A 57,671-nucleotide genomic window follows, 5' to 3' on the forward strand; every position below is an offset into this window, starting at 1 on the left:
TGTGTCGAGCGCGGAGCTACCGCTCGACCCGGCCAACTGCTTCACCTTCCTCGCGAGCAGCGGCGGCGACTTTTGACCGGCTGTGATCGCCCCGCAGCGCCCGGAGTCGAAGATGAACGAAAGGCAGGGTTGCGTCGCGTACGCGGATTTGGAGGTCATTGCGGCGGCTTTGCAGAGACGGGTTAGCACGCCCTCTATCCCGAGTCTCCGCAGCGACGCGGATGCGCTAATTGACAGCGCCCGCCCCCTTGCCGATATCGATTACGTGATGCGCAGTGGCCTCAGCGTTGCCGCTTCGCTATGTGCTCTCCGGCGTCCTGATTTTCCGCTGGATCACGTAGTGCCAGCACTTCAGCGCTACGGAAGGACAAAGCCGGCGGCTGGCTTAGAACCGAAACGACAGCGGTCGCCTGGCTCCAGGTTCTGAAAGCCGCTTACCGGGCCCGAAGCAGCCCTTCGCGTTTCTCTAAACCGCTCGCTCGCTAGCAGGAAACAGCAGGTTGATAGACTAATTTCCTGCCGCCACACGCTGACCTTTAGTAGCTTCCAGGTGGGTCACAAAAGGTCGGATTTTTTCGTCGTCCGGGTTCACATACACGACATCTGTCGGCACACGACGAGGAGCGTCAACGGTAAAGAAGATTGCTGGCGACTCGAGTATTTCAGTTATCGCGTGCACAGTGTTCCGCTCAAAGGTCACCAACTGGCCCGCAGTGAGGACGCGAGGCGCTTCGTCCTCAATCGCGAAGGCAACCTTACCGGTCAGGAGGTAGAGATGTTCTTCACACGTTTCGTGGTAGTGGCGCGGTATCGGGTAATAAACACGAAAGATTCTTGAGCTTGCAGAGGGCTCATCGGTGAGATAGACGTCAACAATTGTACTTTCCGCCTCGTCCGGGAATTGACTGACGATGCTGTTTATATCGAAAAAATTAAACAATTCGTTCTCCATATTACGTGGTGAGGCGACGAATAATTCGACAGGTTCTGCCGTTCGGTAGCGTCGACATCGCGTGATGTATCTGGACGAAGTCGTCCATGCACTCGTCGTGTTCGACGTGGCTGAGTGCATCTTGCCACGTAGCAGCGGACCGGCGAATCCTCTCATTTGGCAAATGAGATTTGCCAAATGAGACCATGGTTCTTAGGGAACCGCTTCGCTACCGCGTGCATAGTCGAACGGGATATGCCTTCCACGTCAGTTACCGGCATCGATATCGGTTCTCGCCAGGTAGGCGGGCATTCTCTACAAGAAACGGACGTGGCGATTGTGCGGATGGAGGGGTCGGTTGCCGTCAATCTGGAAGCATTCGTCCAATCGCTGCTGCTGCCCGATGTCTGCCCGGAGTCGGCTGGAAGGTGCGGGAACTAGCGTCCATGTGTCACTACAACTGGCTCTCGATCGCAGCTTTATCAATGATCGACCAGACTTGCTGAATCTTGCCGCCACGAAACTCATAGAAGACGTTCTCCGCGAACGCGATACGTTTTCCCTGCACGGGAAGCCCAAGAAACATGCCGGTCGGCGTACAGTCAAAATGCAATCGGCACGCAATATGCGGCGGCTCGCAAACGAGGATCTGAATCTCGAAGCGTAGGTCCGGTATTTCGCGGAAATCCCTTTCAAGCATCCCACGATAACCTGACAATCCGATGCGTTGGCCGTTGTATTTCACGTCGTCGCCGACAAACGCGCCAAGCTTTGACCACTCCTGCTCGTTCAAGCAGGCGATATAGCCTCGGTAGACTACCGAAAGATTGATTTCGCCCATCGCAATCGTCCTCCATGCTTCAACGGATCAATTGACTTTGCACGAAGAGTGGTCGCGCAGTGCGACGTCTGATGCTTAGGTGCCGCGGACACCTCCCATCTAACGCTGGCTGCGCGCCAACCGACGAATGGGAATTGTCACTCAAAGGCTAATCCGATCCATCCACACACCGGCCGTGCTGTTCGTCGTGGGAAGACGAGTGGTCCGCGGTCGCTCCCAACGCTATATCAATAGCTCCAGTGTCTCGAACAACGCCAGGTCTTCCTTCTTTGCGGACCGCGCATGCCGACGGATGACCTTCATAAAGCAGTCGACGAAACAGGCCGCCGCGCTGCTCAACGTGCTATTGCGACGCGTGACAATGCCGAGTTGTCGGGGTTCGAAATGCTCACGCAATGCGAGCGAACGCAGTCGCCCACCGAACGGCGGGACGCGGCTCAGGATGGTCGGGCTCCAGGTACACATCTCGGCCTGCTCGACCATGGTTTGCAACATGGCGACCGATTGCGCGCGCACGATGCGGCGCTCCTCGATCTCCGCACCGTGCCTTGTGAATAGATAGTCAATGAGACCAGCCTGCCCGTCGGGTGGGAAGTTCAGTACCCAGTCTTCCTCAAGGAGGTCGTGAATTGAGCGTGCTCGCTCCTGCCGGTGGCCTGCGCGCACCATGACTGAGGACTCATAAGTGAGCAAGGGTTCGCAGGCGAATTCCTGAGCGCCTGTGGCCGGCTGCAATTGTCCGACCGCGAAATCCATGCTGCCGTCACGTAGCAACGGTTGCGCAACGGCCATCAATCCCTCGAAAAGCTCGAGGCGAATCTCCGGCATCTGCTTACGAAACAACAGCACTGCTTCAGCTAGAAACGTCAGTGTCACCCAAGGCGTTATGCCGATCATGAGACGTCCCTCAACCCGACCACGCAGCCGTTCGAGGTCGCTTTGAGCATGCTCCAGCTGGTTCAGCACGAGCCGCGCATGCGTGAGCAGAACCTTGCCGTGTTCGGTGAAGCCAATGCCCTCCGGCGCGCGAATAAGCAGGGGCAAGCGTTCGTTCGCCTCCAGTTCGCGAAGGGCCCGCGTAACAGCCGCTTGGGACAAGCCTAGCGCGCGTGCGGCGGCGCGGATGCTGCCCGCATCCGCACTCGCAACCAGCGCTTCCAGTTGATGCAGTTTCATGGCATGCGACGGGGCGACAACGAGAGGTTGTCATCATAACAAACCGCTGGCTGGTGCCCCGGATTTTCGCCGCATACGATCCGCCTCACGATGCACTACCGGTGCGGTTCGCGCGAGCAGGATGCGACACCGAACGACGATTTGATGCCAGGGAGGAGCGGTGAGGACAGAACACTTATTGCCGGAGATCGCGGCGATCGAGAGCGAGATGATCGCGCTGCGTCGCAGGCTGCATGCCTGTCCCGAGTTGGGTTTCGAAGAACACGCGACGAGCGAACTCGTTGCAACGCTGCTTGCCGAATGGGGATATCGGGTCACCCAGGGAGTGGGCAAGACAGGCGTGGTTGGTACGCTCACCCGAGGTACCGGCTACAGCCTCGGCTTGCGCGCTGACATGGACGCGTTGCCGATCGAAGAGGCGACACAACTACCCCACGCTAGCCAGGTCGGGGGCGTGATGCATGCATGCGGGCACGACGGTCATACGGCGATGTTGCTCGCGGCAGCGAAGTGTCTCGCGGAACGAACCCAGTGGCGCGGTACGTTGAATCTCATCTTTCAGCCCGCCGAAGAGGGGCTGGGCGGTGCGCGAAAAATGATCGAAGACGGACTGTTCGAGCGCTTTCCGTGCGATGCCGTGTATGCGATGCACAATGTTCCCGGCGTCGCCGCAGGGCGTCTTGGCTTTTATAGCGGTCCCTTTATGGCGTCAGCCGATGAGGTGAAAATTCGCGTGATCGGCCGCGGCGGCCATGGCGCGTCGCCACACCTCACTATCGATCCAGTCGTCGTCTGCGCGTCGATTGTCATGGCGTTGCAAAGCATCGTTGCTCGCAACATCGATCCTCAGCATCCGGCCGTCGTCACCGTTGGAGCCATTCATTCCGGAACCGCCTCCAATGTGGTGCCGCCACACGCCGACCTGTTGTTGAGCGTGCGCGCACTCTCGCCCGAGGTGCGTGCGTCGCTCGAAAAGCGGATTGGCGACATCGTGCAAGGTCAAGTAGCGGCCTATGGCGCGCACGCGGAGATCGACTACCGCGGGGACTATCCGGTGCTCGTCAATCATCCGGCGGAAACCGAACTAGCTCGTCAGGTGGCGTTGGATTGGGGTGGCCCGAACGCCTTGATCGACGACCTGCGCCCGTTCATGGCAAGTGAAGACTTCGCGTACATGCTTGAGCGCTGTCCGGGCAGCTACCTGTCGATCGGCAACGGTGACGACGCGCGCAGCCACTCGCTTCATAACCCCGAATACGATTTCAACGACGATTGTCTCGCGATCGGCGCGAGCTATTGGGTCATGCTCGCCGAGCGGATTCTGCAGTGACGCGCAGGCCAAGTAGCAACACAACTAATTCAACAGAAGGAGATACAGAATGAAGAAGTGGACTATCGCGCTTTCGCTCGCCTGCGCATCCATGTCGTGCATGGTGCACGCAGCGGACTGGACCGGCAAGGACATCCGGCTCGCCGTCGACCCGACCTATCCGCCGCTTGAGTACAAGACGGCGGACGGCAAGCTCACAGGTTTCGGCGTGGACATCGCCAACGCACTATGCGAGCAGATGCACGCGAAGTGCGTCTGGGTGGAGACGAGCTTCGACGGCATGATTCCGGGACTCCTTGCTCGCAAATTCGACGTGATTTCCTCGTCAATGACGATCACGCCGAAACGGTTGGAACAGATCGCGTTCTCCAGCAAGATTTCGAACGCGCCAGCGCGCCTGGTAGCACGACGTGGCTCGCCGTTGTTACCTGATGCGGCGTCCCTAAAGGGTAAGCGCGTCGGTGTCGAGCAGGGTTCAAGTCAGGAAGACTATGCACGCGCGATGTGGCAGCCGGCTGGCGTGGAAGTGGTGGCGTACCAGAACCAGGATCAGGTCTACGCGGATCTCACTTCGGGACGGCTCGATGCAGCATTCCAGGCATCGATCGAAGCGAACGACGGCTTTCTCAAAAGGCCTGAAGGCAAGGACTTCGAATTCGCAGGTTCATCGATCGAGGACCCCAAATTTTTCGGTCTTGGTGACGGTCTGGGCATGCGCAAGCAGGACGTCGAGTTGCGTGACGCATTCAACAAGGCACTCGCCGCGATTCTGGCGAACGGCACCTACGTTCGCATCAACAAGAAGTACTTCGATTTCGACATCTACGGTGCGAAGTGATCGGCATGTAGAGCGTCCTGCATGCATGACATGCGGGCGGTGTTCGACGTAAAAGGAGACGTGATGGATTTCGGAGGATTCGGGCCAATCCTGCTCGACGGTGCATGGGCGACAGTGAAGCTCGCTGCCCTGTCGCTCGGGCTGGCATTTGTCCTGGGGCTCGTCGGCGCATCGGCGAAGCTCTCAGTGCATGCGCTGCCGCGCGCAATTGGGGCGGCCTATACGACGTTGATCCGGTCGGTCCCGGATCTCGTGCTGATGCTATTGCTCTTCTTTAGCATCCAGATGCTGCTCAACAGAGCGACAGACTTTTTGGGCATCGCTCAGATCGATATTGACCCATTCGTCGCGGGTGTGCTGACGATTGGCTTCATCTACGGTGCGTATTTTACGGAGACGTTCCGCGGCGCGTTTCTGGGTGTGCCGCGCGGCCAACTGGAAGCGGGAGCGGCATTCGGCATGTCCGGGTGGCAGGTGTTTCGCCGCATCCTTTTTCCGCAGATGATGCGGCTGGCCTTGCCGGGCATCGGTAACAACTGGCAAGTGATCGTCAAGGCGACCGCGCTCGTGTCCATCATCGGCCTCTCCGACATTGTGAAGGCGGCGCAAGATGCGGGTCGATCGAGCCAACGCTTTTTCTTCTTCACGATCGTCGCCGGCGCGGCTTATCTCTGCATTACAACCGTTTCGCACTTCGTGCTCGCTCGGCTGGAGATACGTTTTTCGGCGGGCACGCGACGGGTGACGGCATGATCGAGATCATTCAACAATACTGGCGCAACTTCCTTTTCACGGACGGCTACCGGTACACCGGACTCGTCGTGACGCTGTGGCTGCTCGTGGCGTCGATCGCAGCCGGGTTCGTGCTCGCGCTCCCGCTGTCGATCGCACGCACGTCGTCGAACCGCTGGTTGGCGCGCTGCATCGGACTCTATACGTACGTTTTCAGAGGCACGCCTCTCTATGTGCAATTGATGTTGTGCTATAGCGGGCTCTACGGACTACACGTCGTTCAGATGCATGCGCTGCTTGCCGACTTCTTCCGCAGCGCGATGAATTGCACCCTGCTTGCTTTCGCTCTGAATGAGTGCGCCTACATGACCGAGATTCTCGCGGGCGCGATCCGCTCGGTGCCGTATGGCGAAGTGGAGGCGGCGCGCGCGACGGGTATGTCGAGATATACGCTGTACCGGCGTGTCCTCATCCCGTCGGCCATTCGTCGCGCCCTGCCGATGTGCGGCAACGAGGTGATTCTCATGCTGCATTCGACGACGCTCGCCTTCACTGCAACGATCCCGGACCTGATGAAGGTGACTCGGGACGTCAACTCAGCGACTTACGCTTCGTTCTCCGCATTCGGCATCGCCGCCGTCCTATACGCCACAGTGGCTTTCACGCTCGTCTGGGGGTTCCGCAGGCTGGAAGAGCGCGGGCTCTCCTTTTTGAAACCCGCGGCTGCTGGCCGCCAGCAACGACACAGGTAAGCATGGCAACACCAGTTCTCTACAAACTCGCCGTCGACAACCTGCACAAGACGTTCGGTCAACACGAAGTGCTCAAGGGTGTATCGCTGCATGCACGCGCGGGCGACGTAACAAGCATCATCGGTTCAAGTGGATCGGGCAAAAGTACCTTTCTGCGCTGCGTCAACTTCCTCGAGCGCCCGACCTCCGGTTCCATCGCGGTCAATGGCGAATTGCTGCACACGGTCAGGGAAGCCTCGGGCGCTTTACGTGTTGCAAGTGAAAGACAGTTGCGCACCATTCGTACGCGGCTTGCCATGGTCTTCCAGCACTTTAATCTCTGGTCTCACATGACGGTGCTCGAGAACGTCGTAGAGGCGCCATCCAGCGTGCTCGGTGTGTCTCGCATCGAGGCGCGCGAGCGTGCACGCCACTACCTCGACAAGGTGGGTTTGGATGCCAGTCTGCACACGAGCTATCCGGCCCATCTTTCCGGGGGGCAGCAGCAACGGGTCGCGATTGCGAGGGCATTGGCGATGGAGCCTGATGTCTTGCTCTTCGACGAACCTACCTCGGCGCTCGACCCGGAACTGGTCGGAGAAGTGCTGCGCGTGATGAAGGCGCTCGCCGAAGAGGGACGCACGATGGTGGTCGTCACGCACGAGATGGGGTTTGCGCGGGAGGTGTCGAATCGCGTGATGTTCCTCCATCAAGGCAAGGTTGAAGAAGAAGGCGACCCCGCACACGTACTTGTACGGCCCACAAGCACGCGCCTTGCGCAGTTCCTGTCGGGCAATCTGAAGTAACCACGCATCATACGAGACGGTGACGAATGACCAGTTCGCGGGTAATTTTCCTAACTTAATATTATTTCGTAAACCTAAAGAAATAATGAAATGCAAATGAAAAAGATCTTTTCCGCCGCAGTGATGTGCAGCCTCGCTTTACCTGCATTCGCACAGAGCAGTGTGACGTTGTATGGACTGGTTGATACAGGTATCGACTTCACGAACAACGCGGGTGGACACCAGGTCTATGAAATGACCAGTGGCTATGCGCAAGGGAGCCGGTGGGGCGTAAAAGGAACCGAAGATCTCGGTGGTGGCTTGAGTGCCGTATTCCAGTTGGAGAGCGGCTTCAATTCCAATAACGGGGCGCTTGCGCAGGGAGGGCGCATGTTTGGCCGGCAGGCGTTCGTCGGTCTGTCCAGCGAGCGCTTCGGGACCGTGACGCTCGGTCGCCAATACGATTCAGTGGTCGATTTCCTGGCACAGACCACGGCGAACGGAAACTGGGGCGGCTACATGTTTTCTCACCCTTACGACAACGACAACACGGACAATACGTTTCGCGTGAACAATACGGTCAAGTACGCGAGCCCCACCTTTCGTGGTCTCGCGTTCGGTGGAACGTATAGCTTCAGTAACGATACCGGTTTTGCTAACAATCGGCAGATGAGCGTGGGCGCTCAATATACGTACGGCGACTGGCTTTTTGCGGCGTCTTACCTTAGTGCAGATAATCCGGCCACGACGTCCGGAGGCGCCATCGCCAGCGCAGGCGGGTCGTTGGGTGCCGATGGTAACTTCGTTTCTTCGAAGCTGCAGATATTCGGAGCCGGGATCAACTATACGGCGGGGGCAACGACGATCGGCTTTGCGTATACGAACACGCGCATCGACCACCCGACAGCAAACGTCGCGTACCTGAGCGGCGCAGAGACGATCCAACCGGTCACCGGGCCGCTTGCCGGCGGGACGCTGACGTCACTGAATTTCCAGAATTTCGAACTCAACGGCAAGTATCAATTCACGCCGGCCTTCTTTGTTGGTGGAGAGTACGTCTATACGATCGAACACTTCGACGCAACGACAGGCAAAGCAACGCCGCGCATTCATACTGTCGGCCTGATGGCCGACTACAACCTGTCGAAGCGAACGGATATTTATCTGCAGGGCGTATATCAACTGGTGGCGGGCGACCAGACCGGCTCATCGCTCGATCGCGCTTTCGTGCCCGGCGCACTGGACCTCTCGTCGACGTCGCGGCAGATTCTCGTCCGTGCCGCGCTCCGTCACGCTTTCTGAAAACGCCGAGCTTACCTGCAGTACTACACCAACGGCGGCAGGCTTCCGTTGTAGAGGCACGGCAAGGAGGTGTTGATTCGACGCGGCAGTACGCGTCGATCGATGTTGGCACCGGTGGCTTGCATATGCCGGCCGAAGCGCAACCGATTTCCGGAAGGAGTCGGCCGATTGCCTGATCGTGACAAACGATCTGCGCAGGCCGTCCATCTGCATCAGATGCGCGGCCGCGAAATGACTCGTGTGGGACACGACGGACGTACGACCGTCTCAACACGAAGGACGTCGAGTGTCGCCTCCTGGCCGACTGTCAACCTCACGCATCAATAGTCGCATCCTTTGATGCATGCCCGGCCGATAAGCCAGAACACGTCAGTTTAAACAGTTCGCAACATCCCACCGTCGACGAAATAGGTCGATCCAACGCTGTAGCTCGCACGCTCCGAGCAGAGAAACACGATGAAATCCGCCAGTTCCGCTGGCGTCGCGAAACGCCGGATCGGCGCGAACTCATCAGCCACTCCTTGCAGATGCCCTTCCCAATCGCCGCCCACATCCTGCGTAAGCTCTTTCGCGGTCTTCACCCAGTCGGGCGTTAGAACGAGGCCCGGGTTAATCGTGTTCACGCGGATATTGTCTTTGACCACTTCGTTTGCGAGATTTTTTGAAAACATCATCAGCGCGGCTTTGGTCACGTTGTAGATCGGCTCGTAACCGAGCGGCTGCACCGCGCAGATCGATGCGTTATGCAGGATCGCTCCGCCGCCTCGCCGCTTCATCGACGGCACGAGGCCGCGTGCGAGCCGCACCGCCGCCATCACATGCAGATCCCAGTACGCCTGCCACTTCTCGTCGGGCGCTTCCATGATCGTCTCGTTACTGCCGGTGCCTGCGTTGTTGAACAAGATGTCGGCGCCGTTGAACTGCTGGTTCGCCGCGTCGACCAGAGCGTCGACGCCCTCCATCGTCGCCACATCGCACGCCACCGGCACGGCACGCACGCCATGGCGCACCGCGATGTCCGCCGCGACCTGTTCCAGCCGTTCGCGTTGCCGCGCGGCCAGCACGAGATTCACGCCTTCGGCAGCGAACCCTTCCGCGACCGCCAGTCCAATTCCGACGCTTGCGCCCGTCAGCACCGCAACTTTCCCACGCAGTTTCAAATCCATTGTTCGTCTCCGTTCCATGTTGTGCATCGTCCTGACTGTACCGATCGACGATCAAGTCATAGATGCACTGGGTCTCCACCCGGTCATTGGGCTGGACGAAAGGGCTGCCGTGGGTCGCGATCTCCCAGATGCTTCTCTTCGAGAACCTGTTAACCTGGCAGCACGAACCTCTTTAAGATGCGGGTCAGCTCGCTGAAATCCGGTTTTGTCTCAAGACGCAGAATGAAGTCGAGGATCGCATCGTCGGTGCTCTCGTCTACAACGCCAGCGACGATGCTGCGGTGCTTGGCGATCACCTCGTCCAGGCTCAACGGATTCCGCGGATCGCCCTTGGCATACTGGGTGGCAGCTGCGAGCGTGCGACCGTCGGCAAGGGTGACCTCGACACGTGCAGGCCACGCCTGCGGATATTGTGCGTCCAGCGCCGGATCGACGTGGCACGTTACCTTATCCATCAGGCGCTGGATCTCCGGGCTGGTGAATTCTGCCGGCGTGAAATCCACGAAAGAGACGCGTTTCTTGACAAGGCCGAGGGCGACGTTGAAGGGCACGCTGAACTGCGCGTCAATCATCAGCCTCGGGCGGCGCTTCTGCTCGATTGGCTCGCATACCAGCGGCATTGCCGCCTGCACCGTATAAACGACGATACTTTCGATTGCTTCAAGAGGAACGTCCGCGCGCACGGCAAGCTGCAGCACGGAATCGTTGATCGACTGGATATAGTAGTTGCAGGGATGGTACTTCATCGCCGTCTGCGCGATGGCAAGCATCTCGCCTTCGCCCACCGATAGCGCCTGCGGCAACGGATCGCCGGAATAAGCATGTAAGTAACCAAACTTGCCTTCGATGGCAGTAGGCGGCGCCGTGATCCCGTGCTGCGCCAGTTCCGCGGCGATCATGCCGGCATGCGAGGCCCAGCCGCCGTGAAAGCGCTTCGTCCAGGCTCCATCGGTGACGAATTCGAGCAACCCTGCCGCCTGGCTACATGCAACCCCGAGCGCATTGGTAACCTGCGCTGCATCCAGCCCGAGGAGCGTGGCAGAGGTGGCGGCGGCGCCCAGCGCGCCGGTGGTGCCGGTAGGATGGAAGCCGCGCGCGTTAGTCACTGCTGGCTGAAGAGCGGCGGCGACACGACAGGAAACCTCGAACCCAGCAACGACGGCAGCGATGAAGCGTTTTCCGCTGGCGCCCCGCTCTTCCGCCAACGCCAGTGCGGGGGAAAAGACGAAGGACTCGTTATGGATTGAGCCGGGCAGGAACGTGTCATCCAGTTCCATGCTGTGCGCGGCCATTCCGTTTGCCAGCGCGGCCCAGGCCGCATGCACCGGGTCGGGCCGGCCGAGCAGCGTTGCCCCACCCGGGATCGGCCGTGCGGCAGCCAACATGCGCACTGGCCGGCTGGAATCCAAATTGGAACCGCGCAGCGCGATGGCGATGTAGTCGATAAAGAAATGCTTGGCGCGCTCGACCACGAGGGGTGGCAGCGCCTCATATTCGAGGCCGGTGCAGAAGCGGGCGAATGACTGCGCCACGGTTGACTGCACGCCGGGGTGGTGCGTTGGCGTCGCCATCAAGTATTACCTCCCAGTTCCGCTTTTCGCGGGCTATTCGGGACATAGTAATGAGTCGCTGCTGCATTATACCTGGTGCGTCATCGGGGTTCGGGTTGCCGCCGAGCTTCGGGCGACGTGGCGGATGGAGACTTCCAGCTTCCCGATGGCGAGGCAGTCGACTTCGTACGCGCTCATCGTGTGCCTCATCCGACGGCCTGCTACACCTCGCTGCGTTTGAGCAGATAGTCGAGCCCCCCCACGCGATACCAGCGATAGCCATAGGGCTCGAGCACCACCGTATGCCGTCCGGTTGCATCGGCTTGACTGTGTTCATCGGCGAGCAGGTTGACGAGCCGCGCGTCGCCTGGATCGCCTGTCCCGGTTTTGAAACTGACCGTGCACGCGGCCGCGCTGAAGTTATGCAGACACACCACCGAGTTATTGCGCCAGTCGTAGCGCAAGCCGAGCACGTCCTTGCGCGCTATCCGCAGGATCGAGAAATCGCCCCAGCTGATCTCCGGCACTTCGCGGCGCATGCGGATCAGGCGTTCCATCCAGTTCAGCAGCGAATCTGGATCGCGGCGCTGGCTCGCGACATTCACGCGTTCAAAACCGTATGGGCCGCCTGAAATGACCCGTGCGACCGGCTTTGGATGCTTCGTGAAACCGCCGTGCGGCTCGGTCGACCACTGCATCGGCGTGCGCGCGCATTCGCGCTCCGGCAGGCGCAGATCGTCACCCATGCCGATCTCGTCGCCGTAACGAAGGACCGGCGTTCCCGGCGACGTGAGCATCACGCTATACGCGAGTTCGAGGCGACGCCGGTCGCCGTCGAGCATCGGCGCGAGCCTTCGGCGAATGCCACGCTCGTAGAGTTGCATGTCAGGCGCCGGGCCGAATGCGGCGAACACGGTCTCGCGCTGCTCCGGCGTGAGACGTCCCAGGTCGAGTTCGTCGTGATTGCGCAGGAACACGCCCCATTGCGCTGTCGCCGGGCGCTGCTTCGTTACGCGAAGCGCCTTCCTGAGCGGTGCAGTGTCGGCGCTCGCCATCGTGTAGAACGTGGCCTGATTGACCTGAAAGTTGAACATCATCTGCAGACGCTCGCCCTCGTCGCCGAAATACTGCATGTCGGTGTCGGGCAGCACGTTTGCTTCGGCGAGGATGATCGCATCGCCCTTACGCCATTGCAGGAACTCGCGGAACGTCCGCAACATGTCGTACTGCTCGACGGGCTGCCGCACCTGCGGGCCTTTTGTCGCGATCACGAAGGGCACGGCGTCCATACGAAAGCCTGATACCCCGAGCTGGATCCAGAAGCCCATGATCTTCAGCAGTTCCGCCTGAACGTGCGGGTTCGCCGTGTTCAGGTCGGGCTGGAAGTCGTAGAAGCGGTGGAAATACCAGAGGCCCGCTTCCTTGTCGTAAGTCCACGTGGATTTCTGCACGCCGGGGAACACAATGCCGGCTGTCGCGTTCGCGGGCTTCTTCTTTGACCACACGTACCAGTCGCGGTACTTCGACTCCGGGTCGCGGCGCGCGCTCTGAAACCACGCGTGCTGATCGGAAGTGTGGTTCACCACCAGATCGATCATCACCCGCAGGCCGCGTTGGCGGCATGCGTGCGTGAACTCGGCAAAGTCGCCGAGGGTGCCATAGCGGGGATCGACGTTGTAGTAGTCGGAAATGTCGTAGCCGTTGTCGCGGCACGGCGAAGGCTGAAACGGCATCAGCCAGAGCGTCGTGATGCCGAGGCCCTGCAGGTAATCGAGCCGGCGCATCAAGCCCTGAAAATCGCCGACGCCGTCGCCATTCGCATCCATGTAGGTGCCCACCGACAGACAGTAGACGATCGCGTTTTTGTACCAGAGGTCGTTTAGCATACGCAATGAATGTCGTGGACTGGTTCGATGCTCCGCCCGGAGAGACGATGACAGCACGCCGCTGGTGCCAGCAAGGCGTGATCTATCCAGTGTACCCGCGGTTGTCGCCGCTCAGGCGGCCGCGCGCGGGCGCTCCACCTCGGCCGTCGGCGCGGTAACGTGCTCGGCGAGCAGCCGGAAGTCGAAGTCGATGGAGGCGAACGGCCGGGTCAGTGCCTTGCGCGCCAACTCCGCAGGTTCCGCGATGCGCTCGATCGCCGGCACGAGGCCCTCGCGGCTCGCGAAGGCGAAGTCTTCCCACAGGTATGCGTCGCCGTCGATGTTGATCTGCGTCGTCAACTTGCGGTGGCCGCCCGCCGATACGAAGAAGTGGATGTGCGCCGGGCGATTGCCGTGACGTCCGAGCAGATCGAGCAGGCGCTGCGTGCTGCCGTTCGGCGGGCAGGCGTAGCCCATCGGCACGATGCTGCGGAACTGGTAGCGGCCGTTGGCATCGGTGATGATCGTGCGCCGCAGGTTGAACGGGGACTGGCTCTTGTCGAAGTACGAGTAGCTGCCCATCAGGTTCGCGTGCCACACCTCGACCCTCGCGTTTGGCAGCGGGCGTCCATCCGCACCGTAGACCGTGCCCTGCATGAACAGCACTTCGCCCTTGTCGGCTTCGCTGCCGTCGTCGAGACGGGCAAAACCCTCGCTCTCCGGCGCGCCCGCCACGTAGAGCGGGCCTTCGATCGTGCGCGGCGTGCCGCCCGTCAGGCCAAGTTTCGCTTCGGCTTCGTCGGTGCGGATGTCAAGGAAGCGCTCGAGGCCGATGCCCGGCGCGATCAGGCCCAACTCATGGCTGGCGCCGGCCCGGGCCAGGTATTCGAGCCCGGTCCAGACTTCGGAGGGCTGCAGGTCCAGGTCCTCGATGGCCTTGAACAGGTCGCTCACGAGGCGCAGGACCGCCTGTTGAACCCGCGGATTGGCCGGCGCGGTGGCCGCGTCGACGATGAAGCCTTTGACCAGGGCATCGATTTCTGCGTGAGTCATGTCTCTCTCCTTCGGTATGGGAATGAAATGGGTTGCCGCGCCGCCGGCGATCGGTGATCGGTCGTGCAAGACAGGGATTGATGCGCGACGAGAGGATTGAATACCGGATCGGAGGCCGGGGCTATCCGGCTACTCGACAGTCACTATCCGTTTTTTCGGACGCACGAACTCCAACGCGCGCACAGGTTTGCCGCCGCGTGCGTCGCTTTCCCATGCAGGAGGGGGCCACGCAGGCGTCATCCTCCGCCTACGTTTCGCCTCACCGGCGGCACGGGCGCGGCAGCGGGAAAGGCATGCCATCCCGGACCCAAAAAAAGCGGATAGCGAACGTCCAGTAGGCGGATAGCCCCGGCCTCCGATCAGGTATTCAATCCCCCTTGCCAGCAATCAATTGCAACGCCGTGAAACGGCAGGAGGAGACATACCGTGAGCAATAGCAGAAACCCGTCACAGTGGCAGGAATTCGTCGGCGGCTGCCTGGATTTCCGCCCCGCGGAAGGCGTGTACCGGATCGCACGAGAGATGTACACCGAGCCGGAACTGTTCGAGCTCGAGATGGAACTCATCTTCGAGAAGAACTGGATCTACGCGTGCCACGAGAGCGAGATCCCGAAGCCGCACGATTTCATGACGATGCGCGCGGGCCGTCAACCGTTGATCATCTCGCGCGACGGCAACGGCCAGCTGAACGCAATGATCAATGCGTGCCAGCACCGCGGCGCCACGCTCACGCGCATGAGCAAGGGCAATCAATCGACGTTCACCTGTCCGTTCCATGCATGGTGCTACAAGAGTGACGGGCGGCTCGTCAAGGTCAAGGCCCCGGGTGAGTATTGCGAGGACTTCGACAAGTCCACGCGCGGCCTGAAGAAAGCCCGTATCGCAAGCTACAAGGGCTTCGTGTTCGTGAGCCTCGACGTCGACGGCACCGATACGCTGGAGGAGTACCTGGGCGACGCGCGCATCTTCTTCGACATGATGGTCGCGCAGTCGCCGACCGGCGAGCTGGAAGTGCTGCCGGGCAAGTCCGCCTATACCTACGACGGCAACTGGAAGCTGCAGAACGAGAACGGTCTCGACGGCTATCACGTGAGCACCGTGCACTACAACTACGTGGCCACGGTCAAGCATCGCCAGGAAGCCAACGCGCAAGAGGGCGAGGCCGCCAGCGGCACGCTCGACTACAGCAAGCTCGGTGCCGGCGATGCCGAGACCGACGACGGCTGGTTCTCGTTCAGGAACGGCCATAGCGTGCTCTTCAGCGACATGCCGAATCCGGCCGTGCGTCCCGGCTACGCGAGCGTGATGCCGCGCCTCATCGAGGCGCACGGCCAGCAGAAGGCCGAGTGGATGATGCACCGCCTGCGCAATCTCAACATCTATCCGAGCCTGTTCTTCATGGACCAGATCAGCTCGCAGCTGCGCATCGTGCGCCCGGTGGCCTGGAACAAGACCGAAGTCATCAGCCAGTGCATCGGCGTGAAAGGCGAGTCCGATCAGGATCGCGAGAGCCGCATCCGCCAGTTCGAGGACTTCTTCAACGTGTCGGGCATGGGCACGCCGGACGATCTCGTCGAGTTCCGCGAGCAGCAGCGCGGCTTCCAGGCGCGGCTCGAGCGCTGGAACGACATCTCGCGTGGCCATCACAAATGGGTCGAGGCAGACACGGCGAACACGCGGCTCCTCGGCATCGAGCCCGTGCTGAGCGGCACCGAGCTCACGCACGAAGGCCTGTATGTCAATCAGCACGGCGCGTGGCGCGAGTTCCTGCTCAAGGGTCTCGCCAGGCAGTCGAACGAAACGAACGAGGGTTGAGCCATGCAACAGTTGCAATATTCCATCGAGCAGTTTCTCTATCGCAAGGCCGAGCTGTGCGACGCCCAGCGCTGGGACGAGTATCTGGACCTCTTCGACGCGCAGAGCGAGTTCCATGTGCCGCAGTGGGATTCCGAGCACGTGTACACGACGGACCCGAAACGCGGCATGTCGCTGATCTACTACACGAACCGCTCAGGCCTCGAAGATCGCGTCTTCCGACTGCGCACGGGCAAGTCGGCGGCCTCGACGCCGCTGCCGCGCACCATGCATCAGGTCAGCAACGTGCGAATCGCCGAGCTCGAAGGCGGCTTGCTCGAAGTCAAGGCCAACTGGGCGACGTTCTATACGCGCCATGGCGTGGCCGAGCATTTCTTCGGCCGGGTGACCTATCACCTGCGCGCCGAAGGCGAGAGCTGGAAGATCGCGCGTAAGCACGTCCTGCTGCTCAACGACCGCATTAACGCGGTGCTCGATTTCTATCATCTGTGAGCGGGAGCGCGTCATCATGAGCCACAAGGTCGCCTTCAGTTTTGCCGACGGCAAAACCGTCTTCTTCGACGTCCGGCCGAACGAGATCCTGCTCGACGCGGCGCTTCGCAACGGCGTGAACATCCCGCTCGACTGCCGCGAGGGCGTCTGCGGCACCTGTCAGGGGCGCTGCGAATCGGGCAGCTACAGCCAGGACTACGTCGACGAGGAAACGCTGTCTACCGACGATCTGGCCCAGCGCAAGATGCTGTCGTGCCAGACGCGCGTGCAGTCCGATGCGTCGTTCTATTTCGACTACGACTCGAGCCTGTGCCAGGCGGGCGGCACGAGCGTCGTATCCGCGCAGGTCACCCACGTGCAGCAGGTCTCGGAAACGACCGCGATCCTGCACCTCGATGCCGGCGCCCATCCGCGGCGCCTGGATTTTCTGCCGGGCCAATACGCGCGCCTGCAGGTACCCGAGACCGGGGCCTGGCGGTCGTATTCGTTCGCCAACCGGCCGAACGACGGCAATCAGCTGCAGTTCCTGATCCGTCTGCTGCCGGACGGCGTAATGAGCAACTACATGCGGGAGCGCTGCCAGCCGGGCCAGACGATCGAATTCGAAGCGCCGCTCGGCGCGTTCTATCTGCGCGAGGCCGAGCGCCCGCTCGTGATGGTGGCGGGCGGCACCGGGTTGTCGGCTTTCCTCGGCATGCTCGACGAGCTTGCGCAAAAGGGCGGCTGCGGCCAGCCGGTCCGGCTTTACTACGGCGTAACGAATGCGCGTGACCTGTGCGAGCTCGAGCGCCTGAAGGACTACGCTGGGAAGATCGACGACTTCGCCTGCGAAATCGTCGTGATGAACCCCGCGCCGCAGTGGCAGGGCAAGACCGGGCTGATTCCCGAGCACTTCGACCGTGGCTTTCTCGAGTCGAATCCGTTCGACATGTATGTGTGCGGACCGCCGCCGATGGTCGAGGCGATCAAGCGATGGCTCGCCGACCAGGGCATCGAGGGGGGCCGCCTGTACTACGAGAAATTCGCTGACAGCAACACCAATCATCAGACGTCTTGAGGCGGACGGGGCCGACCGGCCCCGTCCGCATTCGTCCGGGTGCGCACCGATTTGCGTCGGGTTTGACCTCATTTACAATTTGCGTGACGTAAAAGGGTAAGTGAACCGATGCACACGCAAGCCGGCCACGACAGCCGTGGCGTAGAAGCGGAACGTCGCGACCTCGATGGTGCGCGCGACTGGATGGCGGCGATTTGCGGGCCGCACTGGCTGCGCGTGCACAGCCCGCAACAGCTGCAGTTTCATCACTCGGGCACCGTGCTGCGCGCGATGTCGACGACGCTCGGCTATGTCGAATACGGCACCGACGTGACGGTGTCCGTCAGCACCGATGCCCCGCTCAACTGCTACAGCGTCAGCCTGCCGCTGATCGGCGAGCAGGAGCTGGCGGCGCACGGCCACCTCTGGCAATCGGACCAGGACAAGGGGCTGATCCTTTCCCCGCATGACGCCCAGGACCTCGCGATCACCGGCAATTGCCGCAAGATCATTGTCGCGATTCCGCGTCCCGCGCTGCGCCAGGTGCTCGAAGGACTGCTGCAACGTCCGCTCGATGTGCCGTTGACGTTCCAGCCCGGCATGGACGCCATCAACGGAGACCAGGCCGCCTGGTGGCGCATGGTCAGGTTCATGCTGACGGAAATGGAACGCAGCGGGCCGCTCGTGAATCACCTGCAAATGGCGGGTGACCTTGAGCAGGCGCTGCTCAAGGGGCTGCTGCTGTCCCAGCCGCATAACTATTCGGCAGCGCTCGTCGACGCGCTGAGTCCGTCCTGCCCGCACTATTTGTTGCGGGCGCGACAATTCATTCAGGACAACGCGCACGAGAATCTCACGCTCGAAGACATCGAGCGGGCGGCTGGCGTGTCTCGCTACAAGCTGTTCGACGGCTTCAGGCTGCATTTTGGGCAGGCGCCCATGGCGTATCTGAAGAAATACCGCCTTGAAGCGGTGCGCCGCGACATGCTCGCCGATCGCTCCGAACGGAACATCTCTTCGATCGCAATGGGCTGGGGATTCACGCATCTGGGGCGCTTTTCCAGCGACTACAAGAAACTGTTTGGGGAAACGCCGTCGGAGACGCTAAGGCGCGTGGTCAAGCGTTAGTCCCGGAGCGCATCCGTGCGCGGCGGCCGCGTCGATCGAACATGTGCGGGGTGAAGCGTGCTTCGCGATCAGGGCCATGGCGCGAGTTCGCGGGCCGCGTCGTTCGGGTGAGAAGAAAGTGCTTCGGTGAAGTGCCGGATGAATGAAGCGCGTGTCTCGATCCCTATGCGCAGATCGCTGCTGCACGACCCTGGCGATACGCTGGGAAGCTATAAGCATGCCGACCTTGCAGCCGTACTGCTGGAGCCGTTCGTCAGCGCGAAAATTGCTGGATGATCAACGGCTACGCCGCGCCTACCCTGTTCCCGGCGTGTGCCAACGCCAGCGCCAGTCTTGCCCCCACTTCGGCATTGTGTTTCACGAGCGCGATGTTTGTCGCCAGGCTGCGTCCACCCGTCAGTGCCTTGATGCGAGCCAGCAGGAAAGGTGTCACGGCCTTACCGGTGATTCCTTCAGCCGCGGCCTCGGCAAGCGCCTGCTCCGTCAGCGCGTCGATCTCTTCCGACCTCATCGCTGCCGCTTGCGGCACCGGAGCGCTCAATACCACACCACCCACGAGGCCCAGGTCCCACTTGGTACGGATGAAGCGAGCCTGCTGCGCTGCGTCGTCCAACCTGAAGTCCGCGCGAAAGCCGCTGTCGCGCGTGTAAAACGCAGCGAAATTGTCCTGCTCGCAACTGAGGACAGGCACGCCGTGCGTTTCCAGGTATTCCAGAGTGAGCCCGATGTCCAGGATGGACTTCGCACCGGCGCAGACCACCGCCACAGAGGTCCTCGCCAGTTCCTGCAGGTCGGCCGAAATGTCAAAGGTGTCCGGCGCGCCCCGGTGCACACCGCCGATGCCGCCGGTAACGAAGACCTCGATGCCGGCCAGGGCGGCACAAATCATCGTGCCAGCCACTGTCGTGGCGCCGAGCCCGCCGCCGGCCAGCACGGCCGGCAAGTCGCGACGGCTGACCTTGTGTACCTGGTCCGAGCGGCCAAGCAGTTCCAGCTCGTCGTCCGAAAGGCCGATGCGGATTCGCCCGCCGATCAGTGCGATAGTCGCGGGCTCGGCACCCAGGTCACGGATCAAGGCCTCCACCTCGCGCGCGGTGCGAACGTTCTCCGGATAGGGCATGCCGTGAGCGATGATGGTCGATTCCAGCGCCACGAGCGGGCGGCCGGCGGCCCGTGCTGCGGCCACAGGTGCGCTGCAGGTCAACCACGAGTGGGCAAGCTCCGCAACCATGTCGATGTCCCCGGCGATGTGATTCGCTCAAGTATGCAACACAAGGCTGGTCCACGGGTCGCGCGTGGCAGCGCGATCACGCTTATCATTAAGGTGCCGTCGAGAAGATGTCGAGCGCCTGATGTGCATCGCGCACACGGCGCTCTCGTGATTGAAAAGGAACGACATGCACGCATTAAGCGCGTGGATGGTCGATTTCGGGTCGGGAGGTTCCATGCCACCGGAACGCGCAATCAATCTGCTCCAGTCGAACGAAGGTTTCCGTCTCCATGGTCCGGAACTCGACCGCTGGCGCCGCTGGGGGCCTTATCTGAGCGACCGGCAATGGGGCACTGTTCGCGAAGACTACAGCGAATGCGGCACCGCATGGGACTACTTTCCACACGATCATGCGCGCAGCCGGATGTACCGCTGGGGTGAGGACGGCATTGCCGGATTCGGCAACGACCCGCTCGACTGGTGCGTATCGCTCGCGCTCTGGAACGGGCACGACCCGATCATCAAGGAACGGCTGTTCGGGTTGACGAATGAGCAAGGCAATCACGGCGAGGACGTGAAGGAGCTTTACTTCTATCTCGACGGCACGCCGACGCATTCGTACATGAAGATGCTGTACAAGTATCCTCACGGCGCGTACCCGTACCAGGATCTGATCGACGAAAACCTGCGACGCGGGGCCGACCAGCCCGAATATGAAATCCTCGATACGGGCGTGTTTGACGATAACCGCTACTTTGACGTCTGCGTCGAGTATGCGAAGCACACACCCGACGATATCGTGATGCGCGTCACCGTCGAAAACCGCGCGGACCAGCGCGCGGCGCTTCATGTGTTGCCGCAATTCTGGGCGCGCAACCGCTGGGCGTGGTCGGGCAAGCCCGGCAAGCCGTCGCTCACGCTGGAGCCGAATGCAAAGGAAGGCGTGTGCGTGGTCGCACACAATCCCGCACTCGGAACGATGATCGTGACGGCGGCGGCGCAGCAGCCGATCGAATGGCTCTTCTGCGAAAACGACACGAATGTGCGTCGCATTTTCGGCATCGAACGACCGGGGCCGTTCAAGGACGGCTTCAATGACTACCTCGTCGACGGCGACGAGCAGGCCATCCGGCGCGACCGAGGCACCCGCGCCGCTGCGCATGTTGACCTGCTGTTCGCGCCTCATGAGCGCTCGGTGGTGTATCTGCGCTGGCGTGCCGAACGGCCTTCGGATGACGTGCCGCTCGACATGAACGCCCTCTTCGCGCGGCGGCAAGCGGAGGCCGACGAATTCTATGCGGCGCTTCAGCACGACATCACCGACGCCGATGCGCGGCTCGTGCAGCGTCAGGCGCTCGCCGGCATGCTGTGGACGAAGCAGTACTACCAGTTCGACGTGACGCGCTGGCAGGACGGCGACCCCGGCCAACCGAAGCCGCCAGGAGCGCGCAGGCACGGCCGCAACGCGGACTGGCGGCACATGTGCAATGGCGACATCGTGTCGATGCCCGACAAGTGGGAGTACCCATGGTACGCGTCGTGGGACCTCGCGTTTCATGCGGTCGCGTTCGCCATGATCGATCCCGACTTCGCGAAGAAGCAATTGCAGCTGCTCGTGAAGGAGCGCTACATGCATCCGAACGGGCAATTGCCCGCTTACGAGTGGGCGTTCGGCGACGCGAACCCGCCTGTTCATGCGTGGGCAACATGGCGTGTGTATGAACTCGACCGCGAGGTGACAGGCGTTGGCGATCATGAGTTTCTCGAAGTCATGTTCCACAAGCTGCTGCTTAATTTCTCGTGGTGGGTCAACCGCAAAGACGCCGATGACCGCAACATATTCCAGGGCGGCTTTCTCGGACTCGACAATGTCGGCATCTTCGACCGGTCTTCGTCGCTGCCGACCGGCGGCCGCATCGATCAGGCCGATGGCACCGCATGGATGGCCTCGTACGCGCTCGACCTGATGCAGATCGGTCTCGAACTGGCGATGACGAACTGCGCGTACGTCGAAATCGCGGTGAAGTTCTTCGAGCATTTTCTGTATATCGCGGAAGCGGTCAGTTGCAGCGAAGTCTGCAGCACCGGCTTATGGGACGGACGCGACGAATTCTTCTATGACGTACTGCACCTTCCGGACGGGACCCGGGTGCCGATGCGCATCCGCTCGATTGTCGGCCTGATACCGCTGTTCGCCGTTCATGTGCTCGAGGAGGACGTGTACGGCCATCTGCCGGGTTTGCGTGAACGGCTGGCGTGGTTTCTCGATCATCGGCCGAATCTGGCGAAGCTGGTGTCTCGCTGGACGGAGCCTGGCAAGGGTAGGACCACGCTGCTGTCGCTGTTGCGCGGACATCGGATGAAAGCGCTGCTGCGTCGCGCACTCGACGAAGACGAGTTTCTCTCCGAGCACGGCGTGCGAGCGCTGTCCCGTGTGCATCGCGACGCACCGTACGTCTACGACCATGACGGCGTGAGCTTCTGTATCAAATACCTCCCCGCCGAATCGGACTCGCGTGTTTTCGGCGGCAATTCGAACTGGCGCGGGCCGGTCTGGATACCGGTCAACTACCTGCTGATCGAATCGCTGTATGAGTTCCATCGCTACTACGGCGATGAGTTTCGCGTTCCCTATCCGACGGGAACAGGCAACAGTTGTTCGCTGAACGAGATTGCCGACGATCTTGCCCGGCGCGTCGCCACGCTCTTTCTCAAAGATGCGCGAGGCGTGCGGCCCGCGATGGCTGCCTATCCGATGCTGCAAGCCGACCCGCGGTCGCAGGATCTCATCCTGTTTCATGAGTACTTTCACGGCGACAATGGACGCGGCGTCGGCGCTTCGCATCAGACCGGCTGGAGCGGGCTCGTCGCGCTGCTGCTGCAGCCGCGCATGATGAAGCTGTCCCATGTTGCGCCTGATGTTGCGTCGGCGGACGCGCCGGTGGGCGAAGACATCGCACCGGTTATGGCCCGGTAGTATTTCAACCGCTGGAGCGCTATTGGCACACCATGCCTGCGTGAATTGTTCGACATCACAATTCAAGGAGCAACGCCCGCGGGTTACGCGGTGGGACGCGCCCCCTCCCAGGCACGCTGTAGCAGTGCTCTAAGCGGTTCTTCCTCAATCGGTCGAGGGTTCCAATATGGATTCGACAAGGCCACCTTGCACGCGTAATCGAGGTCGACTTCGTCCAACCCAATCTCGCGAAGGCCTTGCGGAACTCCAAGTTCTTCATTGAGTTGGTAAAGACCGTCAGGCGCTGAGTCTACGTTCAACGCCCTGGCAATTCGACCCATAGCCTCATCCGCAACGGCACTGTTGTAAGCGAGTGCGTCAGGCAAAACGATTGCATGCGTCTCAGCGTGAGGGAGATTAAACGTTCCACCCAAGGTGTGTGCACTGAGGTGCTGGTAGCCAAGATACGCAGTCACGGGCCCGAACGCGTAGGTCAACCCCGTGAGAATCGAGCGGGACGTCAGATAGACGTTGCTGAATTGGCCATTTAAGAACTTAGACCAAGTTCTCTCAGGCGACGGTAGAGCGTCCGCTCGCTCCATCCGAGATGTGATGCGAGTGCTTTGCGCGTGCCGGAAAACGCCTTCACGAAGTTCACCAGTTCATCATCCGACACTATGTGCGATGAATGCGTCGACGAGGACCGCTCGACCATACCTGAACGTTCCATAGTGCCTTCCACTATGTTTTCCGGTAAATGCTCGGGTCGAATCACACCGCCATCGGAGAGAAGACATGCGCGCTCGAGCACGTTGCGTAATTCGCGAATATTGCCGGGCCATGTATAAGCTTCGAGTTTTGCAAGTACCTCGCGACTGGCCGTCGGCTTGTGGCCCGGCGCGCGGCCGCCTGCATCACCTGCGTTGCCGATGCGCTGGAGAATCGAATCGACGAGAAGCACAATGTCGCCACGCCGCTCGCGCAGTGGCGGCAGCCCGATTGGAAACGCACTGATCCTGTAGTACAGGTCCTCCCGGAATCGCCCGTCACGCGTCATTTCGAGCAAACGCTTATGCGTGGCCGCAACAAGACGGAAGTCGGAGTGCAATGTTTCGGTGCCGCCCACACGTCGAAAGGTGCCCGTCTCAATGAGCCGCAGCAGCTTCACCTGCATCGACAACGGCACGTCACCGATTTCATCCAGAAAAAGCGTTCCACCTTGCGCGGTCTCCACAAGCCCAGGCTTTCGCGTCATGGCGCCCGTAAACGCGCCTCTCTCGTAGCCGAAGAACTCGCTCTCGAACAACGATTCCGCGATGCCGGAGCAATCGACAACCACAAACGGGCTCTGCGCGCGCGGGCTCGCCTCGTGTAGCGCACTTGCAAAGAGCTCCTTTCCCGTGCCGGATTCGCCTAGCAGCAGCACCGGCAACTTTGACGGTGCCACGCGCTGTAGCGCGGAGATCGCTTCATTGAAGGCGGCTGATCGGCCGACCAGCCCCTCTGCGCTCGGTTTGGCCGACGCACTGCGAACCGTCACCAGTCGCTCGACATAAGCAATGACTTCATGCGGGGCGCCAAATATCGGACGCAGTTCGACATCGACGTGCTCAGGGCCGCGCGGCGTGTGGTGAATGTGAAGTACGCGATCCGGCCCACCCAGCTCCCGCGCGCGCCTCATCGGACAGTGCTCGCCGGCCTGGTCACAGGGAACATCGTAGTGGTGTGAGATCTGATAGCACTTGTGACCGATATGCGGTTCGCCGGCGACACCGAATTGACGCTGGTACGCGGTATTGGCCGCGAGAATCCGGTATTGCGGGTCGAGCACGATCATGGGGTGGGGGTCGTGCTCAAGGTATGAGACAAGAGCGCCAACGTCTGGCGCCGGTTCGTCAGCAGAGGCCGTTGGTAAAGAGTCCGGACCGGCGATGGGGAGGTGCGATTTCATGCGCGACAGCATTCGGAAGAGGCTTCCACTATAGCGTGCCTCTGCCAACTCTGCCACGACACTGCCAATTGTGGCAGTGTCAGCAGCCCAACCGCACGATTCGCCATCAGCCACGTCCGGCGAGCACAAGAAATATCTTTCGAATCAGGTGGTTGCAAGCCGTCGGCGAGCGCAGCCGCGAATGGCACAGGGCTTGCATAAGAGGCCCCACCCGTTTGATCTGCATCAAGGAGCCGACAATGAGTACTGCAAGCCCAATGGTTATCGAGGGCTTTTTCGATCCGAAGACATCCACGATCAGCTATTTGCTGCTGGATCCCGACACACGCGAGTGCGCATTGATCGACAGCGTGCTGGACTTCGATCCGAAGTCCGGGCGCACCTGCACGGAAAGCGCCGACAAGCTCGTTGAGCGCGTTCGCGAACTCGGCGTGAACGTACGCTGGCTGCTCGAGACGCACGTGCATGCCGATCATCTTTCGGCCGCGCCTTATCTGAAGGAAAAAGTCGGCGGCCAGATCGCAATCGGCGCGCAGGTGATCCGCGTGCAGGAGGTGTTCGGCAAGCTCTTCAACGCCGGGCTCGATTTCAAACGCGACGGCAAGCAATTCGACCGATTGCTCGCCGACGGCGATGAGTTCGAAATCGGCAGACTGAAGGGTCGCGCGATGCATACGCCGGGCCACACGCCCGCATGCATGACCTATGTGGTAACCGATGGCGAGGAGATGGCAGCCTTCGTGGGCGACACGCTGTTCATGCCCGACTACGGCACCGCGCGCTGCGACTTTCCCGGCGGCGACGCAAAGGCGCTCTTTCGCTCGATCAGCAAGGTGCTGAGCCTGCCCCCCGAAACGAAGCTCTATATGTGTCACGACTACCAGCCCGGCGGCCGCGAGCTGCAATTCATCAGCACGGTCGCCACGCAGCGCGAGCGCAACATCCATGTTCGCGAGGGAACGAGCGAATCGAGTTTCGTCGCCATGCGCACCGCGCGCGATGCCAGACTCGACATGCCTCAGCTGATCCTTCCATCGGTGCAGGTCAACATGCGAGCCGGGCAATTGCCCGAAGCCGAGGAAAACGGCATTTCGTACATCAAGATTCCGCTGAACGCCGTTTGAGTCGTCGCATCGGGATATCAGGATTAATGGAGAAAAGCATGGAATTCAGAAGGCTCACGGACGACCTGTCCGTATCGCCGCAAATTGCGGCGAACGATGTGGCGGCGATTCGTGCGGCGGGGTATCGCGCAATCATTTGCAATCGGCCCGACGGGGAAGGACCCGACCAACCGACCTTCGCCGAAATCGAGGCAGCCGCGCGCGCACAGGGTATCGTGGCCTGTTATCTGCCGGTCGAATCGGGCAAGGTCAGCGACCACGACGCGATGCAATTCGGCGAGCTCATGCGAAAACTCGAGAAGCCCGTGCTTGCCTATTGCCGCACGGGCATGCGTGCGGCAACGTTATGGGGGCTGTGCGAGGCGTCGTCGAAACCCCTGCCGGATATTCTCGGTGCCGCGAAAGCGGCCGGCTACGACCTGGGCGCGCTCGCTCACCGCGTTGCCAATAGCGGCAAGCTGCCGGTACGAGTCGCGACGGCAAGCCACGACATCGTCATCGTCGGCGCCGGTGCCGCAGGCATTGCCGTGGCCTCCAGTCTCCTCGCGCGCGACGCGCGACTCGACATCGCGGTCATCGACCCCGCGGACACGCATTACTATCAGCCTGGCTGGACGATGGTGGGCGGGGGCATATTCACACCGGAGACGACGGCGCGCGCGATGGCGGCCGTCTTGCCGCAAAAGGTTCACTGGATCAAGGCAGGCGTCGCCGCTTTCGAACCCGACAATCACGCTGTGATTCTTGAAGGCTGCCGTGCCATCCATTATCGAAAACTGATCGTGTGCCCTGGGCTCAAGCTCGATTGGGGCGCGATTGCGGGTCTTCCGGAAACGCTCGGGCGCAACGGCGTGACGTCCAACTATCGCTACGATCTCGCACCGTACACGTGGCAGCTCGTACGGGAGATGAAGCGTGGCCGTGCCATTTTCACGCAGCCCCCGATGCCCATCAAATGCGCTGGCGCGCCGCAAAAGGCGATGTACCTGTCGTCGGACTACTGGGAGCGGTCAGGCCGGCTGCAAGACATCCAGGTTCAGATGTTCAACGCGGGCGCCGTCCTGTTCGGCGTTGCCGACTATGTCCCGGCGTTGATGGAGTATGTCGAGCGGTACGACATTGGACTCAATTTCGGTTACAACCTCACTGCGATCGATGGTCCCGGTAAGGTAGCCACATTTCGTCGTGTACTTCCGGATGGCACGGTCGAGTCGGTCGCCCATGACTTCGAGATGATCCACGTCGTGCCGCCGCAAACGGCGCCCGACTTCATCCGCGCGAGTCCCCTTGCCGATCAGGCCGGCTGGGTCGACGTCGATCAGAACACGTTACGTCACAAGAAGTTCGACGACATCTTCGCGCTAGGCGATGTAATCAATGCGCCGAATGCAAAAACGGCAGCGGCTGCGCGCAAGCAGGCCCCCGTCGTCGCCCACAACGTGCTCGCGAGTCTCGGAGTGGCGCGCGGGCAAGCTGCTTACGACGGCTACGGATCGTGCCCGCTCACGGTTGCACGCGGCAAGATCGTGCTCGCGGAGTTTCTGTACGGGGGCAAGGTCGCACCTTCATTCCCGGCCTGGCTGATCAACGGTAAGCGCCCCTCGCGACTGGCGTGGCTACTGAAGGAGCGCGTGCTGCCTCCGCTCTACTGGCGCGCGATGCTCAAGGGCCGTGAGTGGTTGGCGAAGCCGGAAATAGTCGGCTGAGCATTGCGTAAGCATCCCTGTCGTGCCGCGTAGCGCCGGCGCCGGCCGGTCTCGCGGCCAATTCCTCTTGTCGAACACACTCATGCTGACTTCACTGATTCTTGGCGCCCTTGTCGGCGCTGTTCTGGGCCTGACCGGTGCCGGCGGCGGCATTCTTGCGGTTCCCGCACTCGTCGTGGGGATGGGCTGGCCGATACAGCAGGCATCGCCCGTCGCGCTCATCGCTGTTGCCGGCAGTGCGGCGATCGGCGCGGTTGAAGCCTTCCGCCGCGGCCTCGTGCGGTATCGCGCTGCGTTGCTCATGGCGGTCGCCGGCGTGCCGGTGACTTCGCTCGGCGCAAGCCTCGCGCACAAGCTGCCGCAGCGATTGCTGATCGAACTGTTTGCGGGGGTGATGCTGCTCGTTGCGCTTCGTCTCCTCACCCAGGCGACCGGCCAGAAGACCCCGGAGCAAACGATGTCGCCAATTTGTGTGGGCCGTGTCGATCCACGCACGGGGCGCCTCGCATGGACCTGGGCAACCGGCGCTGCGCTTGCAGGAACCGGCGCATTGACAGGTTTGATGACTGGTCTGCTCGGTGTGGGCGGCGGATTCGTCATTGTGCCGATATTGCGCAAGCTCACGAATGTGTCGATGCACGGCGTCGTGGCCACCTCGCTGATGGTCGTCGCCCTGGTCGGCAGCGGCGGCGTCGTCTCGGCGATGGAAGCCGGCGCATCGCCCCCGTTCATGCTCACGCTTTTGTTCAGCCTCACAACAGTGCTCGGAATGATCGTCGGGCGCGCCGCATCGCGTCGTCTGTCTGCCCGGCACGTACAGATCGGATTCGCCGGCGTGCTGGTCTGCGTTTCGTTGGGGATGGTGGCAAAAGCGCTGCTCAACGGGTGAACAAAAGGGCTGCTCCGTTGGCTCGGGCTCCAACACGGAATTATGTTATCCGTTGCCACACCATCTTAAAGTCATTCGGGCTCCGTACTGATGTTGAGGCAGCCAACCCTGGCGCTTTATCGAGTTCGGGGCACAATAAACCACCGAGTCCGCCGCTCGTTGCAACAACGAACATTGCCACATGTTCCCACGTACTTTGCACAGCCTGGTTTCCGATTGACACGGCCGGTCAGGCACCACGCAACCCTGGGATGTTCACACCAAAGGTTTGCAGAATCGGAATGGCGTCGAGCACAAGAATGACCGCAGTCCCGAGGATCGCGGCGGCATTAACCAGGCGACCGTTTGCAAACACCCCCATGATGTCGCGCCTACGGGTAAAGATCACCAGAGCAATCATCGGCGCGGGAAGAGCGAAGCTCAACACTACCTGGCTATATACCAGCGCATCAGTGGCATCTACGCCTGACGCGATCACCACAAACGCCGGCACCATCGTCACTATGCGACGCAGCCACACCGGAATGCGAAAGCCAACAAAGCCCTGCATGATCATTTGTCCCGCCATCGTTCCCACGACCGAACTGGAAACGCCGGCCGCAAGCAGCGAAACGAGGAAAACAGCCGCAGCACCGGCACCGAGCAAGGGAGTCAGCGTATGGTAGGCGGTTTCAATTTCGACAATGTCAGAGTGCCCCTTGTGAAACGCAGCGGACGCCATCACGACCATCGCCATGTTGACGAGACCTGCGAGCGTGAGGGCAATAATCACTTCCCGATTGGAGAAGCGCACCAGCTTCCGCCGCCCCTCCTCGGTCCGGGCAGGCGTGCGGTTCTGTGTCAGGCCGGAGTGCAGATAAATGGCATGTGGCATGACCGTGGCGCCGAGAATCCCCGCCGCGACCGTCAAAGCCTGGCTTGAGTGCAGCGTCGGCACGAAGGTACCGCGAGCCGCTGCAGTCCACGCCACATGAACCATAAAGAGTTCGACGAGGTAGCACATTGCAATTGCTGCGACGAGCCCTCCGATGATCAACTCGATCGGACGGAACCCCTGCTTTTCGGCCAGCAAAATCGCGTAAGTGACCACCCCCGTTACCACCATGCCACCAAGCAACGGTAGATGGAACAGCAGCGACAATCCTATCGCCCCGCCCAGGAATTCCGCGACATCCGTTGCCATCGCGGCAATCTCGCTGATGCCCCACATCGCATAGACCACTGGCATCGGCAAATGCTCGCGACATGTTTCGGCGAGATTCCGGTTGGTCACAATTCCGAGTTTCGCCGAAAGCGCCTGGAATAGCATGGCAATGACATTGGCAGCCAGCACAACCCAGAGCAGAGAATAGCCGTACTGCGCACCTGCCTGAAGGTTCGTGGCAAAGTTGCCGGGATCCATGTAGGCAATCGATGCCACGACGGCTGGGCCGGCAAATAGCAATTTGCTGAGACCACCAGCCCTTCGACCAGTCAGCACTTCATCGATGGCAATTGCCGTCCGATTCGACAACCTTAGCGGGGCTTCTCCACTCGCCATGATCAAATCCTTTTCCAAACTCTAACAAAAATGAGCCAATGGTGCAGCTTACCCATCGAATTGCGGACACCAATCGTGATGGGCATTACTACAAGTGTGAAGACAACAAGCTTCAACCATGAATACTCAAGGAATCCATGGGAGGCAAACGTAAGGAGGGAGTCCAACCGCGTCGCATTTCCTAAGGGCTATTCTAGTTCTAATTGATAAGCGTTCTCATCAAATTGGGTATGTTATTTTCCAAAGACGAGAATGAACAATATCTATCGGCGGTTGTGTGTTTTGGTCAAGAATCTTATGACTATATTGTTATATAGATGCCGTTGTCACTCACAGAGAGAAGTCCGTCTTTCTCTTTGAAGACGAGATTCGAGGCAACTGCCAAAACGTGGCCTCATAAAAATAATCTATGGTCTCAATTTAAAAAACTCCATTTTTGTATTTGTATGAAAATGAAGTCTTTTATTAGTGTCTCTTGCCAGTTCCTCAAGCCTTGCCCTTGGCTCCGCGCGAGAACAAGAGCTCAACGCTTTCTGTGCGAGTGAACATCGCTGCGACCGTCAGTGGTGTGTTGCCGCGCCAGAAAAGATAAGCCATTGCCCAACTGCATCTACATGCCTGTGGTAGCTCGCCAGCATTGCAAGGCTATCGCCCTTCTCGTTTCGCAGATTGGACGGCACGCCCTTTGCGACCGCCGTCAAGGAACGGAACCCTTCATTGTCCGACGCCAAGCGCTCGCTATTGACGCCGCATGAAACTTGCGCGAAAGCAATCGGGACGAACGTCCCGACAACGTTCGTCCCGTTTGGGTCTTTCCCTGGAAAGGCAGAACGGCTATGCCGACGCTTCTTCCAACGCAGCAATTGCCTTCGCTACACCCGCGCCGTACACCGGATCCGCCATCGTGCAGTGTTCGACATGCAATTGCTGGACCGGCTTCGATACGCCGTTCAGCGCTCGCGCCGTGTTGTCGAACAGCGTCTGCTGCTGCTCCGCCGTCATCAGACGGAACAATGCCCCTGGCTGCGAGTAATAGTCGTCGTCGACGCGATGATTCCAGTGATCCGCCGAACCATCAATCGACAAAGGGGGTTCACGAAAGTCCGGCTGCTCCTGCCATTCACCTCGCGTATTCGGCTCGTACGGCGTGGCGCCGCCCATATTGGCATCAACGCGCAACAGTCCGTCACGGTGATAGCTATGCACGTACTTCGCACCGCGCGGCGCATTCACCGGAACCTGATGGTAGTTCACACTCAGGCGATAGCGTTGCGCGTCTCCGTACGAGAAAAGCCGGCCTTGCAACATCTTGTCGGGCGAAAAACTGATACCCGGCACCACGTTGGCAGGAGCAAAAGCGGCCTGTTCCACGTCGGCAAAATGATTGGCGGGATTGCGGTTCAACTCGACCACCCCGACTTCGATGAGCGGGAAGTCACGCTTCGGCCAGACCTTCGTCAGATCGAACGGGTTGATCGGATAGCTGCCTGCTTCCTTCTCCGGCATGATCTGCACGTACAACGTCCAGCGCGGAAACTCCTGGCGTTCAATCGCTTCGTACAGGTCGCGATGATGCGTCTCGCGATCACGGCCGACGCGCGCTTCCGCTTCTGCATCCGTGAGGTTTTCGATACCTTGTTGCGAGCGGAAATGGAACTTCACCCAGAAGCGCTCGTTTGCGGCATTGATGAAGCTGAAGGTGTGGCTGCCGAATCCGTGCATGTGGCGGAACGTCTTCGGAATACCGCGCTCGCTCATCACGATCGTGATTTGATGCAGTGCTTCCGGGAGTTGGGTCCAGAAGTCCCAGTTGCTCTCCGCGCTGCGCAAGCCCGTGCGCGGATCGCGCTTGATCGCATGGTTCAGGTCCGGGAACTTGAGCGGATCGCGCAGGAAGAACACCGGCGTGTTGTTGCCGACCAGATCCCAGTTGCCTTCTTCAGTGTAGAACTTCAACGCGAAGCCGCGAATGTCCCGCTCGGCGTCCGCCGCGCCGCGTTCACCCGCCACGGTCGAGAAGCGCGCGAACATCTCGGTCTTCTTGCCGATCTCCGAGAAGATCTTCGCGCGGGTGTACTGCGTGATGTCGTGGGTCACGGTGAAGGTGCCGAATGCGCCGGAGCCTTTCGCGTGCATGCGACGTTCAGGAATCACTTCACGGTCGAAGTGGGCCAGTTTCTCCAGAAACCATACGTCCTCAAGCAACGCCGGACCACGTGGACCAGCGGTCTTGATGTTCTGGTTGTCGACGACGGGCGCGCCGAAAACGGTAGTCAGCTTTTTCATGAAAGATCCTCTATGTTCGCAATAGGGTGCGGTGGTCGTTCAGATGTCCTGCACCGTCGCTGCGGTGTTGCAACCGCAGGCCGCATCGTGAGCGTGACCGGCGTTGCTGTCGTCCCATGCGGAGCCCAGGATGATCTGGCAGAAATTCAGGCGCTTGTACGACGGATCGCGCAGTTCGAGCACGTCGGCCTTGACGTTGCCAAAGGTCGTCTCGGGCTTCTTGATCGTTCCCTGCGCGAAGGCATCGATGATGCCGTTCTTGAACATCTTCTCACGCGGATGCGCCGCCACCACCTGAATCCGTTGCTCGTCGCTGAACTCGTGGTAGGCCATCCCAAGCACGTCCATCTCGACCCCGGCGGTGACGAGCGCGACCACCGGCTTCAAGTGTTCAGGCACGCCCGGCGTGGTATGCAGTGCAATCGACAGCCACACCTGTTCGATGTCGTAGTCGTTCATGCCGTGCTGCGTCATGAAATCACGCGCGGCGTTGGCGCCATCCACTTCGAAACGGTAGCCTTCGCTGCTATAGGCCGGCATCAGGCCCATGTCGTGGAACATGGCGCCGAGGTACAGCAGTTCCGGGTCGTACTTCAGGCCCTTGCGGTCGCCGCTGAGGGCGCCGAACAGGAAAACCCGCCGCGAGTGGTTGTACAGCAGGTCGGTTTCGGTATCGCGTACCAGTTGGGTGGCCGCGCGTGCAATTGCGCTGTCGGGTATCTTGATGCCTGCAATTGTGGTGCTCATTTTTCCGGTTCCTCAGTTGGCAAGTGGGTGGCGCACATGTGTGCTGCCAGGCTTCGACAATCGTCGCTGAATTCCTGACACCTTTCGAAGCGATTGATCGTAGACATCCGCTCGACTTCTCGTCCGAGAAAAATACACTACGGAGTGCGATGCATCTGATCAGCGCATGCCCGGCGGCGTCTCAATGAGAATGAGTATTGTGCAAACAGCCGGTGCCCGACAACTGGAACGAAGCGCTGAATCCTGCCAAGCGTGCGGGATATTCTGCCGTTCCCCACTTCCGCTGAAGTCCTTCAGGCCTTGGGGTATCAATCAATAGATTCTGGCTAAGAGATCGATTGAAAAAGACTGCTTCTTATGTCTGAAGACTTTTCAGCAGACGGTGGAGCGCATATGCGGTGATCCGCTATTCTGTCGTTCAGACACCTAAACGTGACAGCCAACTGCATCCTGCTCCCGGTCGAGGCACGTTTCGCTTTGATAGTGAAGGCGATACTGCTTAGGCGAGACGCCTACGCATCTCTGGAAAACGCATCGCATGCGATCGGCATTCCCAAAGCCACACTCATAAGCGATGGTTTTCAAGGGACTTGCGGTACCCTGCAGCATTGCTCGTGCTGCGTGCACGCGGGCACCCACCACATATTCGGCAGGCGATATTTTCGCGTCCCGTACGAACGCGCGGGCGAATGTACGAATGCTCATGTTCGCTACGCGTGCGAGAACTTTCACCGACAAGTCACCGGTCAGATTGGACAGTATGTATTGCTGGACTTGTGTAACCCACGAGCCGCCTTCCGCACATGGCGTGAACTGGGGACTCGACTGGCATTTCTCACCCGCGCGCTGCATGAATACGACGAGCCGCTCGGCAACTTTCAACGCGACTTCACTGCCTTTATCCAGTTTCAGCAGGTAAAGGGAGAGATCGACTGCGGCCGTTACGCCGGCCGACGTATAAAGGTTGCCGTCTTCGACAAAAGGCCGGTCGACTTCGACACGGGCGGTCGGACACAACGCTGCGAGCTGGTTTGCATAGCTCCAGTGAGTGGTGACCATTCGTTGATCCAGCAGGCCAGCGCGCGCCAGGATGAAGGAGCCACTGCAGATCGCGCCGAAGCATCGCGCCTGCCGACTTGCGCGTTCGAGCCACGCATAGATCTCGTCGGCGAACTCCCGACGGACCACTCCGGGGCCACCCGCCACAAGCAACAGGTCGTATGCATCGTGCGTGTTGCTGAAATGCCGGTCAGCGGAGATAGTCATTCCGTTTGAACATCGCAGCGGCCCATGCTCCAGACCCACAACTTCCACTCGATAGTGCGAGTCCGCCAACAAGAAGCGGTTGGCTTCCGCGAAGACATCGAGCGGCCCGCAAACGTCCCGCGACTGGACACCGGAAAAAGCGACTAAAGCGACGGTTCTCATTGGTGAACGAGATCGGTGTAAGAAACGATGTTAAAAGGACGCTGAGTTTGAAGTTGGCTTTTTGGAAAGCTGCTAACTTCGTCCAACCGGAAAGTTTGCCAACGCGGCATCAAGTCTGCGACCGCCACGCGCCGGACCGACCACGGCTATGGCCTCGCCAAACTTCGGCATTGAGCGCGCGCATTGCTCGTAGAATGTCTGCCCGACCGCGGTCAGCGGCGACCGAATAAATAAACTTCGTTTAGGTCGAACATACATTCCTCGTACCGGCTCTGCATCCGCCATCCGGACCGTCTAATGATCAGCGGATTGGAGGTCCAAGCCGAACTGCCGCGGAAATCGTCGCGGCTGCTCGGTGAACGTCGATGCCGGCGCGAGATTGCGTCATTCGATGGCTTCATAGGGCAAGCCGACGTAGTTTTCCGCAATCGTGGTCAAGCCGGCTTGAGAGCTCGTCAGATAGTCCCGCTCGACTTCCTGGATCTTGCGGCTGAACGCGTCGCTGTCGGGAAACTCGTGCAGCAGTGAAGTCATCGACCACGAAAAGCGGACAGCCTTCCAGACACGGTGCAACGCGATATCCGAATAGCGCGCCAGCAGATCTGTGCGCCGTTCGCGGTACGTCTTGATCAGGATTCGATACAACGTGTTCACGTCGCTCGCGGCAAGATTGAGGCCTTTGGCTCCCGTGGGCGGCACGATGTGCGCGGCATCGCCGACCAGAAACAGGCGTCCATACTGCATTGGCTCGGCGACGAAGCTGCGCAGCGGCGCGATGCTCTTTTCGAGCGAAGGCCCGGTGACGAGCTGATCGCCGAGATGATCGGGCAGGCGGTTTTTGAGTTCGTTCCAGAATCGTTCGTCGGACCAATCCTCGGCCTTTTCGGTCAGGGGCACCTGCAGGTAGTAGCGGCTACGGGTGCGCGAGCGCTGGCTGCACAGCGAAAAGCCGTTCGGATGATGCGCGTAGATCAGTTCGTGATGGACCGGCGGGGTATCGGACAGCAGGCCGAGCCAGCCGAACGGATAGATGCGCTCGTAGACGCTCAGGACCTCGGCGGGGATCGTCTGCCGCGAGACGCCATGAAAGCCGTCGCAGCCCGCCACGTAATCGCAGTGCAGCGTGTGCCGCTCACCGTTGCTCTCATAGGTCAGGTACGGGGCGTCACCGGTGATGTCGTGAATCTGGACATCTGTTACGTGATAAATGCTCGTGGCGTCCGACCGCGTGCGCGCTTCCATGAGGTCTCGCGTGACTTCGGTCTGACCGTAGACGGTGACGGTTTTGCCGCCCGTCAAGGCCTTCAGGTCGACGCGTACGCGTCGGCCTGCGAAGGCGAGGTCGATGCCCTCGTGCACGACGCCATCCTGATCCATGCGGGTGCCGACCCCGGCTTCGCGCAGCAGATCGACCGTGCCCTGTTCGAGGACGCCGGCCCGGATACGCCCCAGAACGTACTCGGGCGTTTGCCGTTCGAGAATGACGTTGTCGATTCCGGCTTGCGTCAGAAGCTGGCCAAGCAGCAGGCCGGAAGGGCCTGCGCCGATAATGGCGACTTGGGTTTTCATTGCGTGCCTCCAGGATTTTCACCGCCTCGTTCGAATGCGATGCACACGAGGTTCCGGTTTCTGATGCCCTAATTCTTTATCACGGCGGATCTGGCGGGAAGGGAGGAATCGGCGTTAAATTGGGACTTTTGGAAAGTCCTGAACCGGTCGGGGGCGGGATGGGGAGAGTCATTCATCGGCCATCGAGCGGAACCGGCGTCCCGGTTTTCGAGCTCTTCGGTGAACGGAAGACGTGGCCTACGCCGGATCTCCTGCATTGCGAGTCGATACCGGAGCGCAGCCGTGTGCACGACTGGGAGATCACGCAGCACCAGCATGCGGATCTCGGCCAGTTCGTGTACGTGCAGTCCGGTCATGCGGTGCTGGACGTGGAAGGCACCGTCACCGAAATCGACGAGCCGGCCGTGCAGGTCGTACCGCCGATGTGCGTGCACGGCTTTCGCTTCAGCCGCAATATCGCCGGCTACGTGATCACACTCGCGTTGCCGCTGTTCGACTGGCTGCAGGACAGCCTGGGCGATGCCGCCCCTGGTTTGCTGCGGGCAGGCTGCTATGAGGTCGGCGCCGACAAGCCCTACATCGACCAGTTATGCCAGCGGATCGCTCGCGAGTATGGCACCGTAGCGCCGGGGCGCGATTTCGTGCTGCATTCGCTGGTCGGCGCGCTCGGCAGTTGGGTCGGGCGGCAACAGCACGAGCAACTGGAAGCCGAATGGCGGCCGGGTCGAGGACAGCAACGTACGGCATCCTTTTCCCGGCTGGTCGAGCAGCATTTTCGCGAGCACTGGTCCGTCGCCCAGTACGCTGCGGAGCTTGCCATCACGACGGCGCAACTGAACAATGTCTGCCGCCGGTCGCTGGGATGCACCGCGCTCGAGCATGTACACCGTCGCGTTCTGCTCGAGGCGAAGCGCAATCTGATCTACACGACCATGACGGTCGGCCAGATTGCCGATGTGCTGGGCTTTTCCGACGTGGCGTATTTTTCCCGCTTCTTCCGGAGGATGCAGCGTGTGAGTCCGCGCGATTTTCGACAGCAGCAGGCGTCGGACGGGCGAACCCCCGCTTGATGGGAGGACCGCCTGTGGGCAACGTCGCGGATGATGCCGGCCAGCGCGAGCTCGGCGAGTTCGGGGGCGGCTATGCGGCGCGGCGGTCCGATGGATGAATCCATGCCAGCGCGAGGTACAGGCAGACGAGGGTACGCATGCACTCAGATCGCTCTATCAACCGCTCGCAGCTCTCGGTTAAGGGTAGAACGACCCATGAAAACCTCGTAAACGTTCGGTCGCCGACTTCTTCAACTGTATCGGCCGAGCCCGGCCGTCTACCGGTTCCCCACTATCCGGCCAGTTCGCGATGCAAGGCCCGATACTCCTGCGAGAGTTTGTGTCCCGGATCGAGGTGAATGACAGGGGTCGCCTGCTGATGCGATTCGCGGATCTTCACGGACGAAGACAGCCGCGAAGCCAGCACCGGCAAGCCTTCACCGACGAGTTCGTCGACCAGCTTTTGAGGCAGGCTCGCACGAGGCTGAAACTGATTGATGACAATCCCCTCCACCTCCAGCGCCACGTTGTGATCCTGCTGGATCTCCTTCACGTTTTCCAGCAACGTGTAAAGCGCGCGACGGGAAAAGTCATCACAGTCGAACGGAATCAGACAGCGCTCGACGGCAATTAGCGCGGAGCGCGTGTAGAAGTTCAACGCCGGTGGCGTGTCGATATAAATCGCGTCATACATGTCGAGTTCGTTGAGCGCGTCACGCAACTTGTAGATCTTGTAGCGGGATTCCAGTTTGCCGTGCAACGCGTCCAGATCAGCATGAGCCGGCATAACGTCCAGGTTCTCAAACGGCGTCGGATGAATGAAAGACGTAACTTCTACGGGCCTGAAGCTGAATGTCAGCGCGGTTTCAAAGAAGCCGGCGACGGTAGGATGGACCTCGCCGGCCTGCGGGCCGAGCAGGTATTGAGTTGAATTCGCCTGGGCATCCAGGTCGATCACCAGAGTGCGCAGACCTTCGCTCGCACTTATGGCCGCCAGGTTGCAGACGATAGTCGATTTGCCAACACCACCTTTCTGATTGAATACGACGCGCCGCATGTTCTCCCCTTGAACGGAAGCTGTCTCGAATCCTCCAGCATACCTGAGTCAGCGGACCGGGTAGATGCGAGCGGCTATTTTCCGGGGTGGGCAATCGTCGTTGAGCACGCGAGCAAGGACTGATCGGAGATCAGCGTACATTTTATGAGCCGCGTATCACGCTGCTTTGAAGCAGGCTCTTGCGTCGGCATTGCGACGCATGACGCACGCCTCATCAACGGGATAATTTCACACGTTCGTCGCGAGGGTGCCACTGCCTATCTCGATCGTCGCCGATTGCTGTGGCTTCAGGCCGGTGGCGCTGACGCTACTTCACGACCGAGGCAGCGAGTGGCGCAGCGTGTTCGAGAGCGGCAACGTCCAGGCCACAATCGCCACCGTAAGCAGTGATCTGGCCGTCACCGCATGGCTCGCCTCGGCTATCTCCGCCGACCTCGCGATTCTGAGCGGCGACGATGATCTCCCGACCTTGCCAAACTGTGCGATTGGCCCGTGCCTGCGGTCAGTCGCATCGCTTGTTGCGCAAAAGTTTGCGCGGTATGTGCGCGAGCGGTTGCGCGGATTTCATAACGAAGCCTCGTTTTGATAGTCATTGCTTACCCGTCGCCAGGCGCCTTAGGTCGCCATGATCGATACGCGCTGGTCTTGTTACGGCAAAGAGCGTTAATGCGTCGGCCGGAGTTGGCTGCTTGCTCCGCCAACCCTTGATGAAACTGTCGCGCTCCTCAAACATCAGCTCAAGCTCGAACGAATTCGCGGGGTACCTACCGATGACGACAAGACAGCCTTCCGCATCTTCGTGACGCCGCGAACTGCGCATAAATCGGATTCCTTCCCTTCTGAACAAAGCCGCATGACAAGTACCGTGGGCAACCCTGAGCGCGCCCCACCTACCGGGTGAAGCGTTGAACGACAAACTGGACCGCTGCCCTATGCGCAGGGTAAACACGCATCGGCGACTCGTCTGATTCGCACGTCGTGGCCGACTTTGTCAATAGATGGGCCGATTCAGGTAGTCGATTCACGTCCACGCGGGACTAAGATCGGCTCAACTGTTAGCGCGCCGGACCATCAAGTCTGCCCTGCCCGCGCCACTCTTCGATTGCATGTCGGGAATTCGAGCACGAGTCATACGGTGCCCATCGGGACATACACGTCCCCAAACCTGGCGCGACGGCAGAGACTCGCCTTGCGGCATTTTGTGGTCTCGCCGTGAAATTGACCCTACGGTGCGGCAGCGCTTCGGAAACAGACAGTCCATTCATTCGGTAATAACTAGTTGAGCGACAGATGAACGAAATCGGCGGTTACGATATTGAAGACCTGGAAGCGGGCGTAAGCGCCACCTTTGCGAAGATCATTACGGACACAGACATCCTGTCCTTCGCGGCCGCATCCGGCGATAACAACGCGGTCCACATCAATGAGGAATTCGCGCTGACCACCCCGTTCAAGGGGCGCATTGCGCATGGGATGCTATCCGCAAGTGTGATTTCGGCGGCTCTCGCCGGGCATCTCCCGGGCCCTGGCACCGTATACCTCGGACAGAACCTGCGTTTCAAGGCACCGGTCCGGCCTGGCGATACTGTGCATGCAACGGTCGCTGTGAAAGAACTGCAACTGGAAAAGTGCCGCGTCGTGATGTCTACCGTCTGTACGGTCGGAGAAAAAGTAGTGATCGAAGGCGAAGCAGTCGTCATGGTCACGTCCAGTGCGCGTCGTGTGGCTGAACACGCGGCCCGCGCCGAGCAGCCAGTAAGCGTGAGTGAATCAGGCGAGGCGTTGTGATCATGCCGTTAAACATACCTACTGAATATATACAGGGCTTCCTCAAGTCCGGGCAGCCGTTCTGGCGTGCCATGGTCCGCCAGGAAACGAATGGCGATCCTCTGGATCCCATGCACACTACAGTGCAGCCGCCGGAAGCACTAGTCGACCCTATGGCACTGATCGATGCGTACTCGGCGTACTGGCCACAATTGGCGTCGGTCTGGACCCGAACGCTGGCCAGCACAATGGGCGCGGAAAGCGAGCCAGTGATTGCCCCGAAGCGCAGCGACCGTCGCTTTCTTGCGGAAGACTGGCGCAAGAACGCCTGGTACTGCCTGCTCAAGCAGAACTACCTGCTCAACGCGCGCCTGCTTGAAGACGTGATCGATGCAGTGATTCTGAGCGAAAAAGACAAGCGGAAGCTCGAATTCTTCGCGAGGCAGTTGATCGACTCGCTAAGCCCGGCCAATTTCGTCGCGACCAATCCCGAGGCGCTCAGGCTTGTGTTCGAATCGAGCGGCGACAGCTTGCGTGACGGTTTCACCAACCTGCTTGGCGATCTGCAACGCGGCAACATCTCGATCACTGACGAGACCGCCTACGAGGTCGGGCGCAACGTGGCGGCGTCTCAGGGTACGGTCGTGTTCGAGAACGATCTATTCCAGTTGATTCAGTATGCGCCGCTCACCGACAAGGTAGCCAAACGCCCATTGCTGATCATGCCGCCTTGTATCAACAAGTACTACATTCTCGATCTGCAGCCCGAGAATTCCTTTGTGCGCTTTGCCTGCGAACAGGGGATGACGGTATTCATGGTGTCGTGGCGCAACCCCGATGCCGCGATGGCCCAAACGACGTGGGACGACTACGCCGAACAAGGCGCGCTGGCAGCCATAGACGTCGCGCTGGCGATCACCCGCGCCGACCGTGTCAATGCTGTGGGCTGGTGTGTGGGCGGCACCATTTTGTCGTCGGCCGCGGCGATCTCCCGAGCTCGCGGCGACGACAAGCTGGCCAGCATCACGTTGCTCACCACGATGCTGGATTTCGACGAACCCGGCGAGCTGGGCGTCTTCATTGACGAAGCGGGTGTCGCTCAGCGAGAGGGTGCAATCGGTCGAGGTGGCATCTACTCCGGCAAGGAACTGGGGTTCACGTTCCAGACATTGCGAGCAAACGATCTGATCTGGCCTTACGTCATCGACAACTATCTGAAGGGCAAGTCGCCACCGGCATTCGACCTGCTGTACTGGAACGCCGACAGCACGAATCTGCCGGGGCCCATGTACACCTGGTATTTGCGCAACATGTATCTGGAGAACAACCTGTGCAAACCGGGGCGGTTGACGGTGTGCGGCACGCCAGTCGACCTGGGACGCATCGACACCCCTGCCTATGTGCTGGCAACCGAGGAAGACCATATCGTGCCGTGGCGATCGGCTTACCGGTCCACACAACTGGTTGGCGGTCCGACTCAGTTCGTTCTCGGCGCAAGTGGCCACATAGCTGGGGTCGTCAATCCCGCGTCGAAGAACAAGAGAAGTTTCAAGGCCAGTGGCGATTCGACCGGCGATCCGGACGCGTGGCTGGCGTCAGCCGAAACACGGCCGGGCAGTTGGTGGAACCACTGGATCGAGTGGCTGAAGCCGTACGCCGGAGAATCGGTCAATGCGCGCAAGAAGCCGGGAAGCGCCATTCATAAGCCGGTCGAACCGGCACCCGGGCGCTACGTGCAAGTGCGCGCGGCATAGTTCCCGCTCCGGACCTGAATCAAACAGCCCCGTGCACGGGCGCCAGTGTCACGCCTTGCGGCGTGACACTGGCGCCCACGCTCCATCGAGCTTACTCATCCATCTTGCTAATTATTATGAACTCCAAATCAATTCAGTCTAATCTGGAGCGGGGCGACGTGAAGGCAACCACAACTACGAACGGCATCCACCCCGCTGCAAAAGTCGAGCACGCGCGGCACGCCGAATCGACGGAAAAGCGCAAGCCAAAAGCAAACTGGGCCTGGGCCGACGGTTCGCGACACTTCGACTGGATGGACTGGCATACCCACTCGGCTCTCTCGATCTCCACTGGCTTTGACCTGTAGATACATATAGCCTGTTACCGAGTCTGAACTGTGCCGTACAATGACGGACGTGACCGCTAGCAATGCACGCGGTCACGATGGAATCCATGCCAAAGAGGCGCGCGGCGATCCTTGGCGGCCACGGCGGGCACCCCGTCGCGCGGATTCCCGCAGCCCATCGCCCGAGCCGCCTCCCATGGTGAACTGACGTCAACAAGCCTCGTCAACGCTCATGCATTCGCCCAGCGCCACCGTTCCGATCTCGCTCCTCAACGGTTTCCTTGCTGCCGCCGGTGCGCGGCCAGGTCTGATCGGCAAGTATCTGGACGAGGCCAGCATCTCACCTGCGCTGCTGACCGAACCGGGCGCGCGAGTCACGGAAGAACAGTTTTCGACCTTATACCGTGCCCTCGCCATTGAATTCGACGACGAAATGCCTGGCATCTTCGCCCGTCCGATGCGCAGCGGCACACTGAAGTTTCTTTGCCTGAGCCTGCTCGATGCGCCCAACCTGGAAATTGCCATGCATCGGTTTGGGCAGTTCTTTCACATTGTCCTCGACGACTTCAGGTTCGAATCGCGTAGGGATGGTTTGATCGCGTGCATTGCCCTTCACCCTGATCCATCGTCGGCCGTCAGCATGCTTGGGCAGCAGCTCATGCTGAAGCTCGCACACGGCGTGGCTTCGTGGCTGATCGGTCAGAAGATTCCGCTGCTGCAAGTCGAGTTCGCGTTCTCCTGTCCGCCGCATACGGTGGATCATCTTTACCTGTTCCCCGGACCTGTCCGTTTCGATTGCCAAAAAACGCTGATGCGCTTCAGTGCCGCGTATTTCGACATGCCCGTCCGCCAGCGCAAGACAAATTTGCGCAAATTTCTTGCCCGGGCGCCCGAGGACTGGATTTTCGTTTCCTTCAGCGAGCAGCTTACGAGCCACCGCATCAGGCAGTACCTCGCATCCTGTCTGCCGGACGTGCCGACCGTTGAAGACGCCGCGCGGAGTCTTCACTGCTCGGTCCGCACATTGTGCCGGCGCCTCGCCGCCGAGGAGACCGCATTTCAGACGCTGAAGGACGAGCTGCGGCGTGATATCGCGATTCAACGTCTCACCGGTACCAGGGATCCGATCGCCGCGATCGCGGGCGATGTCGGCTTCGACGACCCCACTGCGTTTCATCGGGCCTTCCGACACTGGACCGGCAGCACGCCCGGCGAATACCGCCGGCAACCCTGAGCGCACCCCCACCCGGCGGGTGAAGCATTGGACGACGATCGGGCCCGCTGAGCCATACAAGGGGTAAACACGCATCGGCGACTCGTCACATCTGCGAGTCGTGGCCGACTTTGTCAATAGATGGGCCGATTCGGGTAGTCGATTTACGTCCATGCAGGACTATGATCGATTCAACTGTTACCGCGCCGGCCCATCGAGTCTCTCCTGCCCGCGGCCCCTCTTCGATTGCATCTCTGGAAATCCATTATGAGCTACCTGGCGCCCGTCAAGGACATGCTGTTTGTCATCAATGAACTTGCCCATCTCGACCGCGTGTCGGCACTCGCGGGCTTCGAGGACGCTACTGCCGACACCGCACAGGCGGTGCTCGACGAAGCGGCGAAGTTTAACGCCGACGTGATTGCGCCGTTGAATTTCGAAGGCGACAAGAATCCGAGTACCTGGCGTGACGGCGAGGTTTACGCCACGCCGGGCTTCAAGGAAGCCTTCCGCCAGTTCGCCGAAGGCGGCTGGCAAGGTGTCGTGCATCCGGTCGAATACGGTGGCCAGGGCTTGCCTAAACTGCTGGCGACGCCATGCATCGAGATGCTGAACGCGGCCAACCTGTCGCTGGCCCTCTGCCCGCTGTTGACGGACGGCGCGATCGAGGCGCTCCTGACAGCCGGCACTGAAGCGCAGAAGCAGGCCTGGGTGCCGAAGCTGATCTCGGGCGAGTGGACCGGAACGATGAATCTGACCGAACCCCAAGCAGGCTCGGATCTGGCATTGGTACGCACGCGCGCCGAACCCCAAGGCGACGGAACGTATCGCGTGTCCGGCACAAAGATCTTTATCACGTGGGGCGAACACGACATGGCGAAGAACATCGTCCATCTCGTGCTGGCCCGTACACCCGATGCGCCTGAGGGCGTCAAGGGCATCTCGCTCTTTGCCGTGCCCAAGTTTCTCGTCAACGAAGACGGCTCGTTGGGCGAGCGCAACGACGTCCAGTGCGTGTCGATCGAACACAAGCTCGGCATCAAGGCGAGCCCAACCGCGGTGCTGCAGTTCGGCGATCATGGCGGCGCAATCGGCCATCTGATCGGTGAAGAAAATCGCGGCCTTGAATACATGTTCATCATGATGAACGCGGCCCGCTTTGGTGTGGGTGTGCAGGGTATCGCCGTTGCTGAACGCGCGTATCAGAAGGCAGTAGCCTATGCGAAGGACCGCGTGCAAAGCCGGCCGGTTGATGGATCCGCAAAGCACTCGGTGAAGATCATCGAGCACCCGGACGTTCGGCGCATGTTGGCGACCATGCGGGCGCTCACCGAGGGCGCTCGTGCGCTCGCTTACGTCGCGGCCGCCCATAGCGACATCGCGCATCGCCACACGGACCCGGCCGTGCAGGCAGAACACCAGGCCATCTACGAATATCTCGTGCCGATCGTGAAGGGCTGGAGCACGGAAATCTCGATCGAAGTGGCGAGCCTGGGCGTGCAGGTCCACGGCGGTATGGGCTTCATCGAAGAGACGGGCGCTGCACAGTACTATCGCGACGCCCGTATCCTGACCATCTATGAAGGCACCACGGCGATTCAGGCGAACGATCTGATCGGGCGCAAAACCTTGCGCGACGGCGGAGCGGTGGCGAAGGCGATTCTCGGCCAGATTGATCGAACGCTCGGCGAACTGCAAGACTGTGCGTCGTTCTCCTCCAACCCAGCGTTCCGGTCGTTGCACAAGCGGCTCACGACAGGCCGCGAGGCGCTGGCAAGCGCGGTGGAATTCATGCTCGAAAACGCCAAACGCGATCCAAACGCGGTGTTTGCCGGCGGGGTGCCGTACCTGAAGCTGGCTGGCATCGTACTGGTGGGCTGGCAATTTGCACGTGCCCTACTGGTGGCGGCTGAGAAGCACGCTGAGGATAAATCGTTCTACGACTCGAAGATCGCAACCGCTCAGTTCTTTGCCGATCATGTTCTGCCCAACGCCGTCGCGCTTGAGGCATCCATCGTCAGCGCGAAGAACAACGAAGGCATGTTGGCGCTGAGTGAAGACCAGTTCTAAAGAAAAGGCATTGCATCGTGACACACGCAAGTCTCATTGAGCAGTACGGCCCGCGCGAGTCGATGGAATACGACGTCGTGATCGTCGGCGGCGGCCCGGCTGGCCTGTCCGCGGCGATCCGCCTGAAGCAGCTGGCGGCGGAAAAAGGCGCTGATATTGGCGTGTGCGTACTGGAAAAAGGCTCGGAGATCGGGGCGCATATCCTGTCGGGCGCGGTGATGGACCCGCGCGCGATCACCGAATTGATCCCGGACTGGAAGGAAAAAGGCGCGCCGCTCACGGTGGACGTGACCGAAGACCGCTTCCTCTTCCTCACCGAAACCGGCTCGAAGAGCGTGCCGGTCTGGGCGTTGCCGGACAATTTCAAGAATCACGGCAACTACGTGATCAGCCTCGCGAACGTCACGCGCTGGCTCGGCCAGCAGGCCGAAGCGCTCGGCGTCGAGATTTTCCCGGGTTTTCCGGCCGCCGAAGTGTTGTACAACGACGACGGTTCCGTGAAAGGCGTCGCGACCGGCAACCTGGGTATCGGCAAGGACGGCGAGCCGACCGAGAACTTCCAGCTCGGCATGGAACTGCATGCGAAGTACACGCTGTTCTGCGAAGGCGCGCGCGGGCATCTGGGCCGCCAGCTGAACGATAAGTTCAAGCTGCGCGAAGGCGTCGATCCGCAGGTCTACGGCATCGGCATCAAGGAGCTGTGGGAGATCGATCCCGCGAAGCACAAGCCGGGTCTGGTGATGCATACCGCCGGCTGGCCGCTGGAAAACGACACCTACGGTGGCTCGTTCCTCTATCACTTGGATAACAACCAGGTGGTGGTCGGCTTCGTCGTCGGGCTCGGCTACACGAACCCATATCTGTCGCCGTTCGAGGAATTCCAGCGCTACAAGACGCATCCGGCGATCCGCGCGATCCTGGAAGGCGGCAAGCGCGTGTCGTACGGCGCGCGGGCGATCACGGCGGGCGGCCTGATGTCGCTGCCGAAGCTGGTGTTCCCCGGCGGCGCGCTGGTCGGCGACGACGCGGGCTTCCTGAACGCATCGCGGATCAAGGGTTCGCATGCGGCGATCAAGACCGGCATGCTCGCGGCCGAAGCCGCGTTCGACGCGGTGCAGGCCGGACGTCAGTCCGATGAACTCACCGCCTATCCGGAGAGCTTCAAGACTTCGTGGCTGCACAGCGAGCTGCATCGCGCGCGCAACTTCAAGCAGTGGATGAGCAAGGGCCTGTATCTCGGCACGCTGATGGTCGGCATCGAGCAGAAGCTGCTGGGCGGCAACGTGCCGTGGACGCTGCATCATCAGCATTCGGACCACGAGATGCTCAAGCCCGCGTCGCAGTGCAAGCCGATCACGTATCCGAAGCCGGATGGCAAGCTGACCTTCGACCGTTTGTCTTCGGTGTTCATCTCGAACACGAACCACGAAGAGAACCAGCCAGCCCATCTGACGTTGAAGGACGCGAGCGTACCGGTTGGCATCAACCTCAACACGTACGCGGGGCCCGAAGCACGCTTTTGCCCGGCGGGTGTGTATGAATTCGTGAAGGACGACCAGAACGAGGACCGTCTGCAAATCAACGCGCAGAACTGCGTGCATTGCAAGACGTGCGACATCAAGGACCCGACGCAGAACATCGTGTGGGTCACGCCGGAAGGTGGCGGCGGTCCGAACTACCCGAATATGTGAAGCGTCACGTTAGCTGTCGGCGTTAGGAGGCCAGCTCTGCAACTGCGATGGGTTGCACCTCGGCATGATCCACGAAAGAAGCCGGCAGTGCAGGAATTCGTCCGTCAATCCGCGCGTAACACCAGCCGTCGTGTGACCGATAAAAAATGGGCGACCCGGAAGGGCCGCCCGCGTCAACCGTCTCGCGATACTGCATCTACACCCTAGCGCACCCGCCCCTCTTTCCACGCAGTGAGCAGTTGATCGTACTTGACCGTTTCACCTTTCGGTTTCTCGTTCGCGAGCTTCTTCCATGGTGCGTGCTGATCCGACAGCCATTTCGCCGGATCGCTTTCCGGATTCAATTCCGGCGCGCAAACCTTCATTCCCGCACGCTGCAAACGGGCCAACACCTGGTCCATTTCCTTCGCCAGATTATCCATCGCCGCTTGCGGCGCTTTTTCCCCGGCGACGGCCGTCGCGACGTTCTTCCACCAGAGTTGCGCCATCTTGGGATAATCGGGCACATTGTTGCCGGTCGGCGTCCAGGCGACGCGTGCCGGGCTTCGATAGAACTCGATCAGCCCGCCGTATTTGTCCGCGTTCTTCGTGAAGAAATCGCTATGGATATCGGAATCACGGATGAACGTGAGACCGACAATCGACTTCTTCAGCGACACGGTTTTAGACGTGACGAATTGCGCGTACAGCCACGCGGCAGCCCGCTGATTCGGCGGCGTCGACTTGAAGAAGGTCCACGAGCCGACGTCCTGATAGCCGTTCTGCATGCCCTCTTTCCAGTACGGACCGTGCGGCGACGGCGCCATCCGCCACTTCGGCGTGCCGTCCGCGTTGGTCACGTTGCCGGGCTTCAGCATCGATGCGGTGAACGCGCTGTACCAGAAGATCTGCTGGGCGATCCTGCCTTGCGCCGGCACCGGCCCGGCTTCGTTGAAGGTCATCCCCGACGCTTCGGGCGGAGCGTATTTCTTCAGCCAGTCGATGTATTTGGTGGTGGCGAAGACTGCGGCCGGACTGTTCGTGCCGCCACCGCGGGCGACCGACGCACCCACCGCGTGGCAGCCGTCCGGCGTGACGCGGATGCCCCATTCGTCGACCGGCATGCCGTTCGGGATGCCCTTGTCGGCTTCGCCCGCCATCGACAACCACGCATCGGTAAACCGCCATCCCAGCGACGGGTCTTTTTTGCCGTAATCCATATGGCCGTAGACTTTTTCTCCGTCAATCGTCTTGACCTCGCTCGTGAAGAATTCGGCGATGTCCTCATACGCGGACCAGTTCACCGGCACGCCGAGATCGTAGCCGTACTTCGCCTTGAACTTGTCTTGCAGGTCCTTGCGCGCGAACCAGTCGGCGCGGAACCAGTAAAGATTCGCGAACTGCTGATCGGGCAACTGATAGAGCTTCTTGTCCGGCGCGGTGGTGAAACTCGTGCCGATGAAGTCCTTCACGTCGAGTCCGGGGTTCGTGTATTGCTTGCCTTCGCCGGCCATATAGTCGGACAGCGGCATGATCACGCCGTAGCGATAATGCGTGCCGATCAGATCGGAGTCGGAAATCCAGCCGTCGTAAATGCTCTGGCCTGATTGCATCGACGTTTGCAGTTTCTCGACGACGTCGCCTTCCTGAATGATGTCGTGCTTGACTGAAATGCCTGTGATCTCGGCGAACGCCTTGGCGAGCGTTTTCGATTCGTACATGTGCGTGTCGAGTGTTTCAGACACCACATGCACCTCTTTGACGCCGGCCGATTTCAGCTTCGCGGCGGTGTCGATGAACCACTTCATCTCGTCCATCTGTTGCTGCTTCGACAGCGTGCTCGGCTGGAACTCGCTGTCGACCCACTTCTGCGCGTCGGGCGTGCCGGCGATCGCGGCGTGGCTCGTAAAGCCTGTCGCGACGACGCCTGCCACGGCGAGCGTGACGATCCGTCTCCTCTTTTGCATGGCTTTCTCCAGTGTCTCCACGCCCCTTGGATCAACTGCCGGCGTCCGCCCGGGGCATCAACGGAACCGCTCTTTCCAGATACGCACATCTTCAGGACGCAACGCTGTTCACCCTTTCCACATGACTAGAAGCAGTACGAGCATCGATGCCGCGAAACCGGGCCACGCGCTCGCCTTCTCCGCGCTGATGCCGATCCACGCGAGATTGATGTACGCGGCAACCAGCAGCCCGATAAAGAGCCGGTCGCCGCGCGTGGTTGCGATCGGCAGGAAGCCCTTGCGTTCGATGGTCGGCGAGCGGATTTCCCACACGGTCATGCCGGCCAGCATCACCACGATGCAGCCGAAAAAGACCGCCACCTCGGGCGTCCAGTACATCCACGTCAACATCAGACTCTCCCCATCGCAAAGCCCTTCGCGATGTAATTGCGCACGAAGTAGATGACGAGCGCGCCGGGCACGATGGTCAGCACGCCCGCCGCCGACAGCACGCCCCAATCCATTCCGGCCGCCGATACCGTGCGCGTCATCACGGCGGCAATCGGCTTGGCGTTGACGGTGGTGAGCGTGCGCGCGAGCAGTAGCTCGACCCAACTGAACATGAAGCAGAAGAACGCTGTCACGCCGACCCCCGACTTGATCAGCGGCAGAAAAATCTTCATGAAAAATGCGGGGAATGTATAGCCGTCGATGTACGCGGTTTCGTCGATTTCGCGCGGCACGCCCGACATGAAACCTTCGAGAATCCACACCGCGAGCGGCACGTTGAACAACATGTGCGCGAGCGCGACCGCGATATACGTGTCCATCAGACCGACGCTCGAATAGAGCTGAAAGAACGGCAGCAGGAACACGGCGGGCGGCGTCATCCGGTTAGTCAGCAGCCAGAAGAACATATGCTTGTCACCGAGAAAGCGGTAGCGCGAGAAGGCGTACGCCGCCGGCAACGCAACCAGCACCGACATCACCGTGTTCATCAGCACGTAGATAATGGAGTTGAGGTAGCCCCAGTACCAGGACGGGTCGGTGAAGATGACCTTGTAGTTGTCGAAGGTGACTTGATGCGGCCAGATCGCGAATGCCGACATCGTCTCTTCGTTCGTGCGCAGTGAGATCGACAGCATCCAGTAGAGCGGGATCAGCGCGAACAGGATGTACACCGTCAACACGACGACGCGCATCCAGCGGTTATTGCGCATGAGCGTCTCCCGTTTCGACCGGAGTCAGCGCTTCAGCGCTCGCTTCGGTCCCAGGCAAGATAGTTGCTGTCGTTGCCGCGCCGCCTTTGCCGACGCGCTCCATCCAGTTGTAGAGGATGAAACACAACACCAGGATGATCAGGAAGTAGATCAGCGAGAACGCAGCCGCCGGCCCGAGGTCGAACTGGCCGACCGCTTTTTGCGTCAGGTACTGCGACAGAAACGTGGTCGAATCGCCGGGACCGCCGCCCGTCAGCACGAACGGCTCCGTGTAGATCATGAAGCTGTCCATGAAGCGCAGCAGCACCGCGATCATCAACACACCGCGCATCTTCGGCAGTTCGATGTAACGGAACACCGCGAAGCGGCTTGCGCCGTCGATTTCGGCGGCCTGATAGAACGCGTCGGGAATCGCGCGCAAACCCGCATAGCAGAGCAGCGCGACGAGCGGCGTCCAATGCCAGATGTCCATCACGAGCACCGTGATCCACGCGGCGGCGGGACTGGCCGTATAGTTATATTCGATCCCCGCGCGATTCAACGCATAACCGAGTAGACCGATATCCGGCCGCCCGAAAATCTGCCAGATCGTGCCGACCACGTTCCACGGAATCAAGAGCGGCATGGCAAGCACGACCAGCGAGGCCGACGCACGCCATCCGGACGCGGGCATCGCCAGCGCAAGGCCGACGCCGAGCGGGATTTCGAACAGCAGCACGCACGCGGAGAAGATGATCTGCCGCCCGAGCGCGCCGCGCAGGTCGTCGTCATTGATAATCGCGCGAAACCACTCGGTGCCGACGAACACATGTTGCGTTGGGCTGATGATGTCCTGCACCGAATAATTGACCACCGTCATCAGCGGCAAGATCGCCGAAAACGCGACGCAGATGAACACCGGTACGACCAGTAGCCAGGCTTTCTGGTTGACGGGCTTGTTCATCGCGCGATCCTTTCGTCGTTGCTGAAGAACACGGTTTCTGGAACGGCGAGCTTCAACCAGACGGCGCCTTCGCCAACACGCCGATGCGGTTCGACTTTGGCCCGGAAGATGTGGCCGTCGCATTGCGCGGTGACCAATTGGTAATTGCCCAGTTGCTGCACGCGCACCACGTGGGCTTGCACCGCGCCAGATTGGCTCTCGTCCGCTATGCGCACGAACTCCGGGCGAATGCCGAGCGTCAGCGTGCCGCCTGCGTGCTTCAGCGTAGCGAGCGTATGCGGGTCCAGTTGCAGGTGCTGCGTGCCGATTTTCAGACTGCCGGAGTCCAGATCGACCGGGCAGAGATTCATCCCCGGACTGCCGATGAAGTAGCCGACGAACGCATGATCGGGACGCAAAAACAGCGCTTCTGGACCGCCTTTCTGCACCACGCGGCCGTTCGTCATCACGACGACTTCATCCGCGAAGGTCAGTGCCTCGACCTGATCGTGCGTCACGTAGATCAGCGTCAGCTTCAGTTGCTGATGAATCTTCTTCAACTGACGGCGCAGGACCCACTTCATATGCGGATCGATCACGGTCAGCGGTTCGTCGAACAGAATCGCGGCGACATCCTTGCGTACGAGACCGCGCCCGAGCGAGATCTTCTGCTTGGCATCCGCCGACAGATTGTTCGCCTTTCGCGGCAACTCGCGCGTCATGTCGAGAATCTCCGCCACTTCGTGAACGCGCTGATTCACGTCGCGCGCCGGCATTTTCCGGTTGCGCAGTGGAAACGCGAGGTTGTCGAACACGCTCATCGTGTCGTAGATCACCGGGAACTGGAACACCTGCGCGATGTTGCGTTCGCGCGGGCTCATCGCGGTAATGTCGCTGCCATTGAACAGCACCTTGCCTTCCGACGGCCTGACGAGACCCGACACGATGTTGAGCAGCGTGGACTTGCCGCAACCGGACGGCCCGAGCAACGCATACGCGCCGCCGTCTTCCCAGACCATGTTCATCGGTTGCAACGCGTAGTCGTCGAGCGTGGCGGGGTTGGGTGCATACGCGTGCGCGAGATTCTGGAATTCAATGCGCGCCATGAGCGGCCTCCGGGCCGGACAGCAGCTTCGTGTCCGCGCCGAACACGAACAGTTCGTCGGGGTCGATGTACACGTCGAGTTGCGTGCCGAGATCGATCTGATGCACGCCTTGCAGTTGCGCGACCAGATCGACGCCGCCTTGCCGCGTGTGCAGATGCAGGTAAGTTTCGGAGCCGCTCAATTCGGCCAGTTCGAGCCGGCACGGCACCGCGACGGAGCGCTGCGTCTGGGGTGCGAGTCGCAGATGGCCGGGGCGGATGCCGATGTGGCACGTGTCGCTCCTGCCGACGGCACGGGCGCTGGCCCGTTCGAGCGGCACGTCGATGCCGATTGGCAGGCGCGCGGTGCCGTCGGCGGTGAGATCGCTGACAAGCATGTTCATCGGCGGATCGTTGAAGACGGCTGCGACGTCGACATTGGCGGGCGCGTTGTACACATCGAGCGTCGGGCCGTATTGCAGCACGCGCCCCCTGTCGACGATCGCCGTATAGCCGCCGAGCAGCAGCGCTTCGAGCGGCTCGGTCGTCGCGTAGACGACAGTGGTTTTGCCGTCCGCGAACAGCGCCGACAGTTCGACGCGCAATTCTTCGCGTAGCTTGTAGTCGAGATTGACGAGCGGTTCGTCGAGCAACACCAGTGACGACCGCTTGACCAGCGCCCGCGCAAGCGCGCAGCGCTGCTGCTGGCCGCCGGACAGCTCCCACGGGCGCCGTTGCAGAAGATGGTCGATATGGAGTTTGGCGGCGACTTCGTGTACGCGCCGTTCGACTTCGCCGGCGGGCGTCTTTTGCAGCTTCAGCGGTGACGCGATGTTGTCGAACACCGTCATCGCCGGATAGTTGATGAACTGCTGATAGACCATTGCGAGGTTGCGCTGCCTGACGCTGACGCCGGTCACGTCGTTGCCGTCGGCGAGCACGCGGCCGGTAGCCGGGCGGTCGAGGCCGGCCATCACGCGCATCAGGGTGGTCTTGCCGGCTTGCGTCGGCCCGAGCAGCACGTTGATCGCGCCGGGGACAAGCCGCAGGTCGACGCCGTATAGATGCGTCTGGGCGCCCGAAACGACTGTCACCCGCTCCAGTTCCAAGACCAAATCGCTCTCCTTTGTTCTGGTGCGTCTCCGGTGCTGCGGGTGCCTGACGCGGCACAGGTGTGATGCGTAACAAGCGCCGTTTGCGGTTGACTTTCCCGGCAATTCTCGATCGCCTGACCGGAGGGCCAAGCGTGCCCCTATTTTTCTGAAAGCAGTTCAAAACAACGAAATGAATGTTCCTTTTTGTTCGTTTATGTATAAATTGGTGTTAACCATACAATCTACAAACAATGACTTTCCTGCATCATTACTTCAGTTAATACGATTTTCTTCCATTTATGGCGTTTTTCCACTGATTTCGTAAGAAACTTGTCGGCACAATAGAAATAATGGCCCGACGAATCGCCTGCTCGCGCTCGCTGGACAAGAAATTGCCGCTTCGGCCCATCACAGCGCAATCCCGCAGTAGGTGTCATTACGAGCGATGCCGCGCTGAAAGCATGTCGCATCTTTCAGTGACGGCATGGGAATGGGAATGCGCGGCGAGCCGTACTCCATGCCCGTATGTCGCGCAGTTATACAGTTCAATTGGCCGGCCATCGATTGATGCAGAACTCGTGATCTGCATGTTGCTGCGTAGGCGATTGCCTCGCTATCAGACCCGAGCGAAGGCGATGCGAAGAGGTAAATGAACCTCTCGCATTGATGAGTTTGCAGGCTGGCTGCGGAGGACAGGCATCGTTGTCGTGAACGATGAAGCCGGGCCGGTGTGCACGCCGGCTAGAACACACCGCTGCGCACGTCGGCTCCCCTGCGGTAGTTCCGGTTACTCTGATCTGGATTCCGGTTCACCAGCGCTCGCGCATAGAGCGGATGGTGCAGACTACGTATCTCATGTTCGAGCCTGAAGCAGTGCGCGCCGCTCACCGGATCGATGACGTCGGCGAAGCGGTATTGATGAGGTTCCTCGCCATAGGTCAGCTCGCGCTCGGCAAGCCGTGTGTAGGGTTCAGAGAAGTTTGCGATATAGATCTGGATGTGATGCCCATCGTATTCCGGGATTGCCGCGAGCGTTTCTGCGTAGACAAGTTGCTGATGCGTCCCGACCGCGATTACCGCCTGCTGCAAACCGTTGTGGTCGCGGACCTCAACGGACGCATTGAGCATCTCGCGGTAAAAATCGGCAATCGACCCCGCGCAGCCGGCCGGCACATCGAGTTGCACATAAGCGACGCCGAGATCGATGCCCGACCACGGAACGTTCGCCTGATACGCATCCGCATCGAGGCAGTCGTAACGGTTTCCCCATGGGCAGGTGACCTCTACCCGGCCGGCTCGCTCGGTCCATCCGAACGCGGTTCCGTCGAGCGCTGGCCTGACTTCGCGCAGCCGTGCGAGTAGCGATTGGCGCTCGCCCACGACGAGCGCGATGTGCCCACGCAGTCGCTGTGCGTCGCCGTGCGGCAAGTGAATCTGCGAACGACCGATGTTGATCCACATATTGGTCACGCCGGTCATCAGATAGGGATCACGCGTGAGCCCAAGTCCGCTGACATAGAATGCAGTCGCCAAACGCTGGTCCGGTATCGTGAGGTTGACGTGCTCCAGCAGCACCAGATTGCCTGTATCTTCACGCGCGTAATCGGAACGTTCCATCGGATTGCCTTCGGAGAATTCAAACATTCGGTATACCGGTTTCCGCTCTACCTGGTTGCAGTTTAATTGCATCCTGCCGCAAAGGCTTTCATCGGAGAACTTTCGGCCGGTCATCGTTTATGTGCTCTTGCTGCATGATCCATATTAACGGGGTGGCGACCGTCAAAGCCGGAGGGAATGCAGCGGGTCACGCTCGACACTGTTTACTTCGGATTTGGAAAGCCAAGAGCGTCAGCCTTCGTTCTCAGCTCCGCGAAACGGCCGCCCGCCGGGCTCACTGCCGTATCGGAGACGGCGCCGCCCGGCGTGACCTGACTCTTATCCAGTTGTGCAATGCCGGTCACGACGCTGGCCGCCGAGGTCGAACACGCAACGCCGAACAGTCCCTGCGCGACGGAGATGGCGGGCGCGTCGGTGCGTGGCGCGTCAGCCAGATCCAACGCATACGCCAGGTTGAAGGTTCCCGGGTCGCTTCCCCGGACGCCGAGCGGGTCGAGCCCGAAGCGCCATGCAAGCAATTGGTGGATCGAACTGGGATCGAACGGATAGCGCGAAACACTGTTCGCACGCACACGCGGTCCGAGCAACATGCAGGGCACGCGAAAGCCGAGTCGCCCGTCGTTGCCCACGGCACTTTCGGCGGCCGACACTGGCCTCACCGGCGGCGCGACATGTTCCATGAAGCCACCCCACTCGTCATAGACGACGATCAAGAGCGTCTTGCTCCAGTTCGGGCTTGTGCGCAGTGCATCGTAGATCTGTCCCAACAGCACTTGGCCGTTGCGCACGTCGGCATGCGGGTGGTCGTCGTTCGACGTCCCCTGTGATTCACTGCCGAAACTCGGATCGACCACACAGAACGACGGCAGCAGGCCAGCGGCGGCATCGGTCAGGAACTCGGCAAACAGCTTCGAGCGTCCGACATATCGGGTTCCATAGAGCGCCGTGAACGGCACGTCGTGGAAATAATAGGTCGACGAAACATTCTTCGCATCGAGCCGATCCCAGATGGTCGGTAACGACGACGAGTCGAGCGTGTCGGCGAGACGATCCGTTTCACCGCTATGCAGGTAGATCCGGTTCGGGTAGGTATCGGCGAGAATGCCGCTCATGTAGTAATCGCAAACAGTGTATTGCGCGACAGCGCCCCGATAAAAGTCGAGATCCGCGGACCGGAAATAGCCGATTGGCAACAAGTCGCCGGGCGTGAGGCTCGTGCCCACTGTCCGCAGAAAGCCGTTCATCGCGCCGTTTGCCAGATGGACGCGGCCGGCATCGTACGCGTGATTCGGGTCCGCAAATGCGCAGCCCTGGAATCCATAGGCCGGATCTGCAGTGAGCGCAAACGACGCGTGGGTTGCGCCGAACGCATCGGTAAATGTGCGCCCTGTCTGCGCGCTCTCGGCGTTTGGCACCCAGCCCAGCAGATGATCGAAGGACCGGTTTTCCATCGTGACGAGCACGATATGGTCGATACCGGAATTCGTCGGATCGGGCAATTGAGGACGCGGGAGATTTGCGCGATCCGGCGGGACTGAGCCGATCACCGGATTCGTCGACCCGCCTGACCCGGACACGCCGCCACCTCCACCGCAAGCCGACAACGCGACAGAGCTTGCAAGCGCGGCGAGAATTTTCCGGCGGGCGCGATCGGGCGGATTGGTGGGCCGCGTGCTCATATTGTTGTCTCCTATCGGTCTATGTGTGGGGTCGCGCGGCTGCTTTTGCGCCCCTGTGCGACTCAATCGACCGACGTAGCATTTAGTGTTCCCCCGCCCCGAGCACATACCGTCCACGCCCCATGTGTCCCACATCAGTAGTTAACATATGTTGCATTTAATATTTTTCTGGCAACATATGTATCACAACAATTGCGCACACGCACCGAAACTCGTTCTCTACGATGGGGAAATTGCTATGAAACACAGGCTGCTGATTGCCCTCGCGACTTTTGCAGTTGTTTCGACTACCGCTTCAGCACAGGAGGCGCAGTCGACCTTGGCAAAAGTCCAGGGCGGGAATTCGATTTCGATCGGTCACCGCGAAACGTCGGTGCCGTTTTCTTACGTTGATGCGAACAACCAGGTGATCGGATTTTCCCAGGATCTTTGCAACAAGATCATCGATGCGGTAAAAGCCAAAACCAGCCACCCCGATCTGCACGTACGCTTCGTACCGGTTACCTCGCAGAACCGCATTCCGCTCGTTCAGAACGGCACCGTCGACCTCGAATGCGGTGTGACGACGAACCTGACGTCCCGGCAGAACCAGGTCGCGTTTTCCGACACGTTCTTCGTTGCCACGACGCGTCTGCTTACGCGCAAAGACTCGGGCGTCAAAGATTTTGAGGACCTTGCCGGAAAGACCGTGGTGACTAACCAGGGAACCACGTCCGAGCGTCTCCTCAGGAAGATGAACGAGGAGAAAAAGATGAATATGCAAATCATCAGCGCGAAGGATTACGGCGAAGGCCGTGTCACGCTCGAAACCGGCCGGGCCGTGGCATACATGATGGACGACGTCCTGCTTGCCGGCGCGCGCTCGCTGACGGCACGGCCCGCTGACTGGGTCATTGTGGGAACGCCTCAGTCGTCCGAAGCGTATGGTTTCATGCTTCGCAAAGACGACCCGGAATTCAAGAAGCTGGTTGACGACGTCATGGTTCGCGCCATGAAAAGCGGCGATATTAAAGCCATGTACAGCAA

46 protein-coding genes and 2 pseudogenes (1 of these 48 only partly in view) are annotated in these 57,671 nt (G+C 60.4%); 24 read left to right on the forward strand and 24 right to left on the reverse strand.

What is annotated here, in order from left to right:
• Positions 1–508: 508 nt before the first annotated feature.
• The 3 genes from FVF58_RS17215 to FVF58_RS17225 form a co-directional block, all read right to left on the reverse strand.
• Entirely contained in the window at positions 509–940 is a 432-nt protein-coding gene (locus tag FVF58_RS17215) for a cupin domain-containing protein (RefSeq protein ID WP_149671073.1), read from the reverse strand.
• A gap of 445 nt (positions 941–1,385) precedes the next feature.
• Positions 1,386–1,772, reverse strand: a complete 387-nt coding sequence (locus FVF58_RS17220; RefSeq protein WP_149671074.1) for an ester cyclase — start codon at positions 1,770–1,772, stop codon at positions 1,386–1,388.
• A 222-nt stretch (positions 1,773–1,994) separates the two neighbouring features.
• On the reverse strand, positions 1,995–2,948 hold the full coding sequence (locus FVF58_RS17225) for a LysR substrate-binding domain-containing protein (RefSeq protein ID WP_149671075.1): 954 nt from the start codon (positions 2,946–2,948) through the stop codon (positions 1,995–1,997).
• Positions 2,949–3,156: 208 nt separating this feature from the next.
• Between FVF58_RS17225 and FVF58_RS17230 the strand changes: the two genes are divergently transcribed.
• The 6 genes from FVF58_RS17230 to FVF58_RS17255 all read left to right on the forward strand — a co-directional run bounded on the left by FVF58_RS17230 (position 3,157) and on the right by FVF58_RS17255 (position 8,666).
• Entirely contained in the window at positions 3,157–4,278 is a 1,122-nt protein-coding gene (locus tag FVF58_RS17230) for a M20 aminoacylase family protein (RefSeq protein ID WP_149671169.1), read from the forward strand.
• Positions 4,279–4,327: 49 nt separating this feature from the next.
• The gene (locus tag FVF58_RS17235) at positions 4,328–5,116 is read left to right on the forward strand and encodes an ABC transporter substrate-binding protein (RefSeq protein WP_149671076.1); all 789 of its coding nucleotides are present in this window, start codon (positions 4,328–4,330) and stop codon (positions 5,114–5,116) included.
• 63 nt (positions 5,117–5,179) lie between these two features.
• On the forward strand, positions 5,180–5,869 hold the full coding sequence (locus tag FVF58_RS17240) for an ABC transporter permease (RefSeq protein ID WP_149671170.1): 690 nt from the start codon (positions 5,180–5,182) through the stop codon (positions 5,867–5,869).
• A complete protein-coding gene (locus FVF58_RS17245; RefSeq protein ID WP_149671077.1) occupies positions 5,866–6,600 on the forward strand; it encodes an ABC transporter permease in 735 nt (244 codons plus the stop codon). Before FVF58_RS17240 ends, FVF58_RS17245 begins: the two co-directional genes overlap by 4 nt.
• 2 nt (positions 6,601–6,602) lie before the next feature.
• Positions 6,603–7,385, forward strand: coding sequence for an ABC transporter ATP-binding protein (locus FVF58_RS17250; RefSeq protein ID WP_149671078.1), 783 nt, complete (start codon positions 6,603–6,605; stop codon positions 7,383–7,385).
• Between the two features lie 96 nt (positions 7,386–7,481).
• Positions 7,482–8,666, forward strand: a complete 1,185-nt coding sequence (locus FVF58_RS17255; RefSeq protein WP_149671079.1) for a porin — start codon at positions 7,482–7,484, stop codon at positions 8,664–8,666.
• Positions 8,667–9,040: 374 nt separating this feature from the next.
• On the opposite strand, the gene FVF58_RS17260 is transcribed toward FVF58_RS17255, so the two are convergent.
• From FVF58_RS17260 to catA, 4 genes are all read right to left on the reverse strand, one after another.
• A complete protein-coding gene (locus FVF58_RS17260; RefSeq protein ID WP_149671080.1) occupies positions 9,041–9,832 on the reverse strand; it encodes an SDR family NAD(P)-dependent oxidoreductase in 792 nt (263 codons plus the stop codon).
• A 149-nt stretch (positions 9,833–9,981) separates the two neighbouring features.
• Positions 9,982–11,403, reverse strand: coding sequence for an MmgE/PrpD family protein (locus tag FVF58_RS17265; RefSeq protein ID WP_149671081.1), 1,422 nt, complete (start codon positions 11,401–11,403; stop codon positions 9,982–9,984).
• A gap of 200 nt (positions 11,404–11,603) precedes the next feature.
• Positions 11,604–13,268, reverse strand: coding sequence for an alpha-amylase family protein (locus FVF58_RS17270; protein ID WP_149671082.1), 1,665 nt, complete (start codon positions 13,266–13,268; stop codon positions 11,604–11,606).
• Positions 13,269–13,379: 111 nt separating this feature from the next.
• Positions 13,380–14,300, reverse strand: a complete 921-nt coding sequence (gene catA / locus FVF58_RS17275) for a catechol 1,2-dioxygenase (RefSeq protein ID WP_149671083.1) — start codon at positions 14,298–14,300, stop codon at positions 13,380–13,382.
• A gap of 426 nt (positions 14,301–14,726) precedes the next feature.
• Between catA and antA the strand changes: the two genes are divergently transcribed.
• The 5 genes and pseudogenes from antA to FVF58_RS17300 all read left to right on the forward strand — a co-directional run.
• The gene (gene antA / locus FVF58_RS17280; protein WP_149671084.1) at positions 14,727–16,115 is read left to right on the forward strand and encodes an anthranilate 1,2-dioxygenase large subunit; all 1,389 of its coding nucleotides are present in this window, start codon (positions 14,727–14,729) and stop codon (positions 16,113–16,115) included.
• A 3-nt stretch (positions 16,116–16,118) separates the two neighbouring features.
• Positions 16,119–16,607, forward strand: coding sequence for an anthranilate 1,2-dioxygenase small subunit (gene antB, locus FVF58_RS17285; RefSeq protein ID WP_149671085.1), 489 nt, complete (start codon positions 16,119–16,121; stop codon positions 16,605–16,607).
• Positions 16,608–16,623: 16 nt separating this feature from the next.
• Positions 16,624–17,664, forward strand: coding sequence for an anthranilate 1,2-dioxygenase electron transfer component AntC (antC, locus tag FVF58_RS17290; RefSeq protein ID WP_149671086.1), 1,041 nt, complete (start codon positions 16,624–16,626; stop codon positions 17,662–17,664).
• 108 nt (positions 17,665–17,772) lie between these two features.
• Positions 17,773–18,771, forward strand: a complete 999-nt coding sequence (locus FVF58_RS17295; RefSeq protein WP_149671087.1) for an AraC family transcriptional regulator — start codon at positions 17,773–17,775, stop codon at positions 18,769–18,771.
• Positions 18,772–18,945: 174 nt separating this feature from the next.
• Positions 18,946–19,049, forward strand: a pseudogene (locus FVF58_RS17300) (phosphohydrolase); the annotation flags it as partial.
• Positions 19,050–19,054: 5 nt separating this feature from the next.
• On the opposite strand, the gene FVF58_RS17305 reads toward FVF58_RS17300, so the two are convergent.
• Entirely contained in the window at positions 19,055–20,002 is a 948-nt protein-coding gene (locus FVF58_RS17305) for a pseudouridine-5'-phosphate glycosidase (protein WP_149671088.1), read from the reverse strand.
• Between the two features lie 214 nt (positions 20,003–20,216).
• Here FVF58_RS17305 and FVF58_RS17310 point away from each other — a divergent pair, with 214 nt between their 5' ends.
• Entirely contained in the window at positions 20,217–22,958 is a 2,742-nt protein-coding gene (locus FVF58_RS17310; RefSeq protein WP_149671089.1) for an MGH1-like glycoside hydrolase domain-containing protein, read from the forward strand.
• 83 nt (positions 22,959–23,041) lie between these two features.
• Here FVF58_RS17310 and FVF58_RS55190 read toward each other — a convergent pair whose 3' ends face one another.
• Both FVF58_RS55190 and FVF58_RS17320 read right to left on the reverse strand, forming a co-directional pair.
• Positions 23,042–23,539, reverse strand: coding sequence for a dehydroquinate synthase/iron-containing alcohol dehydrogenase family protein (locus FVF58_RS55190; RefSeq protein ID WP_149671090.1), 498 nt, complete (start codon positions 23,537–23,539; stop codon positions 23,042–23,044).
• Positions 23,485–24,774 carry a sigma-54 interaction domain-containing protein gene (locus FVF58_RS17320; RefSeq protein ID WP_246217098.1) on the reverse strand — a complete coding sequence of 430 codons (1,290 nt, stop codon included), beginning with the start codon at positions 24,772–24,774 and terminating at the stop codon, positions 23,485–23,487. The genes FVF58_RS55190 and FVF58_RS17320 overlap by 55 nt, the downstream gene beginning before the upstream one ends.
• Before the next feature lie 353 nt (positions 24,775–25,127).
• Between FVF58_RS17320 and FVF58_RS17325 the strand changes: the two genes are divergently transcribed.
• The 3 genes from FVF58_RS17325 to FVF58_RS17335 all read left to right on the forward strand — a co-directional run bounded on the left by FVF58_RS17325 (position 25,128) and on the right by FVF58_RS17335 (position 28,607).
• On the forward strand, positions 25,128–26,012 hold the full coding sequence (locus FVF58_RS17325) for an MBL fold metallo-hydrolase (RefSeq protein ID WP_149671092.1): 885 nt from the start codon (positions 25,128–25,130) through the stop codon (positions 26,010–26,012).
• A 38-nt stretch (positions 26,013–26,050) separates the two neighbouring features.
• On the forward strand, positions 26,051–27,718 hold the full coding sequence (locus FVF58_RS17330; RefSeq protein ID WP_149671093.1) for a bifunctional protein tyrosine phosphatase family protein/NAD(P)/FAD-dependent oxidoreductase: 1,668 nt from the start codon (positions 26,051–26,053) through the stop codon (positions 27,716–27,718).
• Between the two features lie 82 nt (positions 27,719–27,800).
• Positions 27,801–28,607 (forward strand): sulfite exporter TauE/SafE family protein, encoded by an 807-nt coding sequence (locus tag FVF58_RS17335; RefSeq protein WP_149671094.1) that lies wholly within the window; start codon positions 27,801–27,803, stop codon positions 28,605–28,607.
• Between the two features lie 229 nt (positions 28,608–28,836).
• On the opposite strand, the gene FVF58_RS17340 is transcribed toward FVF58_RS17335, so the two are convergent.
• The 5 genes from FVF58_RS17340 to pobA form a co-directional block, all read right to left on the reverse strand.
• A complete protein-coding gene (locus FVF58_RS17340; protein ID WP_149671095.1) occupies positions 28,837–30,147 on the reverse strand; it encodes an Nramp family divalent metal transporter in 1,311 nt (436 codons plus the stop codon).
• An 834-nt stretch (positions 30,148–30,981) separates the two neighbouring features.
• Positions 30,982–32,433 carry a catalase gene (locus tag FVF58_RS17350; protein WP_149671097.1) on the reverse strand — a complete coding sequence of 484 codons (1,452 nt, stop codon included), beginning with the start codon at positions 32,431–32,433 and terminating at the stop codon, positions 30,982–30,984.
• Between the two features lie 39 nt (positions 32,434–32,472).
• The gene (locus tag FVF58_RS17355; protein ID WP_149671098.1) at positions 32,473–33,180 is read right to left on the reverse strand and encodes an HD domain-containing protein; all 708 of its coding nucleotides are present in this window, start codon (positions 33,178–33,180) and stop codon (positions 32,473–32,475) included.
• Between the two features lie 426 nt (positions 33,181–33,606).
• On the reverse strand, positions 33,607–34,608 hold the full coding sequence (locus FVF58_RS17360; protein ID WP_149671099.1) for a GlxA family transcriptional regulator: 1,002 nt from the start codon (positions 34,606–34,608) through the stop codon (positions 33,607–33,609).
• A 384-nt stretch (positions 34,609–34,992) separates the two neighbouring features.
• Positions 34,993–36,177, reverse strand: coding sequence for a 4-hydroxybenzoate 3-monooxygenase (gene pobA / locus FVF58_RS17365; RefSeq protein ID WP_149671100.1), 1,185 nt, complete (start codon positions 36,175–36,177; stop codon positions 34,993–34,995).
• Positions 36,178–36,335: 158 nt separating this feature from the next.
• Between pobA and FVF58_RS17370 the strand changes: the two genes are divergently transcribed.
• Positions 36,336–37,247, forward strand: coding sequence for a helix-turn-helix domain-containing protein (locus tag FVF58_RS17370; RefSeq protein WP_149671101.1), 912 nt, complete (start codon positions 36,336–36,338; stop codon positions 37,245–37,247).
• A gap of 271 nt (positions 37,248–37,518) precedes the next feature.
• Here FVF58_RS17370 and FVF58_RS17375 read toward each other — a convergent pair whose 3' ends face one another.
• Positions 37,519–38,283: a ParA family protein gene (locus tag FVF58_RS17375; RefSeq protein WP_149671102.1), complete on the reverse strand. Its 765-nt coding sequence runs from the start codon at positions 38,281–38,283 to the stop codon at positions 37,519–37,521.
• A gap of 340 nt (positions 38,284–38,623) precedes the next feature.
• Between FVF58_RS17375 and FVF58_RS17380 the strand changes: the two genes are divergently transcribed.
• From FVF58_RS17380 to FVF58_RS17410, 7 genes are all read left to right on the forward strand, one after another.
• Entirely contained in the window at positions 38,624–38,869 is a 246-nt protein-coding gene (locus tag FVF58_RS17380) for a type 2 periplasmic-binding domain-containing protein (protein ID WP_149671103.1), read from the forward strand.
• A 704-nt stretch (positions 38,870–39,573) separates the two neighbouring features.
• The gene (locus FVF58_RS17385) at positions 39,574–40,071 is read left to right on the forward strand and encodes a MaoC family dehydratase (protein ID WP_149671104.1); all 498 of its coding nucleotides are present in this window, start codon (positions 39,574–39,576) and stop codon (positions 40,069–40,071) included.
• A gap of 2 nt (positions 40,072–40,073) precedes the next feature.
• Complete coding sequence (locus FVF58_RS17390) at positions 40,074–41,804, forward strand: PHA/PHB synthase family protein (protein ID WP_223191157.1); 1,731 nt, start codon at positions 40,074–40,076, stop codon at positions 41,802–41,804.
• Positions 41,805–41,962: 158 nt separating this feature from the next.
• Positions 41,963–42,151, forward strand: a complete 189-nt coding sequence (locus tag FVF58_RS17395; protein WP_149671106.1) for a hypothetical protein — start codon at positions 41,963–41,965, stop codon at positions 42,149–42,151.
• Positions 42,152–42,362: 211 nt separating this feature from the next.
• Positions 42,363–43,364 carry an AraC family transcriptional regulator gene (locus FVF58_RS17400; RefSeq protein WP_149671107.1) on the forward strand — a complete coding sequence of 334 codons (1,002 nt, stop codon included), beginning with the start codon at positions 42,363–42,365 and terminating at the stop codon, positions 43,362–43,364.
• Between the two features lie 246 nt (positions 43,365–43,610).
• Positions 43,611–45,413: an acyl-CoA dehydrogenase gene (locus tag FVF58_RS17405; RefSeq protein WP_149671108.1), complete on the forward strand. Its 1,803-nt coding sequence runs from the start codon at positions 43,611–43,613 to the stop codon at positions 45,411–45,413.
• 17 nt (positions 45,414–45,430) lie between these two features.
• Complete coding sequence (locus FVF58_RS17410; RefSeq protein WP_149671109.1) at positions 45,431–47,104, forward strand: electron transfer flavoprotein-ubiquinone oxidoreductase; 1,674 nt, start codon at positions 45,431–45,433, stop codon at positions 47,102–47,104.
• Positions 47,105–47,307: 203 nt separating this feature from the next.
• On the opposite strand, the gene FVF58_RS17415 is transcribed toward FVF58_RS17410, so the two are convergent.
• The 8 genes and pseudogenes from FVF58_RS17415 to FVF58_RS17450 all read right to left on the reverse strand — a co-directional run bounded on the left by FVF58_RS17415 (position 47,308) and on the right by FVF58_RS17450 (position 56,645).
• Positions 47,308–49,050 carry an ABC transporter substrate-binding protein gene (locus tag FVF58_RS17415; RefSeq protein WP_149671110.1) on the reverse strand — a complete coding sequence of 581 codons (1,743 nt, stop codon included), beginning with the start codon at positions 49,048–49,050 and terminating at the stop codon, positions 47,308–47,310.
• Between the two features lie 108 nt (positions 49,051–49,158).
• Positions 49,159–49,440: a DUF2160 domain-containing protein gene (locus FVF58_RS17420; RefSeq protein ID WP_149671111.1), complete on the reverse strand. Its 282-nt coding sequence runs from the start codon at positions 49,438–49,440 to the stop codon at positions 49,159–49,161.
• Positions 49,440–50,249 carry a carbohydrate ABC transporter permease gene (locus tag FVF58_RS17425; protein WP_149671112.1) on the reverse strand — a complete coding sequence of 270 codons (810 nt, stop codon included), beginning with the start codon at positions 50,247–50,249 and terminating at the stop codon, positions 49,440–49,442. The genes FVF58_RS17420 and FVF58_RS17425 overlap by 1 nt, the downstream gene beginning before the upstream one ends.
• Positions 50,250–50,322: 73 nt before the next feature.
• A pseudogene (locus tag FVF58_RS17430) lies at positions 50,323–51,192 on the reverse strand (carbohydrate ABC transporter permease); the annotation flags it as partial.
• A complete protein-coding gene (locus tag FVF58_RS17435; protein ID WP_149671113.1) occupies positions 51,189–52,277 on the reverse strand; it encodes an ABC transporter ATP-binding protein in 1,089 nt (362 codons plus the stop codon). The gene FVF58_RS17435 and the pseudogene FVF58_RS17430, both read right to left, overlap by 4 nt.
• On the reverse strand, positions 52,264–53,370 hold the full coding sequence (locus FVF58_RS17440; RefSeq protein ID WP_149671114.1) for an ABC transporter ATP-binding protein: 1,107 nt from the start codon (positions 53,368–53,370) through the stop codon (positions 52,264–52,266). Before FVF58_RS17440 ends, FVF58_RS17435 begins: the two co-directional genes overlap by 14 nt.
• Positions 53,371–54,090: 720 nt before the next feature.
• The gene (locus FVF58_RS17445; RefSeq protein WP_246217094.1) at positions 54,091–55,080 is read right to left on the reverse strand and encodes a VOC family protein; all 990 of its coding nucleotides are present in this window, start codon (positions 55,078–55,080) and stop codon (positions 54,091–54,093) included.
• Positions 55,081–55,169: 89 nt separating this feature from the next.
• On the reverse strand, positions 55,170–56,645 hold the full coding sequence (locus FVF58_RS17450; RefSeq protein ID WP_149671115.1) for an alkaline phosphatase family protein: 1,476 nt from the start codon (positions 56,643–56,645) through the stop codon (positions 55,170–55,172).
• Between the two features lie 238 nt (positions 56,646–56,883).
• On the opposite strand from FVF58_RS17450, the gene FVF58_RS17455 reads away from it, so the two are divergent.
• Positions 56,884–57,671, forward strand: partial view of a glutamate/aspartate ABC transporter substrate-binding protein gene (locus tag FVF58_RS17455; protein WP_149671116.1) — the 5' portion only. Its footprint extends 106 nt past the window's final position; the window shows 788 of its 894 coding nt (coding positions 1–788); the start codon lies at positions 56,884–56,886; the stop codon falls past the right edge of the window.

The organism is Paraburkholderia panacisoli, assembly GCF_008369935.1.
In the GTDB taxonomy this organism is placed as follows: Bacteria; Pseudomonadota; Gammaproteobacteria; order Burkholderiales; family Burkholderiaceae; genus Paraburkholderia; species Paraburkholderia panacisoli.

Coding starts and splice junctions, on each gene's coding strand:
- FVF58_RS17220 (WP_149671074.1), bottom strand. CDS start 1,772: ATGGGCGAAATCAATCTTTCGGTAGTCTACCGAGGCTATATCGCCTGC.
- FVF58_RS17225 (WP_149671075.1), bottom strand. CDS start 2,948: ATGAAACTGCATCAACTGGAAGCGCTGGTTGCGAGTGCGGATGCGGGC.
- FVF58_RS17230 (WP_149671169.1), top strand. CDS start 3,157: ATGATCGCGCTGCGTCGCAGGCTGCATGCCTGTCCCGAGTTGGGTTTC.
- FVF58_RS17235 (WP_149671076.1), top strand. CDS start 4,328: ATGAAGAAGTGGACTATCGCGCTTTCGCTCGCCTGCGCATCCATGTCG.
- FVF58_RS17240 (WP_149671170.1), top strand. CDS start 5,180: ATGGATTTCGGAGGATTCGGGCCAATCCTGCTCGACGGTGCATGGGCG.
- FVF58_RS17245 (WP_149671077.1), top strand. CDS start 5,866: ATGATCGAGATCATTCAACAATACTGGCGCAACTTCCTTTTCACGGAC.
- FVF58_RS17250 (WP_149671078.1), top strand. CDS start 6,603: ATGGCAACACCAGTTCTCTACAAACTCGCCGTCGACAACCTGCACAAG.
- FVF58_RS17255 (WP_149671079.1), top strand. CDS start 7,482: ATGAAAAAGATCTTTTCCGCCGCAGTGATGTGCAGCCTCGCTTTACCT.
- FVF58_RS17260 (WP_149671080.1), bottom strand. CDS start 9,832: ATGGATTTGAAACTGCGTGGGAAAGTTGCGGTGCTGACGGGCGCAAGC.
- FVF58_RS17265 (WP_149671081.1), bottom strand. CDS start 11,403: ATGGCGACGCCAACGCACCACCCCGGCGTGCAGTCAACCGTGGCGCAG.
- FVF58_RS17270 (WP_149671082.1), bottom strand. CDS start 13,268: ATGCTAAACGACCTCTGGTACAAAAACGCGATCGTCTACTGTCTGTCG.
- catA (WP_149671083.1), bottom strand. CDS start 14,300: ATGACTCACGCAGAAATCGATGCCCTGGTCAAAGGCTTCATCGTCGAC.
- antB (WP_149671085.1), top strand. CDS start 16,119: ATGCAACAGTTGCAATATTCCATCGAGCAGTTTCTCTATCGCAAGGCC.
- antC (WP_149671086.1), top strand. CDS start 16,624: ATGAGCCACAAGGTCGCCTTCAGTTTTGCCGACGGCAAAACCGTCTTC.
- FVF58_RS17295 (WP_149671087.1), top strand. CDS start 17,773: ATGCACACGCAAGCCGGCCACGACAGCCGTGGCGTAGAAGCGGAACGT.
- FVF58_RS17305 (WP_149671088.1), bottom strand. CDS start 20,002: ATGGTTGCGGAGCTTGCCCACTCGTGGTTGACCTGCAGCGCACCTGTG.
- FVF58_RS17310 (WP_149671089.1), top strand. CDS start 20,217: ATGCCACCGGAACGCGCAATCAATCTGCTCCAGTCGAACGAAGGTTTC.
- FVF58_RS55190 (WP_149671090.1), bottom strand. CDS start 23,539: ATGGAGCGAGCGGACGCTCTACCGTCGCCTGAGAGAACTTGGTCTAAG.
- FVF58_RS17320 (WP_246217098.1), bottom strand. CDS start 24,774: ATGATCGTGCTCGACCCGCAATACCGGATTCTCGCGGCCAATACCGCG.
- FVF58_RS17325 (WP_149671092.1), top strand. CDS start 25,128: ATGAGTACTGCAAGCCCAATGGTTATCGAGGGCTTTTTCGATCCGAAG.
- FVF58_RS17330 (WP_149671093.1), top strand. CDS start 26,051: ATGGAATTCAGAAGGCTCACGGACGACCTGTCCGTATCGCCGCAAATT.
- FVF58_RS17335 (WP_149671094.1), top strand. CDS start 27,801: ATGCTGACTTCACTGATTCTTGGCGCCCTTGTCGGCGCTGTTCTGGGC.
- FVF58_RS17340 (WP_149671095.1), bottom strand. CDS start 30,147: ATGGCGAGTGGAGAAGCCCCGCTAAGGTTGTCGAATCGGACGGCAATT.
- FVF58_RS17350 (WP_149671097.1), bottom strand. CDS start 32,433: ATGAAAAAGCTGACTACCGTTTTCGGCGCGCCCGTCGTCGACAACCAG.
- FVF58_RS17355 (WP_149671098.1), bottom strand. CDS start 33,180: ATGAGCACCACAATTGCAGGCATCAAGATACCCGACAGCGCAATTGCA.
- FVF58_RS17360 (WP_149671099.1), bottom strand. CDS start 34,608: ATGAGAACCGTCGCTTTAGTCGCTTTTTCCGGTGTCCAGTCGCGGGAC.
- pobA (WP_149671100.1), bottom strand. CDS start 36,177: ATGAAAACCCAAGTCGCCATTATCGGCGCAGGCCCTTCCGGCCTGCTG.
- FVF58_RS17370 (WP_149671101.1), top strand. CDS start 36,336: ATGGGGAGAGTCATTCATCGGCCATCGAGCGGAACCGGCGTCCCGGTT.
- FVF58_RS17375 (WP_149671102.1), bottom strand. CDS start 38,283: ATGCGGCGCGTCGTATTCAATCAGAAAGGTGGTGTTGGCAAATCGACT.
- FVF58_RS17385 (WP_149671104.1), top strand. CDS start 39,574: ATGAACGAAATCGGCGGTTACGATATTGAAGACCTGGAAGCGGGCGTA.
- FVF58_RS17390 (WP_223191157.1), top strand. CDS start 40,074: ATGCCGTTAAACATACCTACTGAATATATACAGGGCTTCCTCAAGTCC.
- FVF58_RS17400 (WP_149671107.1), top strand. CDS start 42,363: ATGCATTCGCCCAGCGCCACCGTTCCGATCTCGCTCCTCAACGGTTTC.
- FVF58_RS17405 (WP_149671108.1), top strand. CDS start 43,611: ATGAGCTACCTGGCGCCCGTCAAGGACATGCTGTTTGTCATCAATGAA.
- FVF58_RS17415 (WP_149671110.1), bottom strand. CDS start 49,050: ATGCAAAAGAGGAGACGGATCGTCACGCTCGCCGTGGCAGGCGTCGTC.
- FVF58_RS17420 (WP_149671111.1), bottom strand. CDS start 49,440: ATGTTGACGTGGATGTACTGGACGCCCGAGGTGGCGGTCTTTTTCGGC.
- FVF58_RS17425 (WP_149671112.1), bottom strand. CDS start 50,249: ATGCGCAATAACCGCTGGATGCGCGTCGTCGTGTTGACGGTGTACATC.
- FVF58_RS17435 (WP_149671113.1), bottom strand. CDS start 52,277: ATGGCGCGCATTGAATTCCAGAATCTCGCGCACGCGTATGCACCCAAC.
- FVF58_RS17445 (WP_246217094.1), bottom strand. CDS start 55,080: ATGACCGGCCGAAAGTTCTCCGATGAAAGCCTTTGCGGCAGGATGCAA.
- FVF58_RS17450 (WP_149671115.1), bottom strand. CDS start 56,645: ATGAGCACGCGGCCCACCAATCCGCCCGATCGCGCCCGCCGGAAAATT.